Below are 40,847 nucleotides of genomic sequence, written 5' to 3'. Positions count from 1 at the left end.
TGGCTCGGCAGCTCCCCACAGGAAAGGGAGTGGGCAGTAGCGAATGGAATAGAAACCAACAATATTAGGAATACTAGATAAGTTAACCACTAATTGAGATTACGTATTTTCAGGGTAGATATAATGGATAAACAATAATCCATAAAGGAGTGATCTAATGAACAGTGTATGGGATTGGGATAAAGTAAATGATAGAATAGTAGCCTATCTACCGACAATTACTAGAGAAGACATACAGAAGGTAAAAGAAATGATTGATGCAAACCCACCTGGAAAAATAATTCTATACATTACAAAAGAACAATGTAAGGAAGTAGAGGAACTTGGTTTTTCAGAAGAAGCAAAAATGTCCGGATTTTTTCAAGGAGAAGATACGTTCATTTATACAAAATATTATAAAGCAGATAGAGCGAAATCAAAATCTCAAGACAAAAATAAATCGAACCTAGCTATCGTTCAAAGAGATGAAAAAGACTTAACAAAGATTAACATAAATTATGGTATTGAAAAGTTAGAGGAAAGGGATTTACCTCAATTAGCAAGTGTTTTTAAAACTGTATTTCCTGTATATCCAACCAACATATTCGATCCAGCTTATTTGAAAAAAGCGAGAGATACAGAATATACGTTTATGGTTGCAAAAGATAATTCAGGGAAAATCGTTGGAGCTGCTTCTGCGATGGATTCAGGATTTGGAAGTGCAGAAATTACTGATTGTGCCGTATTACCTGATTATCGAGGTGAAAATATACTACAAGGGATTATTTTAGCTTTAGAGGATGAGTTAGTTGGTAATGGTATTAATTTTGCCTATTCCATCACTCGTGCAAACTCTGTTGGGATGAACATGACGGTAAAACGTTTAGGCTACAATTATGAAGGTACATTGATTAATAATTGCATCATATCCACAGGATTTGAAGATATGAATATATGGACGAAACATCTTGTTAATAGATAACTGACAATGAATATGAGGTGAATTGGATGAAGAAATCCATGAACAAATTTTAACCTTCGAGTAGTGTAGCCAATGGATATCGATCACGCGCTCCTCCACTTTTTACGATAACTATTTTTCTATAAACTAAGGATATGGAGGAGAAGTTAGATGAGAAATGAAAAAGAAATGATGGATATAATTAGAAACATCGCAAAAGAAGATAAACGTATACGCGCTGTTTATATGAACGGCTCAAGAACTAATCCGAATGTACCGAAAGATATATTTCAAGATTATGACATAGTTTATGTAGTATCAGAAACGGCTTCGTTCATTGATGATAAAACATGGCTTGACACATTCGGGCAATTACTTATGATCCAGGAACCTGATAAGAATGATCTTGCTATAGAGGCAAAAGGTGATAACTTTCAATCTTATGGGTTTCTAATGCTCTTTTCAGATGGAAATCGTATCGACCTTCATATTGAGACAGTAGAAAACATGAAGCAAGGTTATATTAGTGATTCCCTTACAGTTCCATTGTTAGATAAAGACAATATTTTACCTTACATTCCAGTTGCTGCAGATACTGATTATCATGTTCGAAGACCAACGGAAACGATGTTCAATAGCTGTTGTAATGATTTGTGGTGGTGTCTACAAAATGTTGCAAAAGGTCTTTGGAGAGATGAACTTCCCTATGCAAAAGAAATGTTAGATTCCGTTGTAAGAGAAAGACTGAATGACATGGTATCCTGGTACATTGGCATGCAACATGACTTTCAAGTATCTCCAGGAAAGATGGGGAAGTATTTTAAAGTCTATCTTGCTGAAACATACTGGGAAAAGTATAAAGGTACTTATTCTGATGGAAACTATGAAAATATATGGGATTCTATCTTCCATACTTGTGATTTATTTAGAGGCTTAGCACTCGTTGTTGCTCAGGAATTTCATTTCTCCTATCCTATGGATGATGATAAAAACATGACGATGTATTTACAGCAAGTGAGAGAACTACCTCCAGGTGCTAAAGAGATATTCTAAGTGAAAAACTTTACCTGTTTATAGCGGAATAATGGACGCCACTGTAGTTGGTTTCATAAGGAAAAGAATAGAAGCGAGGTATGCTAGTTTCATGAAGGGGAGCTAAAGGGAGAAATTCTTTTAGCTCCTTTTTTCGATATTATGGTCATTCTGAACACGTAATGTACACTCTTTGCAGGAAGAGAGTGTATTGGACTGCAAACCAGTACAGTACGAACTAATATATAAGACGAAAATTCAAATGACGGTGATAGTTATATATCAATCACAAAAATATTTCACGTATCGTATTTAGATAGAAAATAAAAATGTAATAGATTATTTTAAGAGAATATGAAAAAATAGGTTGTATTATTCTTGGTTGAAGCTTATAGAGGACTGGGGATAAACCCTGTTGGGAACTCTACTAGATAAAAAACAACTATAAAAAAGAAAGTGGGAAGAATAAAATGGAAAGGTACATACAAGATTTTATGCAAAAACTATATAATAACTATATAAAAACCAGCGTTCCAAATAACTACACGCTAAGTGAAATAGATAGAATCATGAAAGACAAATATAGGGCGTTCGAGGAAGACTCGGAAAAAGCAGATGTGGAGTGGTATGTTGAGGATACTTATGTTGTTCGTAAGTATTATGTCATTCACGATCCAAAAGTATTAGAGGAACTGTTTACCACAGAGGAGAAAATAGATTTGTATACCTCAATCCAAAATGGTAAGCAGGAGAACGTAGTGCTTGAAAATGATTCAGAAAGAATGTGGAACCATATAGAAGAAGGTAGAAGAATTAACGTTATAATAGAAAGTATCGATAATAAAAAAATCTCTAATTATACAATTCAAGGAACGAGTGAAAAACTATGGAATGATATTGTTTTATTTGAAGGAATTGACGATGATAAATGCTATTTATGAAATGAAGAATTTCATGAGTATTTAAAAAGGTTGGTAGTCGGTGGTTATATCTTGTCATAATTAAGTAGCTCTGAAAGATTATTAGCTTTGTATCGTGCAGATAATGTTTATAATTAGTATATTTCACGTATCGTACTTGAGGATAGCTCAGGAGCTCCCTACAAGACAGCGAGTGAGATGAAGTGAATGAAATAATAACCAACAAAGTTAGTAATACTAGATAAGTTAATCACTAATTTAGATCACTTTTTTTCAGGGTAGACTAGCTTAAATAAAAAAACAGGAAAAAATATTGCAGAAAAAATGGCTCAGGATACCCAAGCCATTTACTAACCAAACATTTACATTCTTCATTATAGTAGAGCTTAAATGAGTGGAACTTTAAGCCCTAAAATTTAAAATAGTTTCTTTTCAGCATCCTTGGTTTTTCCATAAATTCACCAAAGGTAAATTTCTTAGGTAAATTTTTAGTATCAATTAGCATAAAGTGATCTTCCATTTCATCAATGAGAGTTTCATCAATATACACTATATTACATGAAGGACATTTAGTAGAAGGAACATCAGTTATTTCTACTGCCCTTGTGCCACACGGTAGCTCCCAAAAAGCTGAATCATATGTTTTTTCAGCTTCTTTTGATTCACACCACTTGCAAGTCATTGATATCCCTCCATTTCGCTCAACTTTTCTATGCTTGCTCTTTATTGTCCGTTTGCTTTAATCTTTCTATTTCTTTTTTCCACTTGCGTTCTTTCATTTGATCTCGTTTATCACGCTGGTCTTTTAAAGATTGATGGTTTTCACTTTGTTCGTATGTCTTGCGACGATTTAAACGTTGCAATCCTTCTGGAACGAGATTGAATTTATCATCATTCATTAGCGCAGATACACCAATGCGCTTTTCTTCCTTCTTTTCATAATAAGAGTAAAAGTAGTCCTCCGCAGTATCGGGAGTGTAATTTTTTGGTTCAGGATATGTGGTAATCACACCTTCAAAGTTACGTAATACAACTTTATCGTGACTTTGAGAGATTAAATAGTTAGGTTGTAGCGTAATTTTTCCACCACCTCCAGGAGCATCTACCACAAAAGCAGGTACAGCGTAACCAGACGTATGGCCACGTAATCCTTCAATAATTTCTAGACCTTTTGATACAGGAGCTCTAAAGTGACCAATCCCCTCAGATAAATCACATTGATAAATATAATAAGGACGAACTCTAATTTTAACTAGATCATGCATAAGTTTTTTCATAATTTCAACACTATCATTTATGCCAGCTAATATAACAGCTTGATTTCCAACAGGGACACCTGCATTTGCAAGCATCTCACAAGCTTTTTTGGATTCTTCCGTTATTTCTAACGATGTATTAAAATGTGTATTCAACCAAATAGGGTGGTATTTCTTTAATATATTACAAAGATTTTCGGTAATTCTCTGCGGGAAAACAACAGGAGCTCTCGTACCAATTCGAATAATTTCTACATGGTCAATTGCTCGTAAATTTTTTAAAACATATTCCAAAATTTGATCGTTTATTAATAATCCGTCTCCTCCAGAAATAAGTACATCGCGTACTTCGGGTGTATTTCGAATATATTCTATGGCACCATCTAATTGTTTTTTTGGAACCCCCATACCAATTTGCCCAGAAAAGCGTCGACGAGTACAGTAACGACAGTACATAGAGCATTGATTGGTTACTAAAAAAAGTACACGATCTGGATAACGATGTGTTAACCCTGGAACGGGTGAATCATCATCTTCTGATAAAGGATCTTCTAAATCATACTTTGTCTTCATAATTTCATCGGATACTGGTACAGATTGCATACGAATTGGACATCTTGGATCATCCGGATTCATTAATGATGCGTAATAAGGTGTGATATTTAAGGGAATTGTTTTTGTTGAAATTTTAACTCCTTCTTCTTCCTCCGGTGTTAAGTTAATTACTTTCTTTAAATCATCTAGTGTCCGAATTGTATTTGTTAGTTGCCATAACCAGTCATTCCATTTCTCTTCGGGTACATCCTTCCAAATTTCAAATTCACTCCAATGTTTTTTTGGTTTATATAAGTCCATCTTCACATTATTTCCCCCTTAGGATTTTATTCTCACTATATTTAGATGCAAGAAGCGTGCCAAAGATAAAAATGCTACTATGATAGGATTTATAAAGGAAATAAGATGGAAAAATCTGAATTAACATAAAAACAATGCCGATTATTCGGCATTGTTTTTATAGTTCATATTTGGAAATTTTATATTGTAAAGTTTGTCTCGGAATTTTTAACCCCTTTGCTGCTTCTTTTACATTTCCATTTGTTTCGGAGAGCTTTTCTTTAATCAAGTTCATTTCTACTGTTGCTAATACCTCCTTTAAGCTTTCTTTTGAAGAAAGTGAAGGGGAGAAGGCATTTTTTTTCTCAGGTATAGAGATGTTCAAGTTATTAGGTAAATCTTCCTCTTGTATATAATCACTTTCCACGAGATTCATAGCTGATTCAATACAATGTCTTAACTCTCGTATGTTTCCTGGCCAATCATAACTTCTTATGAGATGAAAAGCTTTTTGGTCGATGCCTTTAACATTTTTGCCAAATTCTTTATTAAAGAATTCAATGAAAGAATATATCAGAGCCTCCAAGTCTCCTTTTCGTTCTCGAAGAGGAGGGATAGCTAAAGAGACTACATTTAATCGATAGTATAAGTCTTTTCGAAGTGTCTCTTTTTGTAATAATGTTTCGGGTTTTTCATTTGTAGCGACTAGAATTCGTACATTTGTCTTAAAGCTTTTGTTTGAACCCACTCTTCGAATCACTCCATCTTCTAATACCCGGAGGAGCTTGGCTTGAAGATCATATGGAAGGGTATGTATTTCATCAAGAAACAACGTTCCACCATGCGCTAATTCAAAAAGACCCTCTCGATTTTCTGAACCAGTAAAACTCCCTTTAATTGTTCCAAATAAAGTACTCTCGAGTAAAGTAGCTGGTATTGCAGCACAGTTTTGAGAAATAAAAGGACCATGGGTGATAGCAGACGCATGATGAATGCTTTGTACAAGTAACTCTTTTCCAGTTCCAGTTTCCCCATAAACAAAAACAGGAGAGGATGTTTTAGCTACTTTTTTCGCTTTTTCAATAAGCTTTAGCATGTGTGAATCTGATGTAATAATATCATTAAAATAATAATGAGCATCATCATCTTTAACGGCAACCGCTTTTTGTTGGCGTCGATCTATTTTTGTTTGTAAATCAATTAATTTATCAGACAATTGCTTTATCCGAGAATAGTCCTTGGCAATCTCAACCGCCCCTAGAACCTTTCCTTTGACTACAATAGGGATTGTTGTATTTATAGTATCAATTAATTTCCCTTTTACATTTCGATACGATTGATGTTGATTAAAAATTGGGTTCCCTGTTTCAATAACTGTTAGCATCGTACTGGATTCAGTGGAAAGGGATGGAAACACTTCTAATAAAGGCCTCCCAATTACTTCTTCAGCTTTAAGTCCATCATGTTCTGCGGCAATTTCATTATAATAAATGGTGACTCCGTTGTTGTTTACTACATGGATTCCTTCATCAATACTCTTTAATATGGCTTTTAACATTTCATTCGTATCTGTGTGAGATGCAAACAAAGAAATTCCCTCCAATCGTACCTGTAATTCGAGTTGCCGAAAATGCGGCAATGGATGCCGGAAATTGGGCATTTATTAAACTATAATACTATTAATTTTGAATATATCAAGTGGTTTAAGAAAGTGTGTTTTCAACATATACAAAGAAAAAGTGTAAAAAGGTTTGAAACTAAATCGAACCTTTCTACACTTATTACACAACGCTTTTCTAATCTTCCATTGTGGATAAATCTCCAGCTGGTTCATTCAACTCCCAAGCCTTTAAAACTCGTCGCATTATTTTACCACTTCTTGTTTTCGGTAATTTATCTTTAAATTCAATTTCTCGTGGAGCTGCATGTGCTGATAATTCCGTTTTTATAAACTTTTGAATCTCTTCTTTTAACTCATCACTATAAGAATATCCTTCCCGTAGTGAAACAAATGCTTTAATAATATGACCTCTTAATTTATCAGGTTTTCCAATAACACCAGCCTCAGCGATTGCAGGATGCTCCACTAATTTGCTTTCTATTTCAAATGGACCTACACGTTCTCCTGCTGTATTTATAACATCATCATTTCTACCTTGGAACCAAAAATATCCATCATTATCTCGGTAGGCTGTATCTCCGGATACGTACCACCCAGGTATTGAAAAATATTCGTTATATTTTTGATCATTTTTCCAAATTTTTCTCATCATCGATGGCCATCCAGCTTTAATAGCTAGGTGCCCCATTTCGTAAGGAGGTAGTTCTTCTCCTTTATCATTGATTATCGCAGCATCTACGCCTGGAATAGGTTTTCCCATAGATCCAGGTTTGATTGGCTCACTTAAATAATTACATATGAGCTGCGCTCCAGTTTCTGTCATCCACCACGTATCATGAATTCGATGATGTAACTCTTTATAACCCCAACGAACAACTTCGGGATTTAGTGGTTCTCCAACACTTAGTATATGTCGAACAGAGCTCAAATTATATTTTTTTACAATAGAAGGCTCTGCAGCCATAAGCATTCGAAAAGCTGTGGGAGCACTATACCACACTGTAACTTTATTTTTTTCAATCGTTTCATACCAATCAGCAGGGGAGAATCTACCACCACGAACTACATTTGTTACACCATTTAACCAGGGGCCAAATATTCCATAGGATGTTCCAGTTACCCATCCAGGATCGGCAGTACACCAATAGACATCATCTTCTTTTAAATCTAACACCCATTTTGCAGTTTGATAATGCTGAAGCATAGCATGATGTACATGATAAACGCCTTTTGGTTTTCCAGTTGAACCAGAAGTGTAATGGAGAATAAGACCATCCTCTAAGTCAACCCATTCAATAACAGACTTTTTTACAGTTGCTTGTTGCATTTCATCATAGTAAGAAACATACTTGCTCGATACATTTTCTCCAACAAGGATGATAGTTTCTAAGTTCGGTAGTTCATTCTCTGGAACACGAGAAACTAACTCAGGTGTCGTTACTAGCACTTTTGCATCACTATCTTCTAATCTACTTTTCACTGCATCTTTCATAAAAGCTTCAAAAAGTGGCCCAACAACTGCTCCAACTTTAATAGCACCTAAAAGAGAAATATATAATTCAGGAATTCGAGGCATAAATATAAAAACTCGGTCTCCTTTTTCAACATGGAACTTTTTGAACATATGTGCTGCTTTGTCGGTTAATGTTTTCAATTCTGAAAACGTATACATTTCATCTCGATTAGAATCCGAATAGAGAAGAGCGTTTTTGTTACCACGACCTTCTTTTACATGTCTGTCAATGGCTTCATATGCAACATTCACCTTTCCAGTTTTAGACCAAGAAAATGTGTCCTTTACATTTTCCCAGGAAAAGTGTTTTCTTGTCTCTTCGTAATTTTGTAGTTGGTAGTTCCCAGCTTTTGGTTGTAACACTTCCATTATCTGAAACACCTCCATAAAAATACTTATTTATATTTGTACGTATATCATATATCTAATATTCTGAAACTTCAAATTATAATAATGTGCAAAAAATAATTCCATGAAGTCATGGAATTATTTATGTTCAATTATTTTATTTGCTATTTGAAGGTGTTTCATTTTATTTAGTTCTGACTCTGTTACATCACGGAAAGAACGAAACTGATAGCCCTGATTTTTATAGTAGGAAATAATGTTTGGTAATATTTCTGCTGTTGTATTATTGTTTGGAGTGTCATGAAAAAGTAACACGACTAGGTTGTTATCTTCAGAATATTCGACAATACTTTCTTCCATGCTAACACCATCATTTGCATGTGGTCCGGCATCTCCAGAAGATACGTTCCAATCAATATACGTATATCCCTTTTTCTTAATATCCCGAGTCAGTTTAGGCATTAATTGTTTCCCACCATATGCAAATGAACTGTGATTAGAAGACCCTCCAGGAAAGCGGAAGAGATTTGGTGGTTCTTTATTCAATACTTCATGATAAACTTCTTCTGCTTTTGAAAAATCATCATAAAATGACTCAAGGCTTGTATATATAGAGTAATCGTGTGTATAAGAATGGGTTAAAATCATATGACCTTCATTATATGCACGTTGTACTATTTCAGGGTTTTCCTCCATATTCTTGCCAACAACAAAAAAGCTAGCAGGAACATTATGTTTTTTTAATAACTCTAATATAGGTGGTGTTATTGTTGAGGGACCGTCATCAAATGTGATAAATACTTTCTTTTCTACTTTTATTTCATCTGAATTAGAATAAGAATTTTCATTTGTTGGATGTAATTCTAATGGTTCTTTAAATTCATTTTTATTAGTTTGAAGAGATTGCACTCTCTGTTCATTTGGTATAGTTGTTTTACTTTCAGTAGGCAGAAAGAGGATGGTGTAACTAAGAAGTAGAAATACAAAAGTAATACCGAATAGTAAGAAATACTTTTTACTTTTCACTTGGAGTTACCTCCTATGTCTTGAATTTTGATTTAGTGAACTGTATGGTAAATGTAGGGTAATATGAAAAAAGTAAGAAACAAATCTTAAATGCTTAGACATTATAAAGGAGGTTTTAGCATATGGACATTTTAATGGTTCTATTCTTAATCGTTGTTGGCATTATTTTAATTAGAATTGTTGGGAAGGTGCTAAAGTTTGCAATTGGAGTTGGACTTTTACTTTTAATAATTTATGTAATAGCAAATCAGCTAGATGATTCTTCTTTAGTAAATCAGATTAGTACCTTTTTTCAGCTATAGTTAGGGGGAGTTATACATGGAAATGCGAAAGGAAAGAGATACACTCGGTGAAGTAAATGTACCTGCTGCAATGTGGTGGGGTGCGCAAACACAACGTAGTTTGGAGAATTTTAAAATAGGAAAGGAAAAGATGCCGATTGAGGTTATTGAAGCTTTTACTATTTTAAAAGAAGCTGCTGCAAAAGCGAATGTTCGCCTTCAAAACTTGGATAAGGAAAAAGGTGAGATAATTGTTAAGGTTTGTTCGGAAATAAGAAAAGAGGAGCAGTATGAACATTTTCCTCTTGTTGTTTGGCAAACTGGAAGTGGTACACAATCAAACATGAATATGAATGAAGTTGTTGCGCACAGGTCAAATCAGTACTTCCAGAAAGAAAATAAATCAACCAGAATTCATCCAAACGATGACGTGAATCGTTCTCAAAGTTCCAATGATACGTTTCCAACAGCTATGCACATTGCAGCTTTTACTAGTATTCAAAATAAACTTCTACCTGCATTATCTCGATTAAGAAAGTCGCTTGTAGAAAAAAAGAATCAATTTGATTCGATTATAAAAATAGGAAGAACTCATTTACAAGATGCAACTCCTTTAACATTAGGACAAGAAATTAGTGGATGGGAGTATATGCTAAAGAAATGTGAAGACATGGTAAAAGAATCTTCTGAACATCTACGCTATCTAGCTATTGGTGGTACAGCAGTAGGAACTGGTATTAACGCACATCCTAAATTTGGTACATATACCGCGGAAGAGATTAGTGAAATTACCCAGCATCAATTTTATTCTTCTGAAAATAAATTTCATGCCTTAACAAGTCATGATGAAATTACATATGTTCACGGAGCATTGAAGGCTTTAGCTGCGGATTTAATGAAAATAGCGAATGATGTTCGTTGGTTAGCTAGTGGGCCAAGGTCCGGAATAGGTGAACTAACATTACCAGCAAATGAACCTGGAAGTTCAATTATGCCTGGAAAAGTAAATCCTACCCAAAGTGAAGCATTAACAATGGTCGCTTCACAAATTTTTGGTAATGATGCAACAATTGGATTTGCAGCTAGCCAAGGTAATTTTGAATTAAATGTCTTTAAACCAGTAATTATTTATAATTTCTTACAATCTGTTACTTTACTAAGCGATGCAATGGATTCCTTTAATGAAAAGTGTGTTATTGGTATAGAGGCAAATGAATCAACTATAAAAGCACATGTAAACCATTCCTTAATGCTAGTAACTGCACTAAATCCATACATTGGATATGAAAAGGCAGCAGAAATTGCGAAAAAAGCTTTTAAAGAAGATTTGACGTTAAAAGAAGCATCAGTATCACTAGGGTATTTAACCGAAGAGGAATTTGATAAATACGTGAAACCAGAAAATATGGTACATCCAAAAGGATAATAAAATTACTCAGTATGAGGGTAGGATTGAAAAAGGTAAGAAAAAGGAACCTTTAGCAAACACCAGCATACTGGGTATTTTATATTTAGTTGAACGATAGAGGCAACAGAAATAGTTTCAGTATACTGTGAATGAAGAATGAAGATTATTAAATAGACAGTTTAAAATTTTCTGTGTTATTGTTGTAAGAACAAATTAGGTAAGGGGGTAGGTGCGTTGAGGATTTTTGATCTACATTGTGATGCATTATTAAGACTTTGGTTAGATAGAAAGAAGATATATACAAATGACCCATCAATAGAAGCTAATTATGAAAGACTTATTCAAGGAAAAGTAAAGGTCCAATTATTTGCTATATTTTTAGAACCAGAATTACCAAGTGACTTAAAATTTCAGTATGCACTAGAACAAATAGATCTTTTTCATACAGAAGTTGTAAACAAAAATGAAAAAATGAAGAAGATCACTTCATGGGAGGATATACATACTTTAAAAGGTGAAGAAATTGGAGCAGTGCTCGCCCTTGAAGGAGCAGACGCTTTTGGAAATGATGTAATGAAACTCCGCACGTTATATCAATTGGGAGTAAAATCTATAGGACTTACATGGAATAATGCAAACTTATGTGGAGATGGAGTAGGAGAAATAAGAGGTGGAGGATTAACGGAATTTGGAAAAGAAGTAGTAAAATTAAATAATGATTATAAAATATGGACAGATGTATCTCATTTATCTCCAAATGGTTTTTGGGATGTAATGAAACTTGCCAAATATCCGATCGCCTCGCATTCAAATTCCAAAACAATTTGTGACCATGTTCGCAACTTAACGGATGAACAAGCACAAGAAATTTTTAATAAAGATGGGCTAATAGGGTTAGTATTAACTCCTGAATTTATTACAGGGGGAGAACAAGCAACAATTAATGATTTAATAAAACATATAGATCATTTTATTGATCTTGGGGGCATTAGTAATATTGCCTTAGGATCCGATTTTGATGGTATTGCTTATTATATTGATGGTTTAGAACATTCAGGTAAATATCAGTACTTAATACAAGGCTTAGTTAGAAAATACGGAGAAGAAATAGTTAATGGTTTCGCTTATGAGAATGTAGTAAAGCGACTTCCCTTATAATAACGAGGATGAGGTAAAGAATAACCTTTACTCATCCTTTTTTTATTACAAGTAAAAAGATGAATACAATTGTAGTAAGTGGAAATTCTAACGGTGTAAATCAGAATGATGAGGAGTGTAGTCATGAAAAAAATGTTAGCTATCGTTTTAATTCTGTTTTTCACCTTAACAGTGAGTCATGTTTCTGCAAATCATCAACAATTTGGATATGTAAGGGTTCTACATGCTTCAACTGATGCACCGCATATTGATATTTATATAAATAAAGAACATGCATTTGGTGAGATAGGATTTAAATCTATCACAGATTATAAAACGTTAAAAGATGGCTCATATAAGATCAAAATTTTTCCAGAAGGTTCAGATCCAAATAAAGAGAAACCAATCATAAAAGATAAAGTAAAAATAAATAATGGAGAAGCTTTTACTTTAGCTGTCGTTCAGATAGATGGTAACTATGAATTGAATACATTTCAAGACAATATTATCCCTACAAAAGAAATATCCAAAATGCGATTTGTAAATCTATCTGAAGATACTTCTCCACTAGAGTTACAAACAGATGAATGGAACATAGAAGACGTTCCTTTTAACAATGCCAGCGAATATCAAGAAGTTGCCCCAGCTTCTCAAGATTTAATCATAAAAACCAAGTCTGAAGAGGTTATATATGAAATCCCAAACCTTCAATTAATGTCTGGTGCCAATTATACAGTATTTGCATTAGGGCTAACGAAGGGAGAACCAGGTTTCGGAGTTATTATTACAAAGGATAAAATTAAAAATAATTAATAAATGAATACTTCACGTTATAAAAACGCAGGAGTGGAAGTAAATTCCACTCCTTTTCAATTACATTTGTAATAAAAATGTTATAAAATATACCTTGTTCTTGAAACATAAACATGCTTTAAATAGATATATGGTTTTAATATAAACGTGTTTATAAAAAATACAAATTATTCATATAAATTATACAACTCAGGTGATCAGGATGAGGAATTGGAATAATGCAATCTTTATATTTACTATTTTAACCTTAAGTATTTCTTTGATAATCATACCTATAACTTCGAATGCACAAGGGAATCCAAATCTGAATAGTGAAGCTGCAATTTTAATGGACCGTACTACTGGGGAATTGATTTACGAAAAAAATGCAGATAATAAAATGTATCCTGCAAGTTTAACAAAAATTGTAACAGCTATTATTGCGATTGAAACACAGGACCTTTCTGAAATTGTTACAGTAAGTAACAAGGCTATACGTGCTATTGGAACTCGTGTTTATTTACTTGAAGATGAACAGGTTACATTGGAGCAGTTATTGCATGGCTTGATGGTTAGTTCAGGAAATGATGCTGCTATTGCTATTGCAGAACATATTGATGGATCAGTAGAGGAATTTTCAAAAAGAATGAACCAATTTATAAAAAATAGGATTGGGGTAAAAAACAGCAATTTTTCAAATCCACATGGTTTATATGGAGAAGACAATTACACAACAGCTAAAGATATGGCGTTAATAAGTGCGTATGCAATGGGAAATGAAACATTCCGCCAATTAGTATCAACCGAATTTGTTGACTGGATAGGGGAAGGATGGGAAACACGAATTTATAACCATCATCCATTACTAAGGGCACATGAAGAGATAATAGGAATAAAAAATGGATTTATTTCTCAATCAGGATATACATTAGCAACAGCCGCTGTGGTGGACAATACAGAACTAATCGTTGTCACACTCAATAGCACATCGAGAAATACGGCTTCAAGAGATACACTGGCATTATTTCAATTTGGATTCGAGAATTATGAAACACAGTGGATTTCCTTTAATGAGGAACCTTTATTAACCAACTTTATTTTCCCTCATGATTTACCGTATACAACTTATAAGGAAGAAGTACTTCACTACACTATTTCCGAAGATGGTTACGTAACTATCGAAGGAGACAATAGGATTATTGATATTGTGGAGTTAGAAAAAAGAGAACCATTACATTTACCTAACTTTTCGTTTGACAAGATTGTAGAAACCCTTGAACTCCAAAAGAATCAAGAAGTAAACAGTTCACCTTCGTGGAAGGAGTGGCTTTTAATAACAGGATTTTATTTTTTTATATATCGATAGAATTATTTTTCATAAGAGAGTCCTTTATAGGGCTTTTTCTTTTTATAAAATTGGAAGTACTTGAGTTTATTTTTTTCTGAAAAAGGAATATGTCGAAAAAAGGATTTTAATTTTGTAATCAGATATTGAAGTGATAAAATACTAGAAAAGATATCAATGATAAGTTTAGTTATATTTGGTGATTTAAAGAGGGGAGGGGCAGAAATGAAGTGGGCCAGAAAAATGGTGAAAAAACTATTCATTATAGGCTCATTGTTAGTTACATCTCTTGTGCTTCTCATATTCCTTTCACTATACATATGGCAAGCAACGGACGAAGGGAAATTACCAGCAAAAACAGCTGTAGTACTTCATGCAATAAATAATAATTTGGTACCATTAGATATAAATATTCAACTTCCCAAAATAGTAACAGGCGGTCGTGGTGGCGGAGGCAATCCATTACTTCGGGAAGATCTTTATATTCCAGTAGCGGGTGAAGCACAAATTCCTATAAGGATATATCGTCCTCAAGGAGATGGTCCTTTTCCAATTGTCATGTTCTATCATGGAGGAGCTTTCATGAGAGGTTTTGGTGATATAAATACGCATGATAATATCATGCGGTCATTAGCTGCTAGAACAAGAAGTGTTGTTATTGCAGTCGGTTATCGTGTCGCACCTGAACATATTTTTCCTGCAGCTGTAGAAGATAGTTACTCTGCTATACAATGGGCAGTTGAGAATGCACATACTTTTAATGGAGATGCAGAGACGATTAGTGTGGTCGGTGATAGTGCTGGTGGGAATATTGCAACAGTCATGACGTTAATGTCGAGAGATCGCAACGGACCTGAAATAAAATCACAAGTACTAATGTATCCACTTACGACGTTTCTAGATGTAGAGTTAGCATCACGTGATATATATGATAGTGGTTATTATTTATTATCAAGGTCTGTAATGTATCGTGCAAGGGATACATATACTCCTGATGAATTGATGTGGTCCAATCCCTATACATCACCTTTACAGGCAGAAGATTTAGGTGGGCTTCCACCAACGTTAATCATTACTGCAGAGTTTGATCCATTGCGAGATGAAGGGGAAGCTTATGGAAAAAGGTTAGCAGAATTTGATGTTCCTGTAAGAACTACAAGGTACAATGGAGTTATGCATGGCTTTATTTCCTTTTATGAGATCATGCAAAGTGGTCAATATGGCTTACAAGAAGTTTCTACCTTTTTAAGAAATGCTCATGATGATTCGTTATATATTCCATCTACCTATGAGTTACAAGTAAGACAACCTCCACAAGGGGTTGATCGAGTTAGAGATCAAGCAGAAGCTTTTGCAATAGCAGCATATTTATTAGGGCGAATGGGCTTAAATTTGTTTGAACGGTAAATAATCTAGGAGCGATAATAGTAAATACCCGCTCCTTCTTCTAAGTAAGATTATTTAAAAAGCTGTTAACCTCTATACGGAATTGGGGCGACTTGGAGTAAAAATAAGCATCAACGTTTTGCAGAGCCTTCTTAAAAAGGAGAGATTGAAGTGAATAGATTTATATCGAACACGATTATATCCATCTCCATAATACAATGTATTTTGATTCTTATTCTTTCTATCTACTATTTCTATCTTGGGATAGAATGGGGAATGAATGAAAGGCTTATGCTGCTTATGTTATCAGATAGTGCCTATGCTTTATTGATACCTTCAACGATCGCACTATTACTTCGAAAACAATGGGGCTGGTGGTACACTGTCATTGTATATTGTAAGTTATTTCTTGCTAAAATAACTGCCGTTATTGCAGAGATGTATATGTTATATAACAATACAATAGCTGAACCATTTCAAATATCAATTTTTATTTTTGATGTTTTATTGATTTTTCTGTTCGTAGCAGTGATCTGTTTTTTTTTCATAAGCAAAGTAAGAAGTTATTTCTGTGTTCAAATGAAGAAAAACGTTTTACTATTTTTTATGATAATTAGTGCATTAATTTTATACGTAATGCATGTTATAACGATGTTATTAGTTATAAAACTACTATAAACAATAAACATTCTAATAAGAGGTTGAAAGTGGAGGAATACTATGGAGCAGTACATAAATCAAAATGTAAAAAAAATAGAAATATCAGGAATTCGGCAATTTTTTAATCGAGTTGCATCTGTGCCAGATGCTGTACAATTAACGTTAGGGCAACCAGACTTTCAAACACCAGAACATATAAAAGAAGCAGCTAAGAGAGCGATTGATGATAATGAAACGAAGTATACCAAAAATGCTGGTGAGCCTGAACTAGTAAAAGCAGCAAGTAATTTTGTTAAGAAGAAGTATGGTTTGCAGTATGATCCTGATTCGGAGGTATTAACAACAATTGGTGCTTCACAGGCAATTGATGTCGCATTTCGAACTATTCTAGACCCTGGTACAGAAGTTATTTTGCCAGGCCCATCTTACCCAGCCTACGCACCAATCATTACTCTTTGTGGAGCTACACCAATATATGTTGATACGAGGGAATCAAATTTTATATTAACGAAAGATCAAATTGAAAAGTATCGTACAGATAAAACACGAGCTGTTGTTTTACCTTACCCTTCTAATCCGACAGGGGCTGTTTTAAGCCTGGAACATGGAAAAGAGTTAGCCGAATACTTAAATACTCAATCCATGTTTGTGGTTTCAGATGAGATATATTCTGAATTAAATTATGATCAAGAACATGTTTCAATTGCGCAATTTCCTGGTATGAAAGAAAAGACAATTGTAATTAATGGAGTGTCTAAATCTCATTCCATGACTGGTTGGAGAATAGGCTTTGCTTTTGCACCAGCAACTATTATGAAACACATGCTAAAGGTTCATCAATATAATGTAAGTTGTGCATCATCTATCTCTCAATTTGCAGCCATTGAGGCTCTAGCTAACGGATTTGAGGATCCATTATACATGAAGGAGAAATATAAAGAACGAAGAGATTATATGTTATCTCGTCTCAAAGAAATAGGAATTCCAACTGTGAAACCTGAAGGGGCATTTTATGTTTTTCCATGTATCTCAGAATCTAAACTATCTTCATTCGACTTCTCCATAAAATTATTGGAAGAACAAAAACTAGCTGTTGTTCCAGGGGATGCATTTTCCCTTTACGGCGAAGGGTATGTGCGTTTATCCTATGCATATAGCTTGAAGGAACTGGAAGAAGCGATGATTAGGTTTGAAAGGTTTTGGATATCTATTAGAAAATAGGTGATGAAAGTGTGTGGGCGTTTTACTTTGTATGCAGACCCAGATTTTTTGCTCGATTATTATGAGGTGGAGAATCGTGAGGAAGTGGAAATATATGCTCGTTATAATATTGCACCAAGTCAGCAAGTGCTAACAATGGTTCAAGGAAAAACTGGATTACGTGCAGGTTATATGAAATGGGGCCTAGTACCTCGATGGGCACAAGAGGAATCTATTGGGAATAAAATGATTAATGCTAGGTCTGAAACAATTCAAGAAAAGGTATCATTTCGTCCATTAGTGAAAAAAAGACATTGTATCATAGTGGCAAATGGATTTTATGAATGGAAGACAGGACCAGATAAGATAAAGCAGCCATATTATATAAAACTTAAGAGTAATGAACCGATGGCATTTGCAGGTCTATGGGAACGATGGCAAAATAAAGATCATGAGATTATTAGTTGTACATTATTAACTACGGAAGCTAATTCTCTCATGCGACCGATTCATGAAAGGATGCCAGTGATTCTTCCAAAAATGAAAATTGAACAATGGTTAAAGGTAAAAGAGCAGGTAGAATCTCTATTTTCTCCTTATCCAAAAGATGAAATGGAAGCATATCCTGTCTCTACAATAGTAAATACTCCACAAAATGATCATGAAATTTGTATTCAATCCATAAATGAAAACAACGTCTATTAGTAGACGTTGTTTTTTCTTATAAGATAAGTATAACATTTTTGGACTTAGAAAGTTGTCTAGCTCCAGGCGCCATCGTCTCGTGTCAATTAACCTGACCGATAAAAGAAAAAAACATTTTCAACTGCAAGAACATTTTTCTTCGCAGATTGCAAGCGGATTCCGCTTTTCGTTCGTCCAGAACATTTGCATTTCGCCGGGAGACAGGATGTCGGCATGACGCCGTGCCCACAGGACGTGGGCTGTTCTTAGGCGGAATTGGGGCGCCTTGCGATTTTCTTAATAATCATTTGACTAGAAGTATTTATTATTTCGATATTACATATCAATGGACTTTGTAAGATAATATTACTTAGAGATATTACAGTGATAGAATATTAAAAAAATAAGGAAATTTCTTTTGCTGATTTTTCCTTATAGTGCTAAAATATCTAGTGGAAGCGTTTTACCTATCAAGATAGTGTTAAAGGTGAAAAGACAATGTAATTAGCAGTGTTTTATTTTGCTATTATTGCATACAAAAACATACTAAGAATAAATTGTTGGAAAGATGACAATGGAGGTTTTTAATTAAATGAACAACATCCGTTTTGAGCAAGGATGGGCCCAATTTTATGGACCTAACTATGGTTATATGTTAGAGGTATATGAGAATTTCTTAAATGATCCATCATTAGTTGATGAAAACACCCGAATATTTTTTGAAAAATGGGGTGGTCCAGATACAGAAGAAACTCCTTCCCACACCAAGACAAATCAAACGGTTTCTATTGATTACCTTCTAGCAACTGCAAATGCAATAAAGCTGGCAGATGCTATTAGAAGAAGTGGACATTTATTAGCTAATATTACTCCGGTTGGAAAAAAAGAAACGCGTGATTTATTTAATTTAGAAGATTATCAGTTATCAAAAGAACAGCTACAGAAGATTCCAGTAGAAATATTAACAGAGGATGCACCTGCTCATGTGAAAAATGGTTATGATGCTATTGAACATTTAAAGAAAGTGTATACCAATACGATGGCATTTGAATTTAAGCAAGTGCAAGATATTGAAGAGAGAACGTGGTTAATAAGAATGGTGGAGTCTGGTGAATATCGACCTAATTTTTCAAAGGAAAACAGACTCCAGCTTCTAGATCGTTTAAATAAAGTAGAGGGATTTGAACACTTTCTTCACAAAACATTTGTAGGACAAAAGCGTTTTTCAATTGAAGGACTGGATTCTATGATTCCGATGCTCGATGATTTAATTCGAGAATCTGTAGAAGATGGTACGAAACGAATATTAATTGGAATGGCACACCGAGGAAGATTAAATGTATTGGCACATTCATTAGGCAAACCTTATGAAAAAATCTTTGCAGAGTTTCATGACGCTCCAAACAAGGAATTGGTTCCTTCAGAGGGTTCTATCGGTATTAACTTTGGTTGGACTGGTGATGTAAAGTACCATTTAGGAGCAGATCGAGAGATAAAAGAAAGTACAGTAGAAGCAAAAGTAACACTTGCGAACAATCCGAGTCATCTTGAGTTTGTTAACCCAGTAGTTGAAGGGTTTGCAAGAGCTACTCAAGATAACCGAACTAAACCAGGATATCCTGTACAAGACAAGAAGCATGCAATGCCGATCTTAATACATGGTGATGCAGCGTTTCCTGGTCAAGGTATTGTAGCAGAAACGTTAAATCTAAGTAAATTAAATGGATATTCTACTGGTGGTACCATTCACATTATTGCAAACAACATGATTGGTTTCACAACTACAAGTAATGATTCCCGTTCTACTCGCTATGCAAGTGATTTAGCAAAAGGATTTGAAGTTCCTGTGATTCACGTAAATGCAGACGATACGGAAGCTTGTTTGGCTGCTATTCATTTAGCGTACATGTATCGAAGTAGATTCCATAATGATATTGTCATTGATTTAATTGGTTATCGACGATTTGGACACAACGAAATGGATGAGCCGTTAGCCACTCAACCAAGTTTATATAAAGAAATTAAAAATCATAAAACAGCTTATGAAATTTATGGGCAAAAGTTAGTTGAAGAAGGTATTATCGAGGAAGAAGAAATCTCTAAATTTAGGGAAGACTTTCTATTCAGACTTGAAACACAGTTTGAGAAAGTAAAAAAGCGGAAACTTGAAACTGTAGAGAAGAAAATGCAACCTCCAAAGCAAGTGGAGGATAAATTAAATGGGATTGAAACAAAAGTGGACCTCACTACATTAATTAGTATGAATGAACAGATGTTGGATTTCCCAGAAAACTTCAATGTTTTTCCAAAACTAGAAAAAATCTTAAAACGTAGGTTGAAAGCATTAGATGAGGGAGGAACCATAGACTGGGCTTTGGCTGAAACATTGGCCTTTGCTAGTATTCTTCGTGATGGAACTCCGATTCGATTAACTGGTCAAGATGTTGAACGAGGAACTTTTGCTCAACGTCATTTAATCTTACACGATTACGAGAACGATAATAAATATTCACCTCTACATGAAATACCTGATGTAAATGCATCATTTGCAATATATAATAGTCCATTAACAGAAGGGGCATGTGTGGGATTTGAATATGGATATACAGTTCACGCTCCTGAAACATTAACTCTTTGGGAAGCTCAATATGGAGACTTTTCTAATGGAGCACAAGTTATTTTTGATCAATTCATTTCAGCAGGTAGAGCAAAATGGGGGCAAAAGTCTGGGCTAGTATTATTATTGCCACATGGATATGAGGGCCAGGGTCCAGAGCACTCAAGTGGAAGATTAGAACGATTCCTACAATTAGCAGCGGAAAACAATTGGCATGTAGCAAACTTAACAAAGTCTAGTCAATATTTTCATATATTAAGACGACAAGCTATGCTATTAGGAAAAGATGAAGTAAGACCACTTGTTATCATGACACCGAAAAGTCTATTAAGAAACGAACGAGTTTCTTCAAGTCCGATAGATTTATCGGAAAACCAATTCCATCCAGTTATTATGCAAGAAGGATTAGGAAAACATCCTGATAAAGTAAAGCGAATAGTATTTTGTTCAGGAAAGGTTTCTGTTGACTTAGAAGATGCATTAAATAATTATGAAAACCTTGATTGGGTTCATATAGCAAGGGTAGAAGAATTGTATCCATTCCCTAAAAATATTGTGAAAGGTCTATTAGAACAATATCCAAATGTCGATGAATGGTCGTGGGTACAGGAAGAACCTAGAAATATGGGCGCTTGGCATTATGCTTTAGCGCATTTACGAGAGTTAGCAAATGATAAAATCGAGATACAATATATTGGAAGACGTCGTCGTTCAAGTACTGCTGAAGGTGATCCAAAAACACATAAAAAAGAACAGCAACGGATAATTAATGAAGCATTAACTCGTATCAATGAAGGGGGAGATGAGGAATGATAGAAGTAAAGGTTCCAGAATTAGCTGAATCGGTTACAGAAGGAACAGTAGCTGAGTGGTTGAAAAAAATAGGTGAATATATTGAAAAAGGTGACAACCTTGTTGAATTGGAAACAGATAAAGTGAACGTAGAAATTGCAGCGGACGAAGCTGGAATTTTAACAGAAGTACTTGCTCAACCAGGAGATATAGTCAAAGTTGGAGATGTGATAGCGAAGATTGATACATCAAGTAATAAAGAGGATGTAGAAAACGACAATACTTCAGATAAAAATGTAGAAGAACAAGCAGAAACGAAACAACCCAAAAGCGAAGAGAAACCGGAAGAGATAAAACAATCTTTCTCGAGTAGTTCTAGGCCGATTGCAACACCGTCTGCAAGGAAGCTAGCTCGAGAAAAGGGAATTGATCTCCAATCCATATCTCCAAGAGATCCGTTAGGAAGAGTAACAAAAGGGGATATCATCGAACATGGGGAAAAACCGAAACAAAATACAATAGAAAAGAAAGAGAATAAGGAAGCTATACAAGAAAATCCTACTAAACCAGTGGAAAGAATTCGTATGTCTCGTAGACGTCAAACCATTGCAAAGCGTCTAGTAGAAGCTCAACAAACTGCTGCAATGTTAACAACATTTAATGAAGTTGATATGACTAATTTAATGGATTTACGAAAACGTCGTAAAGATAAGTTTCTTGAAAATAATGGTGTGAAGTTAGGCTTTATGTCATTCTTTACAAAAGCAGTAATTGGAGCATTAAAAAAATATCCTTATGTTAATGCTGAGATTCAAGGTGATGAAATAGTATTAAAGAAATTCTTTGATATTGGAGTGGCGGTATCTACAGAAGATGGATTAGTTGTACCTGTTGTAAGAGATGCAGATCGACTTGATTTTGCGGGTATTGAAAAAGAAATTGGAGGTTTAGCTGAAAAAGCTCATAAAAAGAAGTTAGCCATTGATGATTTACAAGGTGGAACATTTACTATTACCAATGGTGGCGTATTTGGTTCCTTATGGTCTACACCAATTTTAAATACACCTCAAGTGGGTATCTTAGGAATGCATAAAGTACAAATGCGTCCAGTTGCAATTGACGATGAACGCTTTGAAAATCGTCCAATGATGTATATCGCATTATCTTATGACCATCGAATTATTGATGGAAAAGACGCAGTAGGTTTTCTCGTAAAAGTAAAAGAATTAATAGAGGATCCAGAATCGTTATTGTTGGAAGGGTAATATTCATAAAAGGAGACGTACACAGCTTGTATGCTGTTACGTCTTCTTTTTTATATTCAATAGCTTTGTTTAAGGGTAATTGAAAGGAGTGCGAGTAATAGTAAAATCTAAGTTTAAATCCGAAAGTAGTAAGAACTCTAAATCTATTGGTTTACTATTTCTTCCTAATTTTTATTATGTTACTATTAATAAAAAAATTAAAATTAAAAAATATTCAAAAAATATCTGAAGGTAGGTATTTAAATGGGGAAAATAACAAACCAATTCGCTATTGTTATTACGTATTTAGTTCTTTTTATAACGATTACTTTGCTAGCTTTGCTGCCAAGAGGTGTTGTTTTCATTTCACATGATTATCATGTCGAGAGGAATTTTTCGATAGTGTGGTCTCAATACGCTGGTAATATTAAATCTTTTCTCTTTCATTTATTCAGAGGTGATTTAGGGTTAAACATATATGATCAACCAGTAATGAATGATATCAGTTTATACTTTCTAGAGCGAAGTTTACCTGTTATTATTGGAGCATTTAGTTTATCTCTTTTATTAGGTGTAATTTTAGGAACCTGTATCTTTGCACTGAAAGGGAAGAAAATAGGAAAAGTATCATCTTCTTTTGTTTGGAGTTTACAAGCACTACCGGACTTCTTTTTTTACATATTAATACAGATGTTACTATTTCAATTATTTCGCTGGGGTTTTCCGTCTTTTTCGTTTTATGGATACGATGATATACATAATTATCTCATTGCTATGTTTATTGTCTCCCTTTTTCCAAGTGCGTTCTTAGCTCTTATAATAGCGCCTTTACTTGGTGAGGAAGAAAATAAAAGGTATATTGTCACAGCTAAAAGTAAGGGAATAACACCTTTTATTGTTTTATGGAAACATCAGTGGATGAACATAATGAATCGAATGGTAAGACATATACATACTGTTATGGTGATGGTAATTGGAAATCTATTAATATTTGAATATATGTTCTATATGAGAGGAGCAGCAATGAGGTTGTACCAAGCAATGGGATTTCATGGGGCATCTATACGTGGAGGATACCGTTCCATTTCTTCCGATGGTGCTTTCGAAGTACCAGTTATCATTTGGTTATTTGCCTGTTTTTTACTTGTAAGTTTTTTCGCTCACATCATACAATCCATTCTTTCTAGTTATTTAGATAGGAGGCTAAACTAGTGAAACAGCCACTATACCTTATCTCTACATTTTGCTCTAGTTTATTACTTCTTTTTTGTTTTCTATTACCGTTTTTTTATTCTAATGAAATACAAGAAATTATTTTTATAAACACAGAGGAAGGAGAAAGATTATTTCCGCCGTATGGACCATCTCCACAACATTGGTTAGGAACAGACATTATTGGGAGAGATTTATTTCATCAACTTGTGATTTATGGAAAAAATACGTTGATAGTTGTGTTCACTATAGTAGTGTTGCGATTTAGTATCGCTTTATGCATTGGTTTTGTTGTTAAAAACAAAAAAGGGGTTCTTTATTGGCTAATGGAAAAGGCACATCACTATCTTTCTGCATTACCTATTTTATTTTTGGTCATATTATTTATGAATTTGGCAATAGTAGAAGTATCGCCTTGGCGTATGATATTTATAATTGCATTCATTGTATTAATAGAAGTTGGAAGACTGTCATACATATTTAGTAACGAGATACATAGTTATTATCAACAACCATATTATGAAGCTTCCAAGATGATTGGCTCAACTTTTTGGTTACGTTTAAGAAAATATGATATAAGAAATATAGGTCCATCTATAGTGATTTTATTTATGCTAGAGTTATCCAAGGTGATGCTCTTACTTGGTCAATTAGGTTTCTTATCTATGTTTATCTCACAGGAATATTTTACAATGGAGGCTGGGCCAGTTGAGGTGCAAAATCGTTTTGGAACATGGGGATCCATGCTAGCTGATACAAGGGATCATATTAGAGATGAGTTTTGGATCCCCCTCGCGCCTATAGGAGCTATTACATTTGCAATGTTTACATTCCAGTTATGCGCGGAATCATTAAAAAAATACTTCTCGAATTTGAAATCATAATTTTTGGTGAGAGATGATGGAGGATATTGATGGATTTCCTTATTGGCAGTGCGCTTTCGGCTTTAGCAACAGGTGTTGGGGCAATACCCGCTTTATTGTTTAGTCGAGTTACACATAAATTTCGCGATGTTTTATTAGCATTTACAGCAGGGGTAATGGTATCTGCATCTGCATTTGAACTTATTCCTGAAGCATTAGCATATTCCAATCTTCAAATTGTGACGCTTGGAATACTATTAGGAGTTTTGCTATTAACTTTGTTAGAGCAGAATATACCTCATATTGATTTAAGTCATAAAAATACGTCTATAGAAGTTGATCAAAAGTCAATGTTAATCATTGCTGCCATTTCATTACATAATCTTCCCGAAGGTTTATCCGTTGGTGTAAGTTATGCTAGTGGAGTTGAGGGTCTCGGACCATTAATTGCGTTTGCCATTGGATTACAAAACATGCCAGAAGGATTTCTTGTTGCATTGTTTTTAATTCAGCAAAATATAAAAAAAAGATATGCCTTTTTAATAGCTCTCTTCACAGGTATACTTGAATTTATTGCAGCAATCATTGGATATGCATTAACTGCATATGTATCATTTTTAGTTCCCATTGGACTGGCATTTGCTGCAGGATCTATGCTGTATATAGTTTATAAAGAATTGATTCCTGAAAGCCATGGAGATGGACATGCATTAAGCTCAACCTACGCTTTTATTTTTGGTTTACTAGGAATGCTTTGGTTAACTCAAATATTTTAATGTGTGGGATAAGGAAACAAAAAAGGAGTTTAAACAATGCCTAGTAAGATCAAAATTCTCGTTTTTCTATGTATCATCATTTTATTACTATGGTTAAATCACTCCTATTTGCAATTTAATCCAGTGGATATTCAACGCACAGTGCTGTCTTTTGGCTGGCTGGCTCCAATCGTTTTTATTGTAATGTTAACAATACGTCCATTTATTCTTTTTCCAGCATCTTTATTTGGCATCGCAGGAGGTCTTTCCTTTGGACCTCTTTTAGGGCCAATTGTTACATATATTGGTTCATTAATTGGAGCATCCATCTCTTTTTTAGTAGTAAGAAAATTTGGGGATGGTATTGTTCAGAAACAATGGAGAGGTAAAGGGGAGATCATTCAAAATAAAATTGAAGAGAATAGCTTTTATTATGTGTTAACCTTACGAATTCTTCCAATCATTAATTTTGATTTAATTAGCTATCTATCAGGATTGTCTCGAATAGAATATCGGCATTATATTCTAGCTACAATGATTGGGATTATTCCTGGAACATTGGCTTTTAATTTTTTCGGTGCAAGTTTTGTTCATGCAGACTGGGGAATGATTGCCATTACTATTTTTATGTTCCTTTTTGCTTTCATGATTCCATATCTTATACGAAAGAAATTAGAGAAGAAAAATATATCTATCGATTTTTTAATGAGAAAACTTAAGTAGTCTACACTGAAAATACCTGGGTTCATGGTAGTCAAACTTATCTATTATGACCAACTTTGTTGGTTTCTATTCCATTCGCTATTGCCAACTCCCTAATAGGCAAGCCTCCTCGAGGAATTCCGTCTAAGCACGTGCCCACGTCCTGTGGGCAACGGCGTCATGTCGACATCCTGTCTCCGCTCTGCGGTGTCTCGCCTCTACTCTACTCTACTTCCCACTGGAGTTCCGTGGGCATTCGCTTATTCCATATAAAGTTATTGTTACTAAAGCATATAATAGTGTATTTTCAATCTTATGGTGTGAAATTTTTGGTCTGGAATGTGTTACTAATAAAGGCTGTGTAAATGGTTCACTTGTGTTTTCTTATATAAAAAGAGTAGCCAATGAATAAAAATGAAATGATGGCAAGGTAGAGGACAGTAAAGCCTAACCAATCCATTCCTTCTATAATTGGAATAAATACAATCACTGCAATATTAACAACGATTAGTCTAATAAACCATGACTTAGTCATATGGGGGAGGAAGAGAAAGAAAATCCCTAGACTGAGTGCAAGTACAAATGTTGCTACCATAAAATATGGGTAAGCATTGATCATAGCTGTAGAATAAAACAAATAAAATAATCCAATTAGAAAGAAAAATAGTAAAACAAAGTAGTCCCTCATGTAAACAGTCCTTTTATCACAATATTAAGGATGTACCTTTTTCAATGGTTCAGATTCCGTTAATGCAGTGACAGATACTGCATTCTCTCTTAACAGATTTCTTTTATTAAATCTTATACGACTAAGTGTAAATACAAGAAGAGCAACCCAGATTAAGGTGAAAGAAAAAAAGTGTGTCTCCGTAAATACCTCATTATAGAGAAAAATACCTAACAGTAACATCATCGTCGGTGCAATATATTGAAGAAAACCTAATAAAGATAACGGGATCCGTTTTGCACCAATACTAAATAAAATGAGTGGAACAGCCGTAGCGGCACCAGATACGATTAGTAAGAAAAATGTTTTCATATCATCCATATAAACTACGGTCGGAGATATACCATGTTGATATACTAAAAATGAGAGTGCAATGGGTACTACTAACAAAGCCTCAATAGCAACACCATTCATTGCAGTTACGGAAACAACTTTTTTTATAAGTCCATATAAACCAAAACTTACAGCAAGAGTTATTGCAACAATTGGAAAAGTACCTAATGAAACTGTTAAGATAATTACTGCAATAGAAGCAAGAATTACAGAAAACCATTGTATTCTTAATAATTTTTCTTTTAGGTATACAACTCCTAATAAGACACTGACAAGGGGATTAATATAATAACCTAAGCTAGCTTGTAATACTTGATCATTTGAAACAGACCAAATAAACGTGTACCAATTAACACTTATTAATGCTGCAGCAAGTACCATTCCTATTAGTAATTGTGGCTTTTTTATAATACTTTTACACTCACTTATAAAGTGATTACTCCTTTTTGTAACGATGAAAATAAGTATCATAAATACGAACGACCATATGATTCGGTGTGCTAGAACTTCCTGTGGTACGATATGTTCCAACAATTTCCAATAAATAGGTAACGTTCCCCATAGTAAGTAAGCACTTGTTCCTGAAAGTGTTCCCCATTTTTGAGATGAATCTATCATTCAACGATCTCCTTAGTGTAATTTCATTTTACTTTTCAAATTGTTTTGCAATTCGTAAAACCTCTTCATAATCTAAATCTACTACAGGTTTTCGTGATAAAATCCGTTCTTTCATATCTAACAGTAGTTTTTTTTGTTTTTCATTAAGCTGCTTATCTGCCCATTCAAAATGAAGTATCGCATATAAATCACAATCTCTTAATCTCATAAATAAAGGAAGCTTTTTCAATTCTTCAAGTGGTAGATTCTGTTCAGATAAGTAGCCAGCAACATAGGTTGTCATGAATTTATTTGCAAATATTGTTTTCTCGTCTTCCGTTTCGTTAAACTGCCACGTTGAATAGTACAGTGGCATCGCAAGGTCATGAATAATATAATGATAGGAACAGTCATCAAAGTCAAATATCCACAACCGATCATTATCATAGAAGAAATTGCCTGAATGAAGATCAGTGTGAGTTAATAAGTATGTCTCTTCTGTTTTAAGTAAGGAAGTAATTTCATCAAAAAGCATTGTAACTTCCTGCTTAACATCGCCGTCATCTGGTAAGTAAGTGGCAAAGACAGTACTAGACATTTCCATATAATCATCTCTCTTTTTTATGGAAGGGGAGGGTGTATATTGTTTTGTAATTTTATGTAATTGACCAGTTGATTTTCCCCAATTATAAAAAAGTGCTGTATTATCTCGATTTTCCTCTAGTATAATTTGCTTTCCTTTTGCTTTTTCGAAAACACTTACAAAAAATGATGATTGATCAGTCGCTATTACTTCTTCTACTAATGAATTATTATTTGAAAAAACAGGTCCGCACACAGCAGCACCATTATTTTTCAAGAATAATAGCCAATCAAGTTCTGCTTCAATTTGTTTCATATTCCTGTGTGTGGAATGGCATAAACGAAGCACTACTTCCTTTTCATTTATCATTCCTCCATAAATGAAATTTTCAAAGCCTGCAAGTTCTTTTAATGTGGTATGACTAATATTATATAATCTAGCAGCTGAATGTAATACATCCGTCGAAAAACTTCCGATTGCTTCCTTTTTCATATAATCTACTCCTCTTTGAATAATGATTAAATAGACGCTAAATAAAACGAAAGGATACAAAAAAATTAACTATCAGGTCGATTTAAATGATGTTGAAGTTCTTCTAAGCAATCGTGAAAAGATAGTACTTCATAAAATACAACGGTTTTTGCATGGAAATGATGGAAAAATTCAGGGTCTTTGCGATGACCAGAACTATAATCATATTTTAAATACTGATCGAGCTCGTATATAACATAATAATGATCATCGGACATTTCCTCTTGCAGATTCTTTAAAGAAGAACGAATAAAATAAGATGCACGATCCAGTAAAACCATCTCATAATCTGTAAAGTCAATATCTTTATCTATATATTGTAAATTCCCTAAATGAAGACTCATTTTTTGTAATATGTTTAGTTGTCTTTTCAAAGATTTTAATAATCGAAATTCCCCATGATTAATTCGATGATATTTCCATTCAAGCTCTTGATAATTAGTCATCTCTTGCGTTTTTTCAATAGATCGTCTCAAACTGATATAACTGGAGAAAGGAATTTCCCGTTGTTTTGATGTGGTCTCATTATTTTTTAAATGCTCAATGGTTTCTGAAAAGACTTGTTGAATATCTTCATAATGATTTTTAATTTGATTGGTTATGAAGGGAACATATCTAGGAGGAAGGATTAATAAATTTACTAACGTCGATACCGTTAGCCCGATTGTAGTAGTTCCTAATCTTGTTATAAAAGCTAAGAAGAAATGATCATGTATGTCTGGTATCATAGCAACTGCTGTTAGAGTTGCAACGAGGGTCCCATGATGTAATTTTAACTTTTGACATAAAGTTATAGTTAATATTGCCGCTAACATGAAGGTTACTGGGGAATTCCCAAATAATGAAACAAATAAAACAGCAAAACCCGCCCCAATGGCAGATGCAGGAAAACGGACAACTCCCTTTTTTATAGAATCAGATGCTGTTGGTTCTAATGTAACAATTGCGGTAATAACCGCAAAAACAGCAGGTAAATCATACCTTAAGCAAATTGCAGCAGTAATAAAAACAGCAATACCAGTCTTAATAATCCTTTGTCCGATCCAACTATTATTATATATATAACGATAATAAAAAGTACGCATAAGAAGTCCACCTATTATGATCATATTACGGAAAGTAGTTTCATTGATTTATTATATCATTGTTGGATAAATTTATAATACGAATTTTCATGTTTGTTTACAGAGGGTATAGTACTTGTTATGGTATGATTATTCAGGAGTGAAATTCGACAGAGATAGATTAAAACAGACAAACAGTGAGAGAAGAGAGAGGTGAGTTTTTTGTCCATTTCATTTTTACTAGGACGCTCAGGAATGGGAAAAACCTCGAAATTGTTAGAGGAAATGCTTCATAAAACAAGAGAGAACCCACAAGGAGATCCAATCATATATCTTGTACCAGATCAAATGACATTTCAATCAGAAATGCAATTAATATCCTCTACACAAAAAGGGATGACGAGAGTACAAGTGTTAAGTTTTTCTAGATTAGCTTTACGAACTCTTCAGGAAACTGGGGGAATTTCTAGGCAGCATATACAATCTACTGGTATACAAATGGTTTTGCGAAAGATTGTCGAATCAGAAAAGCAACATTTTTCGGTTTTTGGAAAAACAACAGATACAAATGGCTTTATCGAGCAACTAGAACAAATGATTTCAGAGTTAAAAAGATACGATATTACATCTGAATCATTACGAGAAAAATACGATACTTTAGTAGAAAAACAGGATAAAAAACCGCAAGAAAAGATACTTCAAGAAAAATTACACGACATATCCATAATTTATAATCGCTTACAAGGAGAATTGGCAGAAAAGTATCTTGGATCAGAAGACTATTTAAAATTATTATCACAGCAAATTCCTAAGTCAACTTATCTGAATAAAGCTACTGTTATTGTTGATGGATTTCATAGTTTTACACCTTTAGAATTACTTGTAATAGAACAGCTTGTTTCAAATTGCAGAAATGTAACATTCTCTTTAACATTAGACAAACACTACGAAATCGATGAACATTTACAACAGCTAGATTTGTTTTTTGAAACAGCGAGAACCTATCAAAAGATTCGTCACACTTGTCGTCAGCTAAAATTGGATGTAAAAGAGCCTGTTATATTAAAAGATAGTCTACGATATCGATCTCATGCATTGAAACATCTTGAGCAATACTATGATGTAAGACCTACTGTACAAAGTGTAGATAATGATGGGATTTTTGTTATAGGAGCCGTTCACCGACGAAGTGAAGTTGAAGGCGTTGCGCGCGAGATTTTACACTTAGTTAGAGACAAGTCCTATCGTTTTCAGGATATGGCATTATTGTTGCGAAATACAAGTGATTATGGGGATTTACTTGAGACTGTGTTTGCCGAATATAACATACCTTTATTTATGGATCAAAAGAGATCCATGTTAAATCATCCAGTGATTGAATTTATTCGTTCCTCGTTAGAGATAATTCAAGGACATTGGCGTTATGAAGCTGTTTTTCGTTGCTTTAAAACCGATATGCTTTTTCCGTTGTCAGAACCAACAAGAATGATGCGAGAAAGAGTGGATAAGTTGGAAAATTATGTTCTTTCCTATGGTATACAAGGAGCTAGATGGGTTCAGAAGGATCCTTGGATATATCGGCGAGTACGAACGTCAGCGGACGAGGAACGTAATAGAACTGCCCAAGAGGACAAATTTGAAAAAGAAATTAATGAATTGCGAGCCCAATTAACAACGCCATTAATTTGGCTTGAGAAAAAAATGAAGAAAGCAACTTCACTCATGGAACGTTGTGAAGTGTTATATCATTATTTAGAAATGTGTGACATTCCTAAGAAACTAGAGATATTACGTGATAAGTCTCTTAACGAGGAAGATCTTCAAAGCTCAAGAGAACATGATCAAGTTTGGTCGGCAATTATTGATCTAATGGATGAGATGGTAGAAATGGCAGGAGACGAAACAATGTCGTTTTCTATGTTCCGAAACATGTTAGATACAGGATTAGAAGGCTTGAAATTTTCTATTATTCCACCAGCTATGGACCAAGTGATTGTTGCAGACATGGAGCATTCTCGTCTTACAAATATTCGCTGTGGATTTATGTTAGGTGTAAATGAAGGAACAATTCCAGCAAAGCCAAACGAGGGTGGAATTATTTCGGAGGAAGAACGAGAAAAGCTAGCTAAAGATGGAATGAGTTTGGCTCCAAGCAGTACAATGCAACTGTTGAATGAGTCGTTTCTTATTTATATGGCGCAATCCATACCATCAGAAAGGTTATATCTTACTTTTCCATTAGCTGATGAGGAAGGGAGAAGTCTACAACCTTCCATTATTTTAAAAAGAGTAAAAGATCTGTTCCCATCTCTGGAGGAGAAACTATGGTTTCATGAACCAGTGGATACAGATGTAGAGGAGCAATTTCAATTTATTAGTAACCCTCGTAAGACGTTGTCTTATGTAGCGTCTGAGCTACAGTCTTGGAAAAAAGGGTACTCTATACCAACCTACTGGTGGGATGTCTATAATTGGTACGCATCGAACAATAATTGGCATTTTCAAACAAAGCAGGTTCTTCATAGTTTGTTCTATGAAAACAAAGCTAATACACTATCAAATCAAGTAAGTCGAGAATTATATGGTGATCATATTCAGACGAGTGTTTCTCGAATGGAGCAATATCAAAACTGTGCATTTGCGCAATTTGCTACTTACGGCCTTTCATTACGGGAAAGAGAAACGTATAAGTTAGAGGCTCCTGATATTGGTACATTATTTCATGCAGCTTTAAAGGGGATGGCAGACCATTTAAAGAAAAATGGTAGAGATTTTTCTCAGTTAACAAAAGAAGAGTGTGCAAAGTTAGCAAAACATATTGTGAATGAATTAGCACCGAAAATTCAAAGAGAAATTTTACTCAGTTCAAACCGATACAATTATATAAAAAAGAAGTTGGAAGATGTAGTTGCAAGAGCATCTTCTGTACTTTCGGAGCATTCAAAATCATCCGGTTTTTCACCTGTTGGCTTAGAGATTGCATTTGGTCCTAATGAAGAACTTCCACCGTTACAGTTTAAATTAGAGAATGGTTGTACGATGGAGTTAATCGGTCGAATAGATCGAGTTGACCGTGCTGAAAGTGAAGACGGTGTGTTACTGAGGGTAATAGATTATAAATCTAGTAAAAAAGATGTAGATTTAATGGAGGTCTATTATGGTCTTTCGTTACAAATGCTCATCTATTTAGATGTTGTTGTATCGTTCTCAGAAAAGTGGCTAGGAGTAGAAGCTTCTCCAGCTGGAGTTTTGTACTTTCATGTGCATAACCCACTTATACAAGCGCAACAAAAGATGGAGGTAGACGAGCTAGAGGCAGCGCTTTTTAAAGAGTTTAAAATGAAAGGACTCATAAGTGCGAATCCAGAAGTAGCTCGACTCATGGATAATCATTTAGAAGATGGCAAATCTTCCAATATCATTCCAGCACAATTGAAAAAAGATGGTGGTTTCTCAAAAAATTCATCTGTTATTTCTAATCAAGAGTATATTACATTAAAAAACTATCTACGAAAAAAAGTAGAGCAAATAGGCTTAAAGATTACAGATGGAGCAATTGACATAAATCCAATGAAAACAAAGCAAAAAACAGCATGTACGTATTGTTCTTTTGCATCTGTTTGTCAATTTGACCCTACTTTAGAAACAAACGATTATAACCGTCTAGGTAAAATAGATAAAAAAGATGTTGTAAATAAAATGGAGGAAGAAGGAGGGGAAATAGTTGAAGATTAATCCAAAACCAGAAGGTGTAACTTGGACAGATGACCAATGGAAAGCAATTGATGCTTCAGGTAATAACATATTAGTTGCAGCCGCCGCCGGTAGTGGAAAAACGGCCGTTCTTGTAGAACGTATCATTCGTAAAATTGTGAATGAGCAAGTAGATGTAGATCGTTTATTAATCGTTACTTTTACGAATGCAGCCGCTGCTGAAATGAGAAATAGAATAGGGGAAGCTATTGAGAAGCAATTACAAAAGCAACCAACATCGTTACACTTACGTCGACAACTTACACTATTAAATCGTGCGAACATTTCTACCCTTCATTCATTTTGTATGAAAGTTGTTAGACAGTTCTATTATGAAATACAAATAGACCCTAGCTTTCGTTTACTAGATACTACAGAAGGTGAATTGATTCGAGAAGAAATACTAGATGACCTTTTTGAAGAAGAATATGGAAGAGAAAATAATGAATCTTTTTTCCAGGTAGTAGATAAATATAGCGGGGATCGTAGTGATGATGCATTACGTAATCTTATTCGAAAATTATATGATTTCTCTAGATCACATCCAGATCCTAACTACTGGTTAGAAGAAATAGTCAAAACGTACGAGTTACAGAATGTAGAAACGTTAGAAGACCTTCCGTGGACGAACGAATTAGTTTCTGATGTTAAGTTACAGCTAGAGGGTGCCTTGTCTTGGTTAACAAAAGCAATGGAATTAACAAAGGAACCTGCTGGACCAGCAAAATATAGTGAAACATTGGAAGATGACATTCGATATGTAGAAAGTTTATTACAAGCATCAACGTGGAACGACATGTACAACGGTTTTCAACAGAATGGTTTTGAAACAATAAAAAGAATCACGAAAAAGGATCTTGTGGACGAAAAATTGAAAGAGCGAGCAAAATCATTACGTGATTCAGCAAAAAAACAAGTAGAGACTCTAAAGAGCGATTTGTTTCTAAAAAAACCAAATGAATTCATGGAAGAGTTAAAAGAAATGGCTCCCTCCGTTGGAAAAATCGTGGAATTAATAAAAGCTTTTTCTGAGCGATATATGGAGGAAAAGCGAGAAAAAGCTGTATTAGATTTTAACGACTTAGAGCATTTTTGCTTAGCGATACTTGGTAAAAAGAATCACGATGGAGCGATGGAAGCAACACGTGCTGCTTCAGAATTTCAAGAACATTTTGTGGAAGTATTAGTGGATGAATATCAAGATACAAATCTTGTACAGGAAACAATTGTCTCGTTATTATCAAAGGGCAATAATCGTTTTATGGTTGGAGATGTAAAACAAAGTATTTACCGATTTCGATTGGCGGAACCTTCTTTATTTTTACACAAATATAAGGTGTTTCAGAAAGAAGGAGAGAATTGTGATGGGTGGCGAATTGATTTAGCTAAAAACTTTCGAAGCCGTTGTGAAGTGTTAGATGCAACGAACTATGTGTTTCGGCAAATTATGGATGAAACAGTAGGAGAAATCTCTTATGATGAAGATGCAGAATTACGTTTGGGAAACAGAGACTATCCAGATCAATCAGGCTTAGAGGCGGAAGTAGCGATTATTAACAAAGGTACCCCATTGGAAGTGCAGGATCCCACAGATGACCAGCTACCATTAGAAGAAGATTTAGAAACATCTCAGATGGAAACGCGATATATTATTAAGCAAATTAAAAAATTAATTCAACAACAGCATAAAGTGTATGACAAAGATGTAAAAACAACGAGACCTGTAATGTACCGGGATATCGTTATTTTGATGCGGTCCATGCCATGGGCAGCTACAATGATGGATGAATGTAAAAAAGAAGGTATCCCAATTTACGCTGATTTATCTACGGGGTATTTTGATGCAGTAGAAGTACGGGTCATGATGTCATTACTTAAGGTTGTTGACAATCCGTATCAAGATATTCCGTTAGCGTCTGTACTTCGATCACCTATTTATGGTTTTAATGAACAACAATTAGCTCACGTTCGAATTATAGACCGTCACGGATCATATTATGATGCGTTAAAAAAATCAGCAGAGCAATCACCAGATGTAGAAATAAAAGAAAAAGCAAGCCACTTTATAGAGCATCTAGAGCGTTGGAGATCAAGAGCGCGAACTAGTGCTTTATCTCAATTAATTTGGGAGATATATGGAGAAACTCGGTATTTCGATTATGTTGGTGGAATGTCTGGTGGGAAACAGCGACAAGCGAATTTGCGGGCATTATATGATAGAGCAAGGTCCTATGAAGCTACATCATTTCGTGGGTTATTTCGATTTTTACGGTTTATTGAACGAATGCAGGAAAGAGGCGATGATCTAGGCACAGCAAGAGCATTAGGTGAACAAGAAGATGTTGTTCGAATTATGACGATACACAAAAGTAAAGGGTTAGAATTTCCGATTGTATTCGTTGCAGGAACAAACAAAAAATTTAATATGCAAGATATGCGAGGTTCCTATTTACTTCATAAAGATTTAGGATTTGGTTCAAAATACATTGATCCGAAATTGAGAGTAGCATATCCATCTTTACCTCAGCTAGCAATAAAAAAACGAATGCAACTTGAGGCATTAGCAGAAGAAATGCGAGTTTTATATGTAGCGCTAACTCGAGCAAAAGAGAAGCTTTATCTCGTTGGAACTGTGAATGAAATAGAAAAGACTTTGGATAAGTGGAAGGAATTTAGATATGAACAACAGTGGTTACTTCCAGCAGTAGACAGACAAAAAGGGAGTACTTATTTAGATTGGATTGGACCAGCTGTATTACGTCATAAGTCTGTACAAGAAACGTTATTTCCAGATGAATTGATATCTTTTGATGACGTGTATCACGACAATTCGAAATGGAATGTAACGATTGTTGAACAAGGAGACATTCAAAGTATTCAAGAAGAAAAAGTGAGCGCGGAAGATACGATTGAAACGTATATATCTAAGTTAGAACCAGTTCCGTTTCAGTCAGAAGAAAAGGAGAAAGTATTTCATCGTTTAAACTGGAAGTACCCATATGAGAAAGCAGCAAAACATCGCTCTAAACAAACAGTAAGTGATTTAAAGCACCAGTTGATGGATGAATATAGTGAAAAACCATTCCGTAGTAGTTTTCGATCGGAATATGCTGATAGACCTAAGTTTCTGCAAAAAAAATCACTAACATCAGCAGAAACTGGTACAGTTATGCATGCGATGATGCAACATATATCTTTACAGGGTCAACCTAACGTAGAATCTATTGAAGAAAAGATATTTTTTATGATTGAAAACGAATTAATTACGAAAGAACAGTCAGAAGTGATAAACATTGATCAAGTGGAACAATTTTTTGGTTCCAATGTTGGAAAGAGATTGCTCTCTGCACAGTGGGTTGAGCGGGAAATCCCTTTTAGTTTAGGAATTCCTTCATCACAAGCGTATCCTGATTGGACAGAGAATGAAGATGAAACAGTTCTTATTCAGGGGGTTGCTGACTGCGTTTTTAAAGATGAATCCGGTAAAATAATATTACTAGATTACAAAACGGATTCAATAACAGACCGTTTTAAAGGGGGATTTCAAGAAGCATATCCTATTCTAGTAGATCGCTATCGTCTACAAATCTCTCTTTATAAGGAAGCACTAGAAAAAAGTTGGAATGAGTCTATCGACGAAGCCATTGTTTACTTCTTTGATGGGGGTCACGAAGTAAACATGAATGATATTGATTGATGAAAAATTTTTATGGTAGAGGGGGAACGGGATGAAGCCTCTGAAACTGATTATCAAAGGTTTACACAGCTTTATAGAGAAACAAACGATAGACTTTGAATCATTATGCGAGGAAGGGATTTTCGGCATATTCGGACCCACGGGTAGCGGAAAATCCACAATCCTCGATGCCATAACGTTAGCACTATATGGTGAGGTTGTCCGTGCAGAAAATAAAACAAATGGGATACTACATCATAGAGAAGATACTTTATTTGTATCTTTTATGTTTCAGCTAGGTCAAAACGAGCAGAGAAAACGATATGTAGTTGAGAGAACGTATAAAAGAAGAGGAGATATAACTATTCATTCTGAATCAAGTAGTTTTCTTGATATTACTTCCAAGCCTATTGTACTTGCTGAGAGGGAAGATGATGTAAATCATGCAGTAGAGGAATTGTTAGGTCTCAACATCAACGATTTTATTAGTGCAGTCTTTTTGCCACAAGAGAACTTCTCAGAATTTTTATTGGCAAAAGGACCTAATCGTAAAAGATTGCTACTATCTTTGTTCCATATTGAAAAATACGACAAAAGTCTCATTAGAAATCTAAAATCTCATAATACAAAAGTCGAGCAGTCAATTGAATTTATTGAAAAGGATAACCAAGAGAAACGTTTACGGTCGATGAAAACGAATGATGATCAAAAAAATGCATATCTATTGTTAAAGAAAGAAAAGGAAGAGTTACAAAACATTTATACATTACTAGTAGAGAAGAAACAAGACATAGAATCCATGATAGTTAAAATGGACAATTCGAGGGAAGCTGAAAAATTATTACCTTATTTGAAAGAATTAGAGAATAATTTCATAGAAACGCAAAGATTACAAAAGCAACGAGAGCAAGCGGAAAAAGATTTAGCAGACTATATAAATCAAGTGGAAGATGTAGAATTGCAATTTCTAGAAGCGGAAAGCAAAAAAGAGAAAAATGAGACCGCTATTCAGCTAGAAATTGAGGAACTGAAGAAAGTAAAGCATCAACAAGAAACAGTGAAGATAGAGATGCAACATATGGTTAGTGTAGAAAAACAATTTCTTGAAAAAAAATCATCTTATGAAGAAAAGGTGAAATTATTAAAAATAGCAACTGAAGAACGAAAATGGTATGAGCAAAAGCAGCTTGAGTTAAAACAAAAGTTAGCAAATGTAGAATTAGGATTAAAAGAAAAACAATTAGTTTTCGATGCGATGCAGAATATGCAAGATGTAGATATGGCATTGACAAGGTATATGGAGATGGATAGAGAAATTCATAATCTGGTCAGAAAAAATAATGAGGTTGAATCGGAACTCGAAGAGCATGGACAAACGATAATGGATATAGAGCAAAATTTAACTAAACGTTTTCAACAGATGTTTCATTGGTACAACCGTATATCCAGTGAAGAAAGAGATTGTACGTTATTACAAAATTTCTTAAGAAATTTTAAGATAGATATTGAAAAGGAAAATCTTCAGATTTTAGTGGAAAACTTAAGAACGCAACTTGTTGTTGGGAAACCTTGCCTCGTTTGTGGTGCCAATCACCATGAGTTTATGGAAGACCAAACGACAGTTAGTGAGGAGCAACAGGACATCTCATGGGTTGAAACTATGATAGAAGCTGTTCAGACACATAGAAGTGAATTGGAAAGATTAAAGTGGATATTGGATAACACTTCTGCTAGATTAAGCGATGATTTAACAAGAAAAGTTAGTTTACCCGATGAAGAAAAAGAACATGGAGAGTCCATTACATTTACTGAGTTAACGAGACGAAAAGAGATAGAAGATCTTTGGTATAAACGAAATCGATTATTTCTTAAAGAAAAAGAAACGATTGAAAAATTAATAAAACCGATAGACTCAATCCTTGTTCATTATCAAGAAGAAAAAGAAAACTATGTAGTAACATCTTCTGAACAGAAACGCGTTCACGAACAGATATCAAAAGGAAAATCGAAGCTGGCTTACCTAAAAGAAGACTTCAAGAGTAAAAAAGAAAGTTGGTTGCAACGTTATTCTCCTCTAACACTAGAAACAGTGCAGAAGAAAATTGATGAAATTCAAGATAAAGAGGAACAAGCAGTATTCATAAGAAAAAGAATTGATAATAGTGTACCATTTATCCTAGAAAAGCAAGATGAGATTGCATTCCTTTCAAACGAAATTCATGAACTGAAAGTGAAATATACACATGATGAATTAAAACTAAATTTCCATCGACAACGGATAACCGAATTAGAGAAAGAAATTTCTCAGGTTATTGGTAATGAAAACGTTAATACAGTAATGGACCAAAAAGTAAGACAATTACGTATTCTTCGCGAAAACTATGAGGAAACTATAACTCTCTGGAATGAATGTAATGATATGAAAAACAAACTTATGCAAAAAGTTGCAATACAAGCAGATATAGTAAATCGTAGACAACAAAAGTATAAGCTTGCTAAAGACTCGTGGGAGGAAGAGCTTGGAAAATCAACCTTTACCTCTATTTCTTCTGTAAAAGAGTCTCTTTTATCTGTGAATGAAAAAGAGGAGTTTGCGAAAAGACTTACTGCATGCAATGAGTTTGTTGCCGAAGAGCTATTTAGCCAGGTAAGTAAGCTTGCATCGAAATACTTATTGATTTTTACTAGCGGTCGTTATGAAATGGAAGTAGATACTGCAGAGGTTTTTCTATTTCGAGATAATGAAAAAGGAGGAGTTAAACGCCCATATTATTCGTTATCAGGTGGAGAAATGTTCCTAACTTCCTTAGCTTTTTCCATATCTTTCAATGAATGCATACAGTTAAAAGGGGAGCATCCACTACAGTGTTTTTTTATTGATGAAGGATTAGGAACGTTAGATCACGAAAAACGTATTATTGTTATTACAGCACTTTTAAAACTCTCTTCCGATTCGTTGTTCTCAATTGGAGTAATAAGTCATGACCCCGAAGTAAAAGCAAATATTAGAAGGAA

At 34.5% G+C, this 40,847-nt stretch carries 30 protein-coding genes; 21 read left to right on the top strand and 9 right to left on the bottom strand.

The annotated features are described in order from the left end of the window. Positions 1–157 precede the first annotated feature (157 nt). The 3 genes from ablB (at position 158) to ACERII_RS23500 (ending at position 2,913) form a co-directional block, all read left to right on the top strand. A complete protein-coding gene (gene ablB, locus ACERII_RS23510; RefSeq protein WP_373645423.1) occupies positions 158–961 on the top strand; it encodes a putative beta-lysine N-acetyltransferase in 804 nt (267 codons plus the stop codon). Positions 962–1,111: 150 nt separating this feature from the next. Next, the gene (locus tag ACERII_RS23505) at positions 1,112–1,993 is read left to right on the top strand and encodes an aminoglycoside 6-adenylyltransferase (RefSeq protein WP_373645422.1); all 882 of its coding nucleotides are present in this window, start codon (positions 1,112–1,114) and stop codon (positions 1,991–1,993) included. 449 nt (positions 1,994–2,442) lie between these two features. Continuing rightward, positions 2,443–2,913: a hypothetical protein gene (locus ACERII_RS23500; RefSeq protein WP_373645421.1), complete on the top strand. Its 471-nt coding sequence runs from the start codon at positions 2,443–2,445 to the stop codon at positions 2,911–2,913. 388 nt (positions 2,914–3,301) lie between these two features. Here ACERII_RS23500 and ACERII_RS23495 read toward each other — a convergent pair whose 3' ends face one another. The 5 genes from ACERII_RS23495 to ACERII_RS23475 form a co-directional block, all read right to left on the bottom strand. Beyond that, complete coding sequence (locus ACERII_RS23495) at positions 3,302–3,574, bottom strand: YokU family protein (RefSeq protein WP_373645420.1); 273 nt, start codon at positions 3,572–3,574, stop codon at positions 3,302–3,304. A gap of 28 nt (positions 3,575–3,602) precedes the next feature. After that, positions 3,603–5,009 (bottom strand): lysine 2,3-aminomutase, encoded by a 1,407-nt coding sequence (gene kamA / locus ACERII_RS23490; RefSeq protein ID WP_373645419.1) that lies wholly within the window; start codon positions 5,007–5,009, stop codon positions 3,603–3,605. A 151-nt stretch (positions 5,010–5,160) separates the two neighbouring features. Further along, positions 5,161–6,570 (bottom strand): sigma-54 interaction domain-containing protein, encoded by a 1,410-nt coding sequence (locus ACERII_RS23485; RefSeq protein WP_373645418.1) that lies wholly within the window; start codon positions 6,568–6,570, stop codon positions 5,161–5,163. 208 nt (positions 6,571–6,778) lie between these two features. Beyond that, positions 6,779–8,485, bottom strand: coding sequence for an acetate--CoA ligase (gene acsA / locus ACERII_RS23480; protein WP_373645417.1), 1,707 nt, complete (start codon positions 8,483–8,485; stop codon positions 6,779–6,781). A 117-nt stretch (positions 8,486–8,602) separates the two neighbouring features. After that, entirely contained in the window at positions 8,603–9,490 is an 888-nt protein-coding gene (locus ACERII_RS23475; RefSeq protein WP_373645416.1) for a polysaccharide deacetylase family protein, read from the bottom strand. A gap of 122 nt (positions 9,491–9,612) precedes the next feature. On the opposite strand from ACERII_RS23475, the gene ACERII_RS23470 reads away from it, so the two are divergent. From ACERII_RS23470 to ACERII_RS23400, 15 genes are all read left to right on the top strand, one after another. After that, complete coding sequence (locus tag ACERII_RS23470; protein WP_373645415.1) at positions 9,613–9,792, top strand: hypothetical protein; 180 nt, start codon at positions 9,613–9,615, stop codon at positions 9,790–9,792. 16 nt (positions 9,793–9,808) lie between these two features. Further along, positions 9,809–11,197: a class II fumarate hydratase gene (gene fumC / locus ACERII_RS23465; RefSeq protein ID WP_373645414.1), complete on the top strand. Its 1,389-nt coding sequence runs from the start codon at positions 9,809–9,811 to the stop codon at positions 11,195–11,197. A gap of 216 nt (positions 11,198–11,413) precedes the next feature. Continuing rightward, the gene (locus ACERII_RS23460; RefSeq protein WP_373645413.1) at positions 11,414–12,337 is read left to right on the top strand and encodes a dipeptidase; all 924 of its coding nucleotides are present in this window, start codon (positions 11,414–11,416) and stop codon (positions 12,335–12,337) included. Positions 12,338–12,460: 123 nt separating this feature from the next. After that, complete coding sequence (locus tag ACERII_RS23455; protein WP_373645412.1) at positions 12,461–13,129, top strand: DUF4397 domain-containing protein; 669 nt, start codon at positions 12,461–12,463, stop codon at positions 13,127–13,129. Between the two features lie 202 nt (positions 13,130–13,331). After that, positions 13,332–14,474, top strand: a complete 1,143-nt coding sequence (locus ACERII_RS23450) for a D-alanyl-D-alanine carboxypeptidase family protein (RefSeq protein WP_373645411.1) — start codon at positions 13,332–13,334, stop codon at positions 14,472–14,474. 204 nt (positions 14,475–14,678) lie between these two features. Beyond that, on the top strand, positions 14,679–15,860 hold the full coding sequence (locus ACERII_RS23445) for an alpha/beta hydrolase (RefSeq protein WP_373645410.1): 1,182 nt from the start codon (positions 14,679–14,681) through the stop codon (positions 15,858–15,860). A 150-nt stretch (positions 15,861–16,010) separates the two neighbouring features. After that, entirely contained in the window at positions 16,011–16,517 is a 507-nt protein-coding gene (locus ACERII_RS23440; RefSeq protein WP_373645409.1) for a hypothetical protein, read from the top strand. Positions 16,518–16,559: 42 nt separating this feature from the next. After that, positions 16,560–17,720, top strand: coding sequence for an aminotransferase A (locus ACERII_RS23435; RefSeq protein ID WP_373645408.1), 1,161 nt, complete (start codon positions 16,560–16,562; stop codon positions 17,718–17,720). Positions 17,721–17,729: 9 nt separating this feature from the next. Next, positions 17,730–18,404: an SOS response-associated peptidase gene (locus tag ACERII_RS23430; RefSeq protein ID WP_373645407.1), complete on the top strand. Its 675-nt coding sequence runs from the start codon at positions 17,730–17,732 to the stop codon at positions 18,402–18,404. Positions 18,405–18,975: 571 nt separating this feature from the next. After that, on the top strand, positions 18,976–21,813 hold the full coding sequence (locus ACERII_RS23425) for a 2-oxoglutarate dehydrogenase E1 component (protein WP_373645406.1): 2,838 nt from the start codon (positions 18,976–18,978) through the stop codon (positions 21,811–21,813). Then, positions 21,810–23,057 (top strand): 2-oxoglutarate dehydrogenase complex dihydrolipoyllysine-residue succinyltransferase, encoded by a 1,248-nt coding sequence (gene odhB, locus ACERII_RS23420; RefSeq protein WP_373645405.1) that lies wholly within the window; start codon positions 21,810–21,812, stop codon positions 23,055–23,057. Before ACERII_RS23425 ends, odhB begins: the two co-directional genes overlap by 4 nt. Positions 23,058–23,300: 243 nt before the next feature. Further along, positions 23,301–24,248: an ABC transporter permease subunit gene (locus ACERII_RS23415; RefSeq protein ID WP_373645404.1), complete on the top strand. Its 948-nt coding sequence runs from the start codon at positions 23,301–23,303 to the stop codon at positions 24,246–24,248. After that, positions 24,248–25,132, top strand: coding sequence for an ABC transporter permease (locus tag ACERII_RS23410; protein WP_373645402.1), 885 nt, complete (start codon positions 24,248–24,250; stop codon positions 25,130–25,132). Before ACERII_RS23415 ends, ACERII_RS23410 begins: the two co-directional genes overlap by 1 nt. Positions 25,133–25,158: 26 nt before the next feature. Further along, entirely contained in the window at positions 25,159–25,887 is a 729-nt protein-coding gene (locus ACERII_RS23405; RefSeq protein WP_373645401.1) for a ZIP family metal transporter, read from the top strand. 36 nt (positions 25,888–25,923) lie between these two features. Further along, positions 25,924–26,589: a TVP38/TMEM64 family protein gene (locus tag ACERII_RS23400; RefSeq protein ID WP_373645400.1), complete on the top strand. Its 666-nt coding sequence runs from the start codon at positions 25,924–25,926 to the stop codon at positions 26,587–26,589. Positions 26,590–26,938: 349 nt separating this feature from the next. On the opposite strand, the gene ACERII_RS23395 is transcribed toward ACERII_RS23400, so the two are convergent. The 4 genes from ACERII_RS23395 to ACERII_RS23380 form a co-directional block, all read right to left on the bottom strand. Next, positions 26,939–27,256 (bottom strand): hypothetical protein, encoded by a 318-nt coding sequence (locus ACERII_RS23395; protein WP_373645399.1) that lies wholly within the window; start codon positions 27,254–27,256, stop codon positions 26,939–26,941. Between the two features lie 24 nt (positions 27,257–27,280). Then, positions 27,281–28,246, bottom strand: coding sequence for an EamA family transporter RarD (gene rarD / locus ACERII_RS23390; protein WP_373645398.1), 966 nt, complete (start codon positions 28,244–28,246; stop codon positions 27,281–27,283). Between the two features lie 28 nt (positions 28,247–28,274). Further along, positions 28,275–29,300: a phosphotransferase enzyme family protein gene (locus tag ACERII_RS23385; RefSeq protein WP_373645397.1), complete on the bottom strand. Its 1,026-nt coding sequence runs from the start codon at positions 29,298–29,300 to the stop codon at positions 28,275–28,277. A 65-nt stretch (positions 29,301–29,365) separates the two neighbouring features. Continuing rightward, on the bottom strand, positions 29,366–30,424 hold the full coding sequence (locus tag ACERII_RS23380) for an FUSC family protein (protein ID WP_373645396.1): 1,059 nt from the start codon (positions 30,422–30,424) through the stop codon (positions 29,366–29,368). A 192-nt stretch (positions 30,425–30,616) separates the two neighbouring features. Here ACERII_RS23380 and addB point away from each other — a divergent pair, with 192 nt between their 5' ends. The 3 genes from addB to ACERII_RS23365 all read left to right on the top strand — a co-directional run. After that, complete coding sequence (gene addB / locus ACERII_RS23375; RefSeq protein WP_373645395.1) at positions 30,617–34,138, top strand: helicase-exonuclease AddAB subunit AddB; 3,522 nt, start codon at positions 30,617–30,619, stop codon at positions 34,136–34,138. Further along, positions 34,128–37,853: a helicase-exonuclease AddAB subunit AddA gene (gene addA / locus ACERII_RS23370; RefSeq protein WP_373645394.1), complete on the top strand. Its 3,726-nt coding sequence runs from the start codon at positions 34,128–34,130 to the stop codon at positions 37,851–37,853. The genes addB and addA overlap by 11 nt, the downstream gene beginning before the upstream one ends. A 31-nt stretch (positions 37,854–37,884) precedes the next feature. Further along, on the top strand, positions 37,885–40,847 hold a 2,963-nt coding region (locus ACERII_RS23365), incomplete at its 3' end, for an AAA family ATPase (RefSeq protein ID WP_373645393.1).

The sequence above is a fragment of the Evansella sp. AB-rgal1 genome, from assembly GCF_041820985.1.
In the GTDB taxonomy this organism is placed as follows: Bacteria; Bacillota; Bacilli; order Bacillales; family Salisediminibacteriaceae; genus Evansella.
The sequence above is the reverse complement of the archived record's forward strand: the minus strand, read 5'-3'. Positions and strand labels throughout refer to the sequence as shown.

Excerpts from the sequence above, each read along its gene's own strand:
- ACERII_RS23415 (WP_373645404.1), top strand. The coding sequence starts at position 23,301 with ATGGGGAAAATAACAAACCAATTCGCTATTGTTATTACGTATTTAGTT.
- ACERII_RS23505 (WP_373645422.1), top strand. The coding sequence starts at position 1,112 with ATGAGAAATGAAAAAGAAATGATGGATATAATTAGAAACATCGCAAAA.
- ACERII_RS23450 (WP_373645411.1), top strand. The coding sequence starts at position 13,332 with ATGAGGAATTGGAATAATGCAATCTTTATATTTACTATTTTAACCTTA.
- acsA (WP_373645417.1), bottom strand. The coding sequence starts at position 8,485 with ATGGAAGTGTTACAACCAAAAGCTGGGAACTACCAACTACAAAATTAC.
- ACERII_RS23445 (WP_373645410.1), top strand. The coding sequence starts at position 14,679 with ATGAAGTGGGCCAGAAAAATGGTGAAAAAACTATTCATTATAGGCTCA.
- ACERII_RS23435 (WP_373645408.1), top strand. The coding sequence starts at position 16,560 with ATGGAGCAGTACATAAATCAAAATGTAAAAAAAATAGAAATATCAGGA.
- odhB (WP_373645405.1), top strand. The coding sequence starts at position 21,810 with ATGATAGAAGTAAAGGTTCCAGAATTAGCTGAATCGGTTACAGAAGGA.
- ACERII_RS23470 (WP_373645415.1), top strand. The coding sequence starts at position 9,613 with ATGGACATTTTAATGGTTCTATTCTTAATCGTTGTTGGCATTATTTTA.
- ACERII_RS23385 (WP_373645397.1), bottom strand. The coding sequence starts at position 29,300 with ATGAAAAAGGAAGCAATCGGAAGTTTTTCGACGGATGTATTACATTCA.
- ACERII_RS23380 (WP_373645396.1), bottom strand. The coding sequence starts at position 30,424 with ATGCGTACTTTTTATTATCGTTATATATATAATAATAGTTGGATCGGA.
- ACERII_RS23455 (WP_373645412.1), top strand. The coding sequence starts at position 12,461 with ATGAAAAAAATGTTAGCTATCGTTTTAATTCTGTTTTTCACCTTAACA.
- fumC (WP_373645414.1), top strand. The coding sequence starts at position 9,809 with ATGGAAATGCGAAAGGAAAGAGATACACTCGGTGAAGTAAATGTACCT.
- ACERII_RS23500 (WP_373645421.1), top strand. The coding sequence starts at position 2,443 with ATGGAAAGGTACATACAAGATTTTATGCAAAAACTATATAATAACTAT.
- ACERII_RS23395 (WP_373645399.1), bottom strand. The coding sequence starts at position 27,256 with ATGAGGGACTACTTTGTTTTACTATTTTTCTTTCTAATTGGATTATTT.
- ACERII_RS23425 (WP_373645406.1), top strand. The coding sequence starts at position 18,976 with ATGAACAACATCCGTTTTGAGCAAGGATGGGCCCAATTTTATGGACCT.
- ACERII_RS23400 (WP_373645400.1), top strand. The coding sequence starts at position 25,924 with ATGCCTAGTAAGATCAAAATTCTCGTTTTTCTATGTATCATCATTTTA.
- ACERII_RS23495 (WP_373645420.1), bottom strand. The coding sequence starts at position 3,574 with ATGACTTGCAAGTGGTGTGAATCAAAAGAAGCTGAAAAAACATATGAT.
- rarD (WP_373645398.1), bottom strand. The coding sequence starts at position 28,246 with ATGATAGATTCATCTCAAAAATGGGGAACACTTTCAGGAACAAGTGCT.
- ablB (WP_373645423.1), top strand. The coding sequence starts at position 158 with ATGAACAGTGTATGGGATTGGGATAAAGTAAATGATAGAATAGTAGCC.